A 55,482-nucleotide genomic window follows, 5' to 3' on the forward strand; every position below is an offset into this window, starting at 1 on the left:
CCCCGCACCAGGTGGTTCTGCGCGATCCAGCCGACGATCATCACCGGCAGCGACGCGAGCAGCGCGGCCGCGGAGAGCTGTGCCCAGTACAGGCCCTCGCTGGTGATGAACCCGACCAGGAACACCGGCACCGTCCCGGCCCGCGCGGCGGTGAGGTTGACCGAGTAGAAGAACTCGGTCCAAGAGAAGATCACGCAGATCAGCGCGGTCGCGGCCACCCCGGGCGCGACCACCGGCATGATGATCTTCCGCAGCAGGATCGGCAGGGTCGCCCCGTCGATCCGCCCCGCCTCGATCATCTCGTGCGGCACCTCAAGGAAGAACGACCGCATCATCCAGATGGCCAGCGGAAGGTTCATCGAGGTGTACAGGATGATCAGCGCCCACACGTTGTCCAGCAGCCGGGTGTTCTGCGAGATCACGTAGAGCGGGATGATCGCCGCCACGATGGGCAGCATCTTCGTCGACAGGAAGAAGCCGAGCGCGTTGCTCGTCCCCTTCACCGGCGCCAGCGAAAGCGCGTACGCCGCCGGGATTCCCAGCAGCAGAACGAAAAGGGTCGAAACGACGGTCACGAACGCCGAGTTCGACAGATACGGCAGGAAGCCGCGTTCGAGCACACCCGCGAACTGGTCGAGGGTCGGGGTGAAGAACAGGCGCGGCGGGTCGGTGTAGGCGTCGGCCTCCTGTTTGAAGGCCGTGAGGATCATCCACAGCAGCGGGAACACGAACAGGATGGCGATCACCCAGGTCGCGACCGTCAGCGCGCCGGGGCCGAAGCGGCTTTTCATTTCGCGCCTCCCTGGACCGAGAACGTGCGGAACATCAGCCGCAGCGCGAAGGTCGCGACGATCATCGTCAGGATCACGACGATCACTCCCATCGCCGACGACTGCCCGATGTCGAAACCTTGGAACGCCCGCTGGTAGATGTAGAACGGCAGGTTCGTACTGGCCGTCCCCGGACCTCCTTGCGTCATCAGGAAGATCGCGTCGAAGCTGTTCACGATGTAGATCGCGCCCAGCAGCGTCGCCAGCTGCAGGAACCGGCTCAGATGCGGCAGCGTGATCGCGGTGAACGTCCGCCAGCGGCCGGCGCCGTCGACCGACGCGGCCTCCAGCACGTCCTTCGGCTGACTCTGCAACCCGGCCAGGATCAGCAGCATCATGAACGGCGTCCACTGCCAGACGACCTGAGCCATCACCGCGGCCAGCGGGAACTCCGAAAGCCAGTCGACGTCGGTACCGAACACGAAGTGCAGCAACCCGTAGGTCGGATCGAACATCGTCGTCTTCCACAGCAGCGCGCCCGCCGCCGGCAGGATCAGGAACGGCGTGATCAGCAGGGTGCGGACCACTCCGCGTCCGAGGAACTTGCGGTCCAGCAGGATCGCCAGCCCCAAGCCGAGCAGCAACGAGAAGAACACGCACACGACCGTCAGCACCACGGTGTTCAGCAGCGCACCGAGGAACGTCGAGTCGGCGAAGACGTCGATGTAGTTCCGCAGTCCGACGAAATGCCGCGAGCCCGGGCGCACCAGGTTCCACGACTGGAACGAGTAGATCACCGTCAGCACGAAGGGCAACTGCGTCACGGCGACGACGAACAGCAGCGCGGGCAGGAGCGGTAGCCGTCGTTTGAACGGCGTATCGGTGCCGCGCTTCGGAGCCGCCTTTTTCGCGTGGGCGGGCTCCGGACGGGCAGGAGCGGAGATCGTGGCCATCACTGCACCTCCTGGTACGACTTGCCGACGGTCTGCGCGTACTCCTGTGACTGCTCGAGTGCTTCGTCCACGGTGATCTGGCCCGCGATCGCCGCCGAAAGCTGCTGGCTCACGCGGGTGCCGAGATCCTGGAACTCGGGGATGCCGACGAACTGGATCCCGGGGTAGGGCACCGGATTCACCATCGCCTTGCGCTGGTCGGCGTCCGCGATCCCGTCCAGCGTCGGCTGCGCGTAGGCCTTGGCGGCCTCGCGGTATTCAGGGATGTCGTACGTCGATTTCCGCACGCCCGGCGGAACGCGGTTCCAGTCGCCGAACTCTTTGGCGACCCGCTGCACGTACGCCTTGTCGGTCATCCAGGACATGAACTTGAAGGCGATGTCCTTGTGCTTCGCGACCTTCGGGATCGCCAGCGCCCAGGTGTAGAGCCAGCCGCTCGACTGCGTCTTCTCCACCGGCGCCGGGGCGTAACCGGACTTCCCGACGACCTTGCTGGCCGACGGGTCCTCGTTCGTGCCCGCCATGACCGTGGCGTCGTACCACATCGCGGCCTGGCCCTGTGTGTAGCGCGTACCGCATTCGGAGAAGCCCACGCTCGACGCGCCGACCTCACCGTGGTTCCGCACGAGGTTCACGTAGAACTCGGCGGCGGCCTTGAACTCGGGACTGGTCAGCTTCGCGTTCCAGTTTTTGTCGAACCACTGCGCGCCGAAGGTGTTCGCGACCGTGGTGAACGGCGCGAGGCTCTCGCCCCAGCCGGGCTTGCCGCGCAGGCAGATCCCGGCGATACCCTTGGCCTTGTCGTCGAGTTTCGCGGCGTACTCGGCGATCTGCGTCCACGTCGGCTTGGCGGGCATGGTGATCCCGGCCTGCTCGAACAGATCCTTCCGGTAGGCCAGGAACGACGACTCACCGTAGAACGGCACCGCGTACAGCGAGCCGTTGTGCGACAACGATTCCTTGATGCTCGGGATGAAATCGTCGGCGTCGTAGGACGGGTTCGCCGCGATATGCGGGCCGAGGTTCTCGAGCCAGCCGTTCGCGGCCCACTGCGGCGCCTCGTAGTTGCTGATCATGACGACGTCGAACTCGCCGCCTTCGGTGGCCGTCGACGCGGTGATCTTCGCGCGCGCCTGGTTTTCCGGCAGCGACACGAATTTGAGGCTGACGCCGGGGTTCGCCTTCTCGAACTCGCCGGAAAGCTCGATGGCGTCCTTCATCTGCGGGTTCGCGACGATCGCGACGACGAGCGTCCGGTCGCCGGTCCCGAGCGCGCCCGCTCCGGCGCAACCGGTGAGGGTCAGGAGAAGGACCCCGAGCAGAGCGGCTGCTTTACGCACCTTCGCCTCCCGGTATGACCTGCACCTTCAGGCCGGCGCCGCTGCGCATGAGGTCGAGAGCGTCGGGGTACTGCTCCAGCGGCAGGGTGTCGGTGAGCAGCGCGGCGGTGTCGACGGCGCCGTCGGCGACCAGGTCGAGCGCGGCACCGAAGCTGTTCATGACGGCCATCGAGCCGACGACGGTGATCTCGTCGTTGTAGATCCGGAACGGCGAAAGCGCGACGCGTGCTTCGGCGGGCGCGACACCGAAGACCAGCAGGCGGCCTCCGCGCTGAAGCGAGTCGAAGGCGGCTTCGATGGCGGGCGCGGCGCCGGTGCAGTCCGCGGCGGCGTCGAACTTCTCGTCGTCGAGGTCCTTCACGTCGCCCGCGACCGCGGCCGCGCCGAGGTCCATCGCCCGGCCGAGGCGGGACGTGTTGCGGTCGACCACCGTGACGTGGGCGCCCGCGCGCTGCAGCAACTGCTGCATGATCAGCCCCATCGTGCCCGCCCCGACGACGAGGAACCGCTCCCCCGCCTCGACGCCGATCCGGCGTACGCCGTGGACCGCGCAGGAAACCGGCTCGACGAGGGCGCCCTGCTCCCAGGTCATCGTGTCCGGCATGCGGTAGCAGTTCGCCGAAGGGACGGCGACGTACTCGGCGAAGGCACCGTTGACGGTGTCGCCGGTCGCGTTCCAGTTCTCGCAGAGGTTGCCGCGGCCGGACCGGCAAGGCTTGCAGTAGCCGCAGAACAGCGACGGGTCGACGGCCACCCGGTCGCCGATCTTCCAGCCGCCCGGCACGTCCGCGCCGAGTTCGACGATCTCGCCGGCGAACTCGTGGCCGGGGACGATCGGATAGGGCGTCGGCGGGAAATGCCCGTCGGCGATGTGGAGGTCGGTCCCGCAGATCCCGCAGGCACCCACCTTGACGACGACCTGGCGATCCCCCGGTTTGGGATCGGGTACCTCGCCGACCCTGATCTCCCCGGGCTTGTCCACGATCGCGGCACGCATGCCAGCTCCTCTTCTCTCCGCTCAAATGAGCGGGACGGGCCTATGCTTCGGACTGCATGTTCAGGCATGGTGAACTTTTCCCTGTTGTTACGTCAACCTTTCGGGTGGATTTCGAGCTATAGTGCTCAAATGAGCGGGAAGAAGCAGGGGCCCGGCCTGGTGGAGTCGCTACGCCTGGCCGCGGTGGCCCGGCGGTTCTACGAACAGGGCGCCTCGAAACTCGAGATCGCCGAAGAGTTCGGGATCAGCCGGTTCAAGGTCGCGCGGATGCTGGACACCGCCAGGGAAAGTGGGATCGTCCGGGTCGAGTTCCGGCTGCCGGCGCCGGTCGATCTCGTGCTGTCCGAGGAGATCCGCGCGGCGTACCGGCTCGACCGGGTCCTCGTGCTCGAACGAGCGCCGGAACCGGAATCCCGCGAAGTGGCGCGGCGCAAGATCGGCATGCTCGCCGCCCGCCTCCTGACCGAGATCGTCACTTCCGGCGACGTCCTGGGCCTGTCGTGGGCACGTTCGGTGAACGCGATGACCGACGCGATCGAGTCACTGCCGAAATGCCCGATCGTGCAGCTGTGCGGGGTGCAGGCGGGGATGGACATGCGCGACCGTTCGGTGGAGACGGTCAGCCGGGTCGCGTCGGTGTCCGGCGGCGAGCCGTACCCGATCTTCGGCCCGCTCGTCCTCCCCGACCGCCGCACCACCGAAACGCTGCGCAGGCAGCCCGGCATCGCCGAGACCTTCGGGCAGTTCAAGAACCTGACCAAGGCCGTCGTCAGCATCGGTGCCTGGAAACCCGAGGAGTCGACGGTCTACGACGCGCTCGACGAGGCCGAGCGGAGCGCGATCGCGAAACGCGGGGCCAAGGCCGAGGTTTCCGCGCGCCTGTTCGACGCCGACGGGACGCCGATGTCCACCGGGCTCGCCCACCACGTGCTGGCGATCAGCGCCGAGGACCTGCTGGCCGTCCCCGAAGTGATCGCGCTGGGCTACACGGAACCGAAGGCCGAAGCGATCGACGCCGTCCTGCGCTCGGGCATGGTCTCGACGCTGATCACCGACGCCGCCGCGGCCGTCCCGCTGCTGAAACTCGCCGAGGCCCGCCCGCCTAGGCGTTGCTGAAGGACGCTTTCACCGCGTCCCATGCGGTGAAGGGCGCTTTCGTCTCATCGCATGCGGTGAAAGCGTCCTTCAGCTCCTCGCCTCGTCCTGCGCCGCCATCACCTCGTCGCCATACCTGAACGCCCATTCCCCGAAGGCTTCGATAGGCCCCAGCAACGTAGTGCCGAGATCCGTCAGCGAGTACTCGACCTTCGCCGTCCGGCCACAGTCGCGCCTGCTGACGAGCCCGTTGAACTCCAGCCGCCGGACGGTCTCCGTGAGCACCTTCGTGCTGATCCCGCCGAGCCGTCGCCGCAGTTCGGCCGGCCGCAGCGGCCCGTCGCGCAAAGCCCACAGGACGACCGGGTTCCACGTGTTCGCCATCAGGTCGAAGCCCAGCCGGGCACGGCAATCGGCGAGGAAGACGTCGTTCATCGGACCTCCGGTAACCATTCGGTACCCGCGCGGCTTTCTACGGTCATGGGGTAACTCGATCTTAGGGAGCAGCACATGCGTATCGGTATCTTCGGCGCGGGCGGGATGGCGGAGGCGCTCGGCGGCCAGTGGGCCAGGGCCGGGCACGAGGTGATGGTCGCCGCCCGCGACCGGGCCAAGGCCGCCAGGATCTCCCCGCGCGTGGGGACCTGGGAGGAGACCGCCCGCGCCAGTGACGTGATCCTGCTCGCCGTTCCCGCCGCGTCGGTGACGGAAGTCCTTGCCGCCGCAGGGGATCTCGCCGGGAAGGTGCTGATCGACTGCACCAACGCGGTCGGCGAGGGCGCCGTGCTCACGGTGCCCGATCAGGCCGCCCGGATCGCCGCCGCCGCACCGGACGCCCACGTGGTCAAGGCGTTCAACCTGTGCCACGTGGACGTCTGGCGGATGACTCCGCCGGTGTTCGGCGGCCGTCCGCTGGCGGTGCCGATCTGCGGCGACAAGGTCGGCGAAGTGAGTGAACTGGTCCGCGACATCGGGTGCGTTCCGCTGGTCGCGGGCGGCCTCGACCGGGCCGCGCTCATGGAGGCGACGATGGCGTTCACGGTCGGGCTCTGGTTCGACGGCCACGACGCGCAGGCCTGCTTCCCGCCCCTTCCGGTGTGATTTCAGGGTCGTCCCCGATGCGCCGGGCCGGTCGCCCAGGCGACCGTGTCCGGCATGGGGACGAGGACCTGGCGGCAGCTGACCGTGTGGCTGCACGTCGTCACTTCAGTCGGCTGGATGGGACAGGCGCTGGCGCTGTTCACCCTCCTGGTGATCAGCCGGACGAGCGATGACGGCGCGATCCGCGTCGCGGCGACGTCGATGGCGCACGAGATCGACACGTTCCTCCTGGCGCCACTCGCCAACGCGTCGGCGTTCACCGGTTTCCTGCTCGCCGCGGGGACGGCCTGGGGATTCACCCGGCACTGGTGGGTGCTGGCGAAGTTCGCGATCACTCTCGTCCAGCTCTACGCCGGGATCTTCCTGCTGTCGGGGGCTTTACGGGATTCCGTCGGCAGCGAACCGGCGCCGGTGGCGCTGGTCTCCGGTACCGCGCTGATGGCGAGCGCTTTGGCGTTCCAAGCGTGGCTTTCGGTGGCGAAGCCGTGGGGCAAGGTCCGCTCGGGCGCGAAGCTGCCGACAGCGCCGACGTGGGTGTTCGTCGTCGCCGTCCTCGCGCCGCTCACCGACATCACGGTGGGCCTGCTCCTGGGCTACCCGCTGCCGGCGTTGTCGCTGATCGTGCTGATCGTGCAGCTGGTCCGGCGCCGGCGGCTACTGCTCGTTACCCGGCCGAAACTCCCAGCTGGTCCACCGCGGTGATCCGGATGACCGCCGAGCCCACCTCGTCCGAAGCCGCCAGATCGACCTCCGCGCTGATGCCCCAGTCATGGTCACCCGCCGGATCGTCGAAAATCTGCCGCACCCGCCAGATCTCCTTCTCCTGCTCGATGATCAGCAGCTTCGGCCCGCGCGCGTCCGGCCCGATGCCGAGCGATTCGTGCTCGTCGAAGTAGTCCTCGATGGCGTCTTCCCACGCGTCCGCGTCCCAGCCCGATGCGGCGTCCAGCTCGCCGAGCGTCTCGTAGGCACGCCGCGACGCCAGCTCCACCCGGCGGAACAGTTCGTTCCGCACCAGCACGCGGAACGCCCGCTCGTTCCGCGTGACCGCGGGCGGCTCGGACGGCGGCCGCGTCGAAACCGGGCCCTCCTCTTCGGGATGCCGCAAGGCTTCCCATTCGTCGAGGAGGCTGGAGTCGACCTGGCGCACCAGTTCGCCGAGCCATTCGATGAGGTCCTGCAACCCCTCGGTCTTGGCCTCGTCGGGCACCGTGTGCCTCAGCGAGTCGTACGTGTCGGTGAGGTACCGCAGCACCAGCCCTTCCGAGCGCGCCAGCTGGTAGAAACCGATGTACTCCACGAAGTTCATCGCGCGCTCGTACATGTCGCGCACGACGGATTTCGGCTTGAGCTCGTAGTCCTCGACCCACGGATGCCCTTGCCGGTAGCGGGAATACGCCGCCTCCAGCAGTTCTTCCAGCGGCTTCGGGTACGTGACGTTCTCGAGCAGTTCCATCCGCTCGTCGTACTCGATGCCTTCGGCCTTCATCGCCTGCACGGCCTCGCCGCGTGCCTTGAACTGCTGCTGCGACAGCACGGGGCGCGGGTTGTCCACAGTGGATTCCACAATGGACACGACATCGAGCGGATAGGACGGCGAGTCCACGTCGAGGAGCTCGATCGCCGCCAGTGCGAACGGCGAAAGCGGCTGGTTCAGCGCGAAGTCGAACTGCAGATCCACGGTCAGCCGGACGATGCGGCCCTGCTCGTCGGGCTCGTCGAGCCGTTCCACGACACCCGCCGCGAGCAACGCGCGATAGATCGCGATCGCGCGCAGGATCAATTTCCGCTGGGCGGGACGGTCGGAATGGTTGTCCTCCAGTAGATGCCGCATCGAGTCGAACGCGTTGCCCGGCCGGGAGACGACGTTCAGCAGCATCGAGTGGCTGACGTGGAAACTCGACGTCAGCGGCTCCGGCTCTGCCGCGATCAGCCGGTCGAAGGTGCTCTCCGTCCAGTTGACGAACCCCTCGGGCGCCTTCTTGCGGACGATCTTCTTTTTCTTCTTCGGATCGTCTCCCGCCTTCTCCAGCGCCTTGGCGTTTTCGACGACGTGGTCGGGCGCCTGCACGACGACGTAGCCGTCGGTGTCGTACCCGGCGCGGCCCGCCCGGCCGGCGATCTGGTGGAACTCGCGCGCCTTGAGATGCCGCTGCCGCACGCCGTCGTACTTCGTCAGCGCGGAGAAGACCACTGTGCGGATTGGTACGTTGATGCCGACGCCGAGCGTGTCGGTCCCGCAGATCACCTTCAGCAGCCCGGCCTGCGCGAGCTGCTCGACCAGGCGCCGGTACTTCGGCAGCATGCCGGCGTGGTGCACACCGATCCCGTGCCGGACCAGCCTCGACAGCGTCTTGCCGAACCCGGCCGAGAAGCGGAAGTCGCCGAGCATCTCGGCGATGGCCTCCTTCTCCGCCTTCGAGGTGACGTTGATGCTCATCAGTGTCTGCGCGCGCTCGATCGCCGCGGCCTGCGAGAAGTGCACGACGTAGACCGGCGACTGCCCGCCGTGAAGCAGCTCGGACATCGTCTCGTGCAACGGCGTCAGCGCGTAGCGGAAGGTGAGCGGCACCGGCCGCTGCGCCGAGGTGACCACCGCGGTCGGACGGCCGGTCCGGCGAGTGAGATCTTTTTCGAAGAACGAGACGTCGCCCAGCGTCGCCGACATCAGCACGAACTGCGCGTTCGGCAGCTCCAGCAGCGGTACCTGCCAGGCCCAGCCGCGATCCGGCTCCGAATAGAAGTGGAACTCGTCCGCGACGACCTGGCCGACCGGCGCGTCGGCACCGAACCGCAGCGCCATGTTCGCCAGGATCTCCGCCGTGCAGCAGATGATCGGCGCGTCGGCGTTCACCGCCGAGTCACCGGTCATCATCCCGACGTTCTCCGGGCCGAAGATCTCGATCAGCTGGAAGAACTTCTCCGAGACGAGCGCCTTGATCGGGGCCGTGTAGTAGCTGCGGCGGCCGTGCGCGAGCGCGGTGAAGTGCGCCCCGACCGCGACCAGGCTCTTTCCCGAGCCCGTCGGCGTCGACAGGATCAGGTTCGCTCCGGAGACCACCTCGATGATGGCCTCTTCCTGCGCGGGATACAGCTCCAACCCGCGCTCGGCCGTCCAGGTGGAGAAGGCTTCGAACAGCGAGTCGGGGTCGGGATTCGCAGGCAGGAGGTCTGTAAGTGTCATCAGAGGACCTATCGTGCCATCCGTTGGTCGCTTCTTGCCTAGGGGTGATCGCGCCCTCCGCCGGAAACCCGTAGGCTTCGCGGTACCGCGCACCTATCGGGCAGCATCACCCGGTCGCGCGCACACAGGCGGTAATCCGAGAGGGCTTAGGAATGGCACAGGACATCATCCCGATCGAACTCGGCCTGCCTCAGGGTGACGTCGTCACCCTCTGGGCGCCGCGCTGGCGGGAAGACGGCGAGGAGTGGGAAGCCTTCCTCGGCGACGAGGAGGACCTGTACGCCTTCCCGGACGCCGCGCATCTCGCCGCCTTCGTACGGACCTCCGAGCAGCACGACCTGCTCGACCACCCCGCGTGGGAGGTCGTCCCGGCGCTCAACGTGCCCGAGCTCATCCCCGACGACGACCACACCTACGACCTGGTGGGCGTCCCCGAGCTGGTCGCCGAGAAGCCGGACCAGTGGACGCTCGGCGAGCTGGCCGAGATCATCGGCATCGTGCGTTCGCTCGCGGACGTGTGCGAGCTCGAAGAGGTCCACGAAGTCCTCGACGCGCACGAGAGCTTCTCGCTGCTGGACCAGGGCACGCTGCCCTTCTCCGGCCGCGACGGCGAGCGCCTCTGGGCGGACCTGTCGCAGGCGGTCTCCGAGAAGTGGGACACCGTGCTCGACGCGATCGACGGCCTGGTGACCGTCCCCGACGTCGACGAGAAGGTCCTGGAGCAGACCGCGGAGGAGCTCGCGACCTTCCTCGCGGAGTCCGCCGAGGCCGAAGCGGCCGCCGTCGACGAAGACCTCGTGGACGTCGACGACGAGGACGAGGAAGACGACGAGCCCGTCGGCTTCTGGGGCGAGGTCGGCATCGACCCGATCAAGATCATCACCTCCGGCGCCGAGTACTACACGCTGCGCTGCTACCTCGACGACAAGCCGATCTTCCTCGGCAGCGAAGGCGAGATCGACGTCTTCACCTCCGAGAAGGCCCTCATCCGCGCGATCGCGGACGGCAAGGACCTGGCGGGCAACGACCTCGCCGAAGTGTCCACTTGGGACGAAGTGACCACGAAGGCCACCGCGGGCGAGCTCGAGATCGAGGTCGACACCGAGAACACCTACGTGCTGAACGGAATCGCCGAGGACATCGCCGAAGGCCCGGAGTCGATCGACCCGACCCAGCTGGAGCTGGCCGTCGAGCTGATCACCGACGCCGCCGAGTGGGCCGACGACGACAGCGTCGAAACCGCGCTTGCCGCCAACGAAAGCCTCGGCTGGCTGGTGTCGTTCGTGCTGCGGCCGGACCCCTCGCGCCTCGAGCCGAGCGCTCCGTTCGACGCCGAGCAGTCGGAGTGGCGCAAGCTCGTCGAGACCTTCGAGAACAGGCTCACGGTCATCTGATCCACCCCGTGAAAGGGCCCCTCAGGTTCGTCCTGAGGGGCTCTTTTCGTGCCGGACGGGCACGACTGCCACGGCGAGCACTGGGAAGACCGCGGCCACGCAGAACGCCAGGGCGTACCGCGAATCGCCGATCACGAGCCCCAGCATCGGCGGGGTCAGCGCCGCGGCGATGTTCTGGCCGGTGTTCTGCGTGCCCATCGCGCGTCCCGCCCAAGCGAGCCCGGCCATCTCCGCTGACGCGGTGAACCCGAGCCCGTTGTCGGACACCGTGATCACCGCGGCCAGCACGAGCGCGAGCAGCACCAGCCACGGCCACGTCGCGTCCCCGAGCGCGACCAGCAGCATCACCGCCGCGCTCGCGACCGCCAGCTGCCGCATCGGCCGCAGCCTGCTGCCGGCGCGGTCGGACCAGTAGCCCGACGCGATCCTGCCCAGCGCGCCGAGGATCTGGACGGCGCCGACGAACCAGCCCGCGGACGCCGCCGTCCAGCCGTGCACGGTCACCAGGTACACGGGAGTGAACGCGGAGACCGCGAACTGCGGGACGACGAGCAGCGCGCTCGCGCCGTGGACCCGCCACAGGGCCGACTTCCGGTACGGCGACGGCGGTTTCTCCGTCTTGCCCGCTTCGGCCTCCGGCCGCGGCGGGTCGACCAGGAGCCAGGCGACCAGAAGCGCGACGCCGACCGCGGTCAGCGCGGGCAACATGAGCGAGACCTGGAAACCCCAGCGGTCCGCGAGCGGCGGCAGCCCGAAGGCCGCGACGCCCACTCCGAGCGGCTGGGCCATCTGGCGGATGCCCATCGCCAGACCGCGTTCGGCCGGGCCGAACCAGCCGAGGACGGCCCGGCCGCTCGCGGCGTTCACTGACGCGGTGCTCGCGCCGGCGAGCAGGAACACCCCAAAGAGGGTCACGAGCGAGTGGTCGCCGACGGCCGCGTACACGAGGAGTAACCCCGAGACGCCGAGCCCGATGGCCATTACCAAACGCTCTCCGTAACGGTCCGCCGCCGCACCCCACAAGATCAAGGTGAACAACAGGCCAAGGCTCGGCGCCGCGACCACGGTGCCCGCTTCGGCGAGCGAGAGCCCCTCCGCGCGCTGCATCGACGGGACCAGGAACGGGATTCCGTAAAGGAACGAACAGCTCGCGGTCTGCGCGGCGAGACCGAGCGCGAGGATGAGCCAGCGTCGTTTGCCGCCGATCCTCACGTCCACGACCTGCGCCATCTTCGCCACCATTTCACTATATGGGAATTAACTCCTACATAGTGAACAATAGTTGGCTATGCTAACGAACGCAAGGACGCGTACCCAGGCTTGATGACCGTGTTGATGATGTCGAGCCGCTGGTCGAAATCGAGGAACGCGGATTTCATCGCATTGATCGTGAACCACTCGAGATCGGCCACCCCGTACCCGAACGCGTCGCTCAAGGCCGCGAATTCGCTGGTCATCGAGCAGCCGCTCATCAGCCGGTTGTCGGTGTTGACGGTGACCCGGAACCGCAGCCTGGCGAGCAGGCCGAAGGGATGTTCGCCGATCGAGCGCGCCGCTCCCGTCTGGACATTGGACGTGGGACAGATCTCGAGCGGGATCCGCCGGTCGCGGACATAGGCGGCCAACCGTCCCAAATGGACCGTGCCGTCGCTGTCGGTCTTGATGTCGTCGACGATGCGCACGCCGTGGCCCAGCCGCTCCGCACCGCAATGCTGAATCGCCTCCCAAATGGACGCGAGCCCGAACGCCTCCCCGGCATGAATGGTGAAATGCGCATTATTCGTCCGCAGGAACTCGAATGCGTCGAGATTTCTGGTAGGCGGAAATCCGTCTTCCGGCCCGGCGATGTCGAACCCGACCACACCGGCGTCGCGGTAGCGGACGGCGAGACCGGCGATCTCGAGCGCCCTGGCGTGCTGGCGCATCGCGCAGAGCAACGTCCCGACGCGGATCCGGCCACCGTCGGCCGCCACTCTCCGTTCACCTTCGGCGAATCCGGCCTGAATCGCCTCGACCACCGCATCGAGTGACAGTCCGCGTTCGACGAAGAGTTCGGGGGCATAGCGCACCTCGGCGTAGACGACCCCGTCGGCCGCGAGGTCTTCGACCGCTTCGGCGGCCACTCTGACCAGCGCTTCCTCGGTCTGCATGACGCCGCACGTATGCGCGAACGTCTCAAGGTACGAGACGAGAGAGCCGGAATCGGCCGCATCGCGGAACCAACGGCCGAGTTCGACGGGATCGCTGGTCGGCAAGGCCCGATACCCGGTCTGGTCGGCGAGTTCGGCGACCGTGGCGGGCCGCAAACCGCCGTCCAGGTGGTCGTGGAGGAGAACCTTGGGAGCGCGGGCCAGTACCGCCTCCGGGATGCTGGGTCTGCTGCTTTCAGAGGACATACGTAACGGTAACCAGCCTGTCATTCCCCTACATGGCTGTAAGTCTCATGCTTGACTTAACCCTCGGCTTTGTGGATCACCGGCTGAATCGGCCATCAGGGCAGAGCTCGGCATTGTCCGATACCCGGGGGCCATACGCAGAGCAATTTCGCAATGGATAAGCTTCACGTCACGTCCCTCCCATTTCCCCGCCCACGAAGGACACCGCAGTGACCACTGACAACCACATTGCAGCCCCGTCCTTCGACCGGATGCGCAACATGCTGGTGCGCGCGGCCGAAGTGCGTGAGAGCGAACAGCAGCAGATCTTCGACGCGCTCGACGACATCTACGCACGTCTGGCCCCCGTCGACTCGCTCGGCGCGGTGCGCAAGCGGCTCTCGGAGATGCCCGACCGCACCGAGACCAGCGTGCTCGCCGAACGTCTCGACGAGACCATGTCGCGGCTCGAAGCGCAGGACACCGCGATCGCCGCGCTGACCCGCGCCGTCGAAAGCATCGTCGACAAGCTGGCCAAGCCGTTCGCTCAGCTCGACGGCCGCCTCGACGGCATGGCCGCACGCCTGGAAGGCGTCGGGGGCCGGATGGACGGGCTCGAGGACAAGCTCCAGAACATCCACCGCCGTCTCGACGAACTCGGCGCGCACCTCGACAAGCAGGACGTGAAGACCGACGCGCTGCCGCAGTCGGTGATCGGCCCGGTGCGCGAGCGCGTCGAGCAGGCCGAGTCCACCCTGCGGGACCGCGTCGACACCGTCGACCGCGAGCTGCGCACCCGCGTCGAGAACCTCGACAAGGCGACCAAGGAAAGCCTCACCGCGAACACCGAGGCGCTGAAGACCGCGCTGACCGAGACCGGCGAGATGATCGACGCCTCGGAGCGCCTCGACGGCCTCGGCGACCGCCTCGAGAAGGTCACCTCGCGGCTCGACGACCTGGCCGAGCGGCTCGACAAGGTCGAGGACGGCTTCACCGGGCGCCTCGGCGACCTCGACGGCTCGATCCGCTCCGGTCTGTCGAAGGTCGAGAGCACGCTGCAGAAGCAGCCGGACACCGACTCGGTCGACTCGCTGGTGCGCAAGAGCAACGACGAGTCCGTGCGCCGCATCGGCGGCCAGCTGGACGAGGCCATGGCGACCTTCGCGGAGCTGATGCTCGGCGGTGGCCCGGCCGTGCAGCAGATCTCCCCGCCGCCGCCCGCCCCGCGTCAGCCGCGCCGCAGCTCGCGCAACGGCCGGGCGCCCAAGGCGGCCGACGCCAAGGTGAAGGCCGACGGCACCGACGAGACCACCGACTGACGCTCTCTTGACGCGTGAAGGCCCCCTTCCCTCGGCTTCGCCTGGGATGGGGGCCTTCACGCTTCTCCGGGCTCGCGCCTCCGAGCGCGACCTGCGTTTAGCGGGCTAATCGCGATCCGCCCGCCTCGCGCCACCGACCTGCGTTCAGCCCCCTAATCGCGATCCGCAGGCCCCTGACGTTGCGAAAGCCACTTTCGCAACGTTGAAGGTTGCGAAAGTGGCTTTCGCAACGCCCCCCAAGGCCGGGCTGCGGCACTGAGCCCCAGCCCGGCCGCACGGGTCGCGTTCAGCCCGCTAAACGCGACCCGCACCTGCCTCGGACGCCCCGGACCTGCCCTCGCCCGGGCCCGAAGTACGTGAAGGGGGCCTTCACGTACTTACGCGACCCCGGATCGCGATTAGGGGGCTAAACGCAGGTCAGGGCCGCACGGTCTCCAGGACGAGCGGAGCGGAGGCCGAAGGCCCAACGGAGCTGACCGCGTAGGCGTCTTCGAGCGCAGCGAGAGCCGAAGGAACAGCGTCCGGCGTGTCGGTGTGCAGCTCCAGCAACGGCTGCCCGGCCGACACGGCATCGCCCGGCTTCGCCAGGCACAGAACGCCGGCCGCGGCCTGCACCGGATCCTCCTTGCGCGCCCGCCCGGCCCCGAGCCGCCAAGCGGCGACCCCGACCGAATACGCGTCCAGAGACGTCAACACTCCATCAGCGGGCGCCGAGACGACGTGGACGTGCTTGGGCCGCGGCAAAGCGGCCTCCGGATCCCCGCCCTGAGCGGCGATCATCCGGCACCACGTCTCGTAAGCCCGGCCCGAAGCCAGCACCGCCGCCGGGTCCACATCGGACAATCCGGCCAGCGCCAGCATCTCCCGCGCCAACGCCACCGTCAGCTCGACGACGTCGGCCGGGCCGCCGCCGCGCAGCACCTCGACCGATTCGGCGACCTCGATCGCGTTGCCGACGGCGTGTCCCAGCGGCACGTTCATGTCCGTGATCAGCGCCGTCGTCGCGACGCCGTGCGCGGTCCCGATCTCCACCAGGGTCCGCGCGAGTTCCCGGGCCTGCGGAAGCGTCTTCATGAACGCGCCCGAGCCGGTCTTCACATCGAGGACGAGCCCGGCCGAACCTTCGGCGATCTTCTTGCTCATGATCGAGCTCGCGATCAGCGGGATCGACTCCACCGTCGACGTCACGTCCCGCAGGGCGTACAGCTTCTTGTCCGCCGGAGCCAGCCCGGAGGTCGCCGCGCAGACCACCGCGCCGACCTCGTCGAGCTGCCGGATGATCTCCGAGGTCGACAAAGCGGCACGCCAACCCGGGATCGACTCCAGTTTGTCCAGCGTCCCGCCGGTGTGCCCGAGCCCGCGCCCGGACAGCTGCGGAACGGCCGCCCCGCACGCCGCGACGAGCGGCGCCAGCGGAAGCGTGATCTTGTCGCCGACGCCACCGGTCGAATGCTTGTCGATCGTCGGTCGGCTGACCTTCAGATCGAGCCGCTCCCCCGACGAGATCATCGCGCCGGTCCAGCGCGCGATCTCGCCGGAATCCATCCCCCGCAGGAAGATGGCCATCGCGAGCGCGGCCATCTGTTCCTCGGCGATGTCGCCGCGTGTGTACGCGTCGATGGTCCAGTCGATCTGCTCGTCGGTGAGCCGTTCGCCGTCCCGCTTCGCGCGGATGACGTCGACGGCGGCCAACGCGCTCATGGCAGGTCGTCCGGCCCGAACGCGTCCGGCAGCACCGCCGACATCGGCAGGATGCCGCTCGGGGTGTCCACCAGGCAGTCGGATCCGCCGTGTTCGAACAGGATCTGACGGCAGCGCCCGCACGGCATCAGCAGATCACCGGCGCCGCTGCGGCACGCGACGGCGACGAGCTTGCCGCCGCCGGTCAGCCGCAGTTGCCCCGCCATCGTGCATTCCGCGCACATTCCCAAGCCGTACGAAGCGTTTTCGACGTTGCAGCCGACGACGATCCGGCCGTCGTCCACCACAGCGGCGACGCCGACGTGCAGACCCGAGTACGGCGCGTACGCCGACTTCGCCGCCTCGACGGCTTGAGCCCGCAAGGCTTCCCAGTCGTACTCCGCCATGTCAGTCCTCACCTCGCCGATAGGTGGCGCCGATCGCCTTGGGCGGCCGCAGCCGCTGCGAAGCCACCGCCAGCACGATCAGCGTCACGAAATGCGCGGTGTACGGGATGAGGTCGCTGGGCAGGTCGTCGTTGGTCCAGTAGATCGCGTACAGCGCGACGGCGCCGACGACACCGAGCGCGGAAGCGATCCACTGACGGCGGAACAACTGCACCGCCACGATCACGGCCAGCAGGATCACCGCGCCGTACAGCAGCGCGAGCACCGCGGTGCCGCCACCGGCGAGCTGGAGGCCGTCCGCGTAGCCGAACAGCGCCGCGCCGCCGAGCAGGCCGCCCGGCCGCCAGTTGCCGAAGATCATCGCCGCGAGGCCGATGTACCCGCGGTTGTTGGTCTGGTTCTCCAAGTAGTCCGCACCGCCCGCGAGCAGCACGAGCGACGCGCCACCCATTCCGGCGAGCCCGCCGGAGATGATCATGGCGATGTACTTGTGCAGGTAGACCTTCACGCCGAGGGACTCGGCCGCGACCGGGTTCTCGCCGCAGGACCGCAGCCGCAGGCCGAACCGCGTTCGCCACAACACGAAGTAGCTGATCGGGACCAGCGCGATCGCGATCATCGTCAGCGGCGCGACCTCGGTGACCAGGCCGTTGAGGATGCCGGCGAGGTCGGAGATGAAGACGCGCTGCATCTTCTCCAGGTCCGAGAGCCAGTCCGAAAGGAAGGTCGCCGAGTAGGTGTCGAACTTCGGCACCGGCGGCGACTGGCGCGGGTTCCCCGAAAGCGGGGTGAACACCAGGTTCGCCAGGTACTTCGCGACACCGAGACCGAGCAGGTTGATCGCCACACCGGAGACGATGTGGTTGACGTTGAAGGTCACCGTCGCGACGGCGTGCAGCAGCCCGCCGAGCGCGCCGAACACGACCGCCGCGATCAGCCCGGCCCAGACACCGCCGTGGTACGCGCCCCAGGCGGCACCCCAGGTGCCGAGGATCATCATGCCTTCGAGGCCGATGTTGATCACACCCGCGCGTTCGGCCCAGAGGCCGCCGAGCGCGCAGAGCAGGATCGGCAGCGCCAGCCGCAGCGCGGTGTGCGCGGTGTTGGTCGAGGTCAGCGTGTTGACGCCGGTGGCGTACGACGCGATCGCGAGCACGCCGACCGCCAGCAGCCCCCAGATGGCGCCCTTGAGCCAGCCGGGGATACGGCGCTTCGGCGGTTTCACCGGCATGGTGGTCCCGCCCGTGTTGGGCGAAAGAACGTCCGCGGTGGTCACACCGCACCTCCCTCGGACACGCTGGAACCCTTGCGGCCGTTGCCTGCCAGCGCGCGACCGACGCGACGCTGTTCGGCGGCCAGGTCCGCGCGGCGCACGATCTCGTACGCGATGACGACCGACAGCACGATCACGCCCTGCATGATCGTGGCGATCTCTTTGGACACGTTGATCTGCTCGAGCGACACCGCGGACCGGTCGAGGAACGCCCACAGCAGGGCGCCCAGCGCGATCCCGGCCGGGTGGTTGCGGCCGAGCAGGGCGACCGCGATCCCCGTGAAGCCGTACATCTGGGTCGAAGTGATGCCGTAGCTGAAGTCGCGGCCGAGCAGTTCCGGCATCGCGACCAAACCGGCGACACCGCCCGAAAGCAGCATCGCGATCAGCGTCATCTTCTTGGCGTTGACGCCACCCGCCGCGGCGGCCGTCGTCGATTCGCCGGAGGCCTTCAGCTCGAACCCGAACCGGGTCCGGTTGAGCATGAACCAGTAGGCCCCGCCGATCAGCGCCGCGATGAACACGAAGCCGAACAGCTCACCCGAAAGGATGGGGATACCCGGGATCCGGCCCGTCTCGGCGATCTCGCGGGTGGCGATGTTGTTGCCGGTCTGCACGCCGAACTGGTCGGCGTTGACCAGGAACGCCACGATGCCGCCGACGATCGCGTTCAGCATGATCGTCGAGATGACCTCGGAAACGCCTCGGGTCACCTTCAGCACGGCCGGGATGGCCGCGTACAGCATGCCGCTGAGCACCGCGACGACCAGGATCGCCAGCACGTGGATCACCGGCGGCAGCTGCAGCGCCCCGCCGATGATGGCGGTGACGATGGCGGCGAACCGGTACTGGCCCTCGACACCGATGTTGAAGAGGTTCATCTGGAAGCCGATGGCCACCGCGAGCCCGGACAGGTAGTAGACCGTCGCGAGGTTCACCGTGTCGACGGCGGTCGAGCCCTTGAAGAGCTGGCCGATCATCGTGCCGTAGGCCTGGAGCGGATCCGCTCCCGAGATGATCAGCGCGATGGCCGTCAGGATGACCGCGAAAACGATCGCGAGCAGAGGCGGCAGCAGCCTCGTACGCCAACTACTCACGCTGTGCCTCCAAAGCCATGAGTGCCGCAAATAGCGAACCTTTTCACGCCACACCGTCCTCAGAGTCTTCGGAGGCACCCGTCATCGCGGAGCCCAGTTCCTGCGGGGTCACGGTCGCGGGGTCGGCCTCGCCGACCAGTCGTCCGCGCAGCATGACCTGAATGGTGTCGGAGAGCCCGATCAGCTCGTCGAGGTCGGCCGAAACCAGCAGCACGGCCAGCCCGGCCGCTCGCGCCTGGCGGATCTGTTCCCAGATCAGCGCCTGCGCGCCGACGTCGACACCGCGCGTCGGATGCGACGCGATCAGCAGCACCGGATCGCCGGAAAGCTCGCGCCCCACGATCAGCTTCTGCTGGTTGCCACCCGAAAGCGCGGCGGCGGGGACGTCGATACCCGGCGTGCGGACGTCGTACTCCTCGACGATCCGGCGGGTGTCGTCCCGCGCGCCGTCGATGTCGAGCAACTGTCCTTTCGCGACCGGCTCGCGGGTCTGGTAACCGAGGATCCGGTTGACCCACAAGGGTTGCGTGAGCAGGAGGCTGTGCCGCGTGCGGTCTTCGGCGATGTACCCGATCCCGGCCTCGCGGCGGGCGAGCGTCCCCAGTTTGTGCAGTTCGACGACCCGGCCGTCGACCTCGGTCAGTTCGATCCGGCCGCCGCCCTTGCGCATGCCCATGATCGTCTCGACGAGTTCGGTCTGGCCGTTGCCCTCGACGCCGGCGATCCCGAGCACCTCGCCCGCGTGCACGGTGAAGGAGATGTGGTCGAGGACGTTCCGCTCGGAACCCTCGACGCTCAAGCAGACGTCGTCCAGGCGGAGGACGGGCCGATCGGTCACCGTGGACTCACGGGTCTCCGGGCTGGGCAGCTCCGAGCCGACCATCATCTCGGCCAGCTGGCGCGAGGTGATCGTCTTCGGGTCGGCCGTGCCGACGGTGGTGCCGCGGCGGATCACGGTGACCGTGTCGGCGATCGCGCGCACCTCGTCGAGCTTGTGCGAGATGAAGATGAAGGTGAAGCCATCCTTCTGCATGGCGCGGACGGTCTCGAACAGCGCGTCGACCTCCTGCGGCACGAGCACCGCTGTGGGCTCGTCGAGGATGATGATCCGCGCGCCGCGGTAGAGCACCTTGACGATCTCCACGCGCTGGCGGTCGGCGACGCCGAGCTCTTCCAGCAGCGCGTCCGGGCGGGCGCGCAGGCCGACGCGTTCGGCGAGTTCCGCCAGCTTCGCCCTCGCCGCGCGGCCGATGCCGTGCAGGTTCTCCGCGCCGAGGAAGACGTTCTCCCCGACGGTCAGGTTGTCGGCCAGCATGAAGTGCTGGTGGACCATCCCGATCCCGGCCTTGATGGCGTCCTGCGGGTTGCGCAGTTTCACCGGTTCGCCGTTGATCGCGATATCGCCCTCGTCCGGCTGCTGCATGCCGTAGAGGATCTTCATCAGGGTCGATTTGCCCGCGCCGTTCTCGCCGCAGACGGCGTGCACCTCGCCCTTGGTGACGGTGAGGTTGACGTCGGAGTTGGCCACGACACCGGGGAACCGCTTCGTGATCCCGGTCAGCTGCACGGCCGGTTCACCCCGGTCGGGGGCGTCGGTGACCTCGGCCTGGGGAGCGCTCATGAAAAAGCCATCCAGTTCTGGGAGTTAAACAGGTGAGGGCTCGGAAGGGTCGCCCTTCCGAGCCCTGCTGCCTGGTGAAGCTTACTTCTGCGGCTTGTCCGAGACGGTGATCGCCCCGGAGACGATCTGCGCCTTGTAGCCGTCGAGGACGTCCTTGATGTCGTCGACCTTGCCGCCGGAGGTGGCGTAGCCGATGCCGTCGACCTTGAGGTCGAACCGCTTCGGCAGCGTCGTCAGGTCGCCCTTCGCCAGCGCGCGCAGGTAGTCGAACACCGCCACGTCGACACGCTTGAGCATCGAGGTGATGATGACGTCCTTCGACGCCTCGACCGTCTTCTGGTTGTACTGGTCGGAGTCGACGCCGATGGCCATGGCGTTGTTGGACTTCGCGGCCTCGAACACGCCCTTACCGGAGGCGCCCGCGGCGTGGTAGATCACGTCCGCGCCCTTGGCGATCTGCGCGGCGGCCTTCACGTTGCCCTTCGCCGGGTCCTGGAACCCGGAGAAGTCACCGGCCGGGGTGAGGTACTCGTCCTCGATCTTGGCCTTGCTCGAAGCGGCCTTCACGCCCTGGAGGAAGCCGGCCTCGAACTTCTGGATCAGCGGCGTGTTCACGCCACCGACGAAGCCGACGTGGCACTTCTTCGACTTGTAGGCGGCGGCGACACCGGCCAGGAACGAGCCCTGCTCCTCGGCGAAGACGAGCGAGGTGACGTTCGGCGCCTTGACGGAGTCGTCGTCGACGATCGCGAACTGGGTGTTCGGGTACTTCGGCGCGATGGCGCCGACGGCCTTGGCGTAGGCGAAGCCGACCGCGATGATCGGGCTGAAGCCCTGCGTGGCGAGCTGGTCGAGACGCTGCGACTTGGCGGCCTCGTCCTCGGTCGCCGCGGCGGTGCTTTCGGTGACCGTGGTGACGCCGAGCTCGGCCTTCGCCTTGTCGGTACCGGCGGCGGCGGAGTCGTTGAACGACGCGTCGCCGCGACCGCCGACGTCGAAGGCCAGCGCGACCTTGAGCTTGCTGCCGTCGACCTTCTCACCGGCCTGGCTGGAGCTGGTCGAGGCGGCCGCCGCGGCGGGCGGCTTCGGCGCCGTCACGCAGCTGGCGGACTGGTCCCCGGAGCCCGCGTTGTTGTTGTTCCCCGCACCTGAATCCTTCGCGCATCCGGCCAGTACCAGAGCACCGGCCATGGCGGCGGCGACCAGCGCGGTTCCACGCATGCGACGCAACGTGTGTCTCCCTCCCCGCTGATCCAGCGGATGGTCCGAAGAAAGCGACCCGGCGACACTGCCGGGTTCGACCGGGAGACGGTACCTAACGGCCGCTTTGCCGCCATAGGAAAGGCACGCTACGTAACACAAACGTTTACTCGTGAGTCGTAAGCGCGACGAATGGAGTACGCACGGTGATCACAACGGAGTAATCGCAGGCAGCACCCGGCCCCCTGGCCGCATGAATCGACGAAGATCGTCACGCACCGTTCAAACCTCCGGCGCACCGGTCGCACGTCCACAGTGGACGAACCGGTGAGTTACCCCTCTGCGTCACCCGATCGGGCAAGGGTGCCGATGTCTGGTCCATCACACAGAGGAACCCGGAGGTGAGCCCACCGTGAGGTGCGGGTCTAGCATCCTTTTCATCCACGCTCGATGACCATGATCTCGGCACCGTCGCCGGAGCCGTCCCCAGGTGGACGTCCCGGCGGCAGGCGCGGAAACCAGCGGTCAGCGGGCCCAAGCCATGACGTTGGAGGCCGTTCACCGATGTCCACCACGGCTAGCACCGCCACTGAGGCGGCCGCGAGCGATCGGGCGGGTGCCTCACGCCGGCAGGGGACCTTCTACCGGGGAGACCCCGGTATGTGGTCCTGGGTGCTGCACCGCATCACCGGCGTGCTGACATTCTTCTTCCTCTTCGTGCACGTGCTCGACACCGCGCTCGTGCGCGTGTCGCCCGACACGTACAACGAGGTCATCGAGACCTACAAGACCCCCCTGGTCAACCTCCTCGAGGTCGGCCTCGTCGGCGCTGTGCTCTTCCACGCGCTCAACGGCATCCGGGTCATGCTGGTCGACTTCTGGGAAAAGGGACCGAAGTTCCAGAAGCCGATGCTCTGGACCATCCTGGCCATCTGGGTCGTGGTGATGATTCCCGGTGCCTACTTCATGATGAAGCGCACCGTCGAAGTTATGTTCGGGGGGCACTGACCATGGCAACCGAAGTTCTCGCACTCGACAAGCCGCGTTCGCCGAAGCGCCCGGCCGCCCGCCGCAGCAACTTCGAGCTCTACAGCTGGCTGTTCATGCGCATCTCGGGCCTCGCCCTGATCGTGCTGGTGCTCGGCCACCTGTTCATCATGAACATCCTCGACGGCGGCGTGCACCGCATCAACTGGGGCTTCGTCGCCGGCCGCTGGGCCTCGCCGTTCTGGCAGTTCTGGGACCTGTCGATGCTCTGGCTCGCCGAGATCCACGGCGGCAACGGGCTCCGGACGATCATCGACGACTACGCCCGCAAGGACAGCACCCGGTTCTGGCTGAAGATCGTGCTCTACGTCTCGATGGTGCTGATCCTCGCCGTCGGCACGATGGTGATCTTCACCTTCGATCCCGGTATCTCGGCCAACTGACGCCCACCACACGTTAAGCGGAGTCATCCCTATGCAGTTCCACAAGTACGACGTGGTGATCGTCGGCGCCGGTGGCGCCGGCATGCGCGCGGCCATCGAATCCGGCCAGCGTGCCCGCACCGCGGTCCTCACCAAGCTCTACCCGACGCGTTCGCACACCGGCGCCGCCCAGGGCGGCATGTGCGCCGCGCTGGCGAACGTCGAAGAGGACAACTGGGAGTGGCACACCTTCGACACGATCAAGGGCGGCGACTACCTGGTCGACCAGGACGCCGCCGAGATCATGGCGAAGGAAGCCATCGACGCGGTCCTCGACCTCGAGAAGATGGGCTTGCCGTTCAACCGGACGCCCGAAGGCAAGATCGACCAGCGCCGCTTCGGCGGGCACACCCGTGACCACGGCAAGGCCGCGGTGCGCCGCGCCTGTTACGCCGCGGACCGCACCGGGCACATGATCCTGCAGACGCTGTACCAGAACTGCGTCAAGCACGGCACGGAGTTCTTCAACGAGTTCTACGTGCTCGACCTGGTCCTGACCCCGGACGAGAACGGCAACCCGGCCGCTTCCGGCGTCGTCGCCTACGAGCTGGCGACCGGCGAGCTGCACGTCTTCCAGGCGAAGTCGATCGTGTTCGCCACCGGTGGCGCGGGCAAGATCTTCAAGACGACGTCGAACGCCCACACCCTGACCGGTGACGGCCTCGGCATCATCTTCCGCAAGGGCCTGCCACTGGAGGACATGGAGTTCTTCCAGTTCCACCCGACAGGTCTGGCCGGGCTCGGCATCCTCATCTCCGAGGCCGTGCGCGGTGAAGGCGGCATCCTCCGCAACGCCGACGGCGAGCGGTTCATGGAGCGCTACGCCCCCACCATCAAGGACCTCGCGCCGCGTGACATCGTCGCCCGGTCGATGGTGCAGGAAGTGCTGCAGGGCCGCGGTTGCGGGCCGAACAAGGACTACGTCGTCCTCGACGTCACGCACATCCCGGAAGAGACGCTGAACGCGAAGCTCCCGGACATCATGGAGTTCTCGCGGACGTACCTGGGCGTCGACCCGGTCACCGAGCCGGTGCCCGTGTTCCCGACCTGCCACTACGTGATGGGCGGAATCCCGACCAACGTCCACGGCGAAGCGTTGCGGGACAACGAGAACGTCATCCCCGGCCTGTACGCCGCGGGCGAGGTGGCGTGCGTGTCCGTGCACGGCTCGAACCGGCTCGGCACCAACTCGCTGCTCGACATCAACGTGTTCGGCCGTCGCGCCGGCATCGCGGCCGCCGAGTACGCGCTGGCGCACGAGCACATCGAGCTGCCGGAGAACCCGACCAAGGTCGTCGAGGACCAGCTCGCGCTGCTGCTTTCGGAGCACGGTGACGAGCGCGTCGCCGACATCCGCACCGAGCTGCAGCGGACGATGGACTCGCACGCTTCGGTGTACCGCACGGAGGACACGCTCAAGCAGGCGCTGACCGACGTGCAGGCGCTGAAGGAGCGGTACAGCCGGATCACCGTGACGGACAAGGGGAAGCGGTACAACACCGACGTCCTCGAAGCCGTCGAGCTGGGCTTCCTGCTCGAACTGGCCGAGGTCCTCGTCGTCGGCGCCTTGGCGCGCAAGGAATCCCGCGGCGGGCACGCGCGCGAGGACTACCCGAACCGCGACGACACGAACTTCATGCGGCACACCATGGCCTACAAGGAGGGCGAAGGTCTCACCGCCGACGTCCGCCTGGACTACAAGCCGGTGACCTTCACCCGCTACGAACCGATGGAGCGGAAGTACTGATGACCACGGCAACCCCCGAGAAGTCGGAGGCCGTGTCCTCCGACCACACGCCGATCACCGTCACGCTGAAGATCCTCCGGTTCAATCCCGAGATCGACACCGAGCCGCACTGGGAGTCCTACGACGTCCCCGCGCAGCGCACCGACCGGCTGCTGAACCTGCTCTTCTACGTGAAGGACTACATCGACGGGACGTTCTCGTTCCGGCGCTCGTGCGCGCACGGCGTCTGCGGTTCCGACGCGATGCAGATCAACGGCATCAACCGGCTGGCGTGCAAGGTCCTGATGAAGGACCTGCTGGAGACCAACGGCAAGAAGACGACCATCACCATCGCGCCGATCAAGGGCCTGACGACGCTCAAGGACCTTTACGTCGACATGGACCCGTTCTTCGAGGCGTACAAGGCTGTGAAGCCGTACCTGATCGCCTACGGGAACGAGCCCACGCGCGAGCGGATCCAGTCGCAGGCCGACCGCGACCGGTTCGACGACACGACCAAGTGCATCCTGTGCGCCTGCTGCACGTCCTCGTGCCCGGTGTACTGGAACGACGGCTCGTACTTCGGCCCGGCGGCGATCGTCAACGCGCACCGGTTCATCTTCGACTCGCGTGACGAAGGCGCCGAAGAGCGTCTGGACATCCTGAACGACTCCGAGGGTGTCTGGCGCTGCCGGACGACGTTCAACTGCACCGACGCGTGCCCGCGTGGCATCCAGGTCACGAAGGCCATCCAGGAAGTCAAACGCGCCCTGCTGTTCAAGCGCGTCTAGACCGCTTTGCGCGTGAAGGCCCCCTTCCCTCGACTGAGCCGGGGGAAGGGGGCCTTCACGCGCATCAGGAGAGTTATCCACAGGGAGCGAGTTGTCCACAGGCTCGGGTAAAGGGGCTGGCGCGATCGGTGACGCTGCGCTCATCCTGAGCTTCATGGTCAACAGGGGGAGATGGGCTCAGCATCCCGAACTGCTGCTGGCAAGAAGCCGCAATGGCGTCATTCGAGTCGCCGACCTCGAGTCGGAGGACATAAGCAGCAGCACGATCTACGCGCGCTGTCTACCGGGCGGCCCCTGGCAACGTCCGCTACCGGGGATCGTGCTCTTGCACAACACACAACCAAGACCCGAAGAACTGATCACCGCCGCACTGCTGTACGGCGGTGCCAAGAGCATGCTCACCGGCGTCGCCGCCTGCCGTCTGCACGGATTACGCCCTGGGGCGCTCCCCGCAGGCGACGACCTGCACATGCTCATCCCTCATCAACGAAAGGTCCGCAGCACCGGCTTCGTCACCATGGAGCGCACACTCCGGTTCCCGGAACCGAAGATGATCGGGGAGGTACCAACGGCGCCTCTGGTACGCGCGACCACAGATGCCGTCCGGCGGCTTCGTGAATCCGGCCCGGTGGAAGAAGTACTGATCGAAGCGGTGCAAAGTGGCCGCTGCTCACCGTCTGAGCTCCTGCGGGAGCTCAATCACGGTACTCAACGAGGAACGGCAATCCCACGCCGGCTGCTTTCAAGCTGGATCGATATCCGTTCGATGGCCGAATCCCGAGCGCGCGCGCTCAGCCTTCGTCTACCCTCGCCACCGAGCCATTGGAACTGCAAGGTCTTCGATCAGCGTGGCAAATACCTGGGACGCCCGGACGCCTGGTGGGACGACATTGGCCTCGCTTGGGAAATCGACTCGTTCGATTTCCACTTCAGGCGGTCCGACTACTCACGAACGTTGAGCAGGAACACGCGCTACACCGCCGCGGGCATCCTCGTCGTGCAGACACTTCCATCCCGGCTCCGAGACGATCCGGTCGGCGTAGTCGGTGAACTGGTCGCCGCACACGAGGTCGCTTCGGCTCGCACACGTCCCGCAGTCCACGTTGCCGGTGCCGACGCCGCGTGAGGGCCCCCTTCCCTCGGCTGAGCCGAGGGAAGGGGGCCTTCACGCGACAGCCGCTACTCCAGGATCCGCGCCAGGGCGGCGGAGTCGGCGGTACCCGGCAGCCGGTCGAAGGCCTCCGGGTCGATGTACCCGACCGCACCCGTGCTCACGTCCCGCAGCATGTTGTAAAGCCCAGCCATCACCGCGCGCGTGAAGCGCTCCCGGTGTTGCTGCCCGAGCGTCTGCGTCTGCCCGCGCACCTCGAACAGCACCGTCCCCGTCCCGTTCAGCGCGAACGAGCACCGCGCCTGCCCCGGCAGATCCCGGTCCGGCGCGTGCGGATACCGCGCCCCGACGAACCCGCGCGACGTCATCCCGTTGAACGCGCTGATCGCCAGCTGCCGCGATTCGTCCTTTGTGTACACATCGCGGTACTTCGCGTACTTCTGGCCTGGCTCGAAGAACTTGTCGGGCAACGGCGGGTAGTCGATGCCGACGTCGAGCAGCCGGTTGCTGCCTTCCTGCCGGACGCAGGCGCCTTGATGGTGCAGATCGACGTAGACGTCGGGCACCTTCCCCCGCGAAGCGGTCAGCTCCAGGTACACCGAACGCAGCGCCCGCGCCTCGGGCGTGATGAACCAGCCCGGCTGATCCGGCGCGCCCGGGACGTCCTCGGCGCGCGGGACGTAGCTCAGCTCGGGATTGAAGTCGCGGTTGACGTCGAATCCAGGCCGCTTGCGGTAGTCGTCGCCCTGGAGGACGTCGCTGAGGTAGTTCCAGGTGGGCGGCCGGTCCTTCAGCTGGGGGAACTTCCGCTGCACCTCGGCCCACGACAGGTCGTTGCCGCGCCGGTCGAGTTCGGCGCCGTCCGGGTTCAGTTTCGGCACCGCGACGAAGGTGATGGTCTTCCGCAGCCGCTCGGCGTCCCGCGACTCCGACGTGCCGAGGTAGTCGAGGATGCGCAGCAGGGCGTCGGTGCCGGTCTTCTCGTTCCCGTGGATCTCGCTGGAGACCACGAACACCTTCGGCCCGGTCCCGACGGTCGCCTGGTGGATCACCCGGCCGCGGTTGGACCGCCCGACTTCCTTGACCTTCACCCGCCCTTGGCTCACCCGTTCGAGTCGCCCGAGCTCCCGCACCATCTCGCGATAGTCGGTGAACTCGTTGATGGGCAGCTCCCGCGGCTCTTCGCTGCAGGGCGCCACCGGAGCCGCCACCGCCGCGGGCGCGCTGACGAGCGGGAGCATCGCCAGCCCCACCACCACGGGAACCAATCGACCGGACAACGACATCGTGAACTCCCCACTGTCGAAGGTGCTCACAACGTAGCGAGAAGGACCCCGATCGCGAATCCGGCGAAAGTTCCCGAAAACGAAACCGGGGCCGGCCCACGAACGTGGACCGGCCCCGGCGATCGCGCGAAACTACTTCACCGCGTCCAGGGCGTTGACGCGGCCGTGGCCGTAGTACGAGTTGTCCTTCGCCGGGCCTTCACAGACCGGCGCCGCGGTGCCGCAGGGGATCGTGTCCGCCTGGTGCTCCAGCAGCCAGGTCAGCACCCGCGGCGAAGCGTGGCGGTAGCGGGACGCCAGCAGCGCGGCGACACCGGCGGCGTGCGGGGACGCCATCGAGGTGCCGCACTTGGCGCCGTAGCCGCCGTTGAAGATGGTCGACAGCGGGCAACCCACCCCCTCGCCCGTGGGCGGAAGCTGGGCGCGGTCGCCGCCGGGGGCGGTGACCGAAACGTCGTCACCGTAGTTGCTGTACGAAGACTTCGTGCCCGCGTAGCCGATGGCCGAGACGTTGACGACGCCGTCGATGGCCTTGGGCAGGATGCCGCAGCTCGTGTCGACCGGGTGCGGGCGGTTCGGGTCGGTGGTCTGCTTGTCCGGGTCGAAACCGCTGTTGCCGGCGGCGGCGACGTTCAGCACGCCACGGCCGGTCGAGTAGGTCACCGCGCGGCGGACGGCTTCGAACGCGGCCGCGTCGCCCGGCTCCTTCGAGCAGTAGAACATGCCCGGGTCGATGTAGTAGCTGTTGTTCGTGACCGGGAAGCGGTGCTTCGCCGCCCACATGAACCCGCACACCGCGGCCTCGGGGAGGATCAGGCCGTCGTCGTTCACGACCTTCACCGACGCCAGCTTGACGCCGGGCGCCACGCCCGTGAAGCCGCGCGCGGCGTCCTTGCCCGCGATCGTGCCGGCGACGTGCGTGCCGTGGTCGGAGTTCGTGGGCGCCCAGGCGGCGGGCGTGGTGTCGGGCGCGCCGCTGTTGCAGCCTGCCGACACCTTCGGGTCGAGGGCCGCCTTCAGTGCGGGGTGGGTGGGCTCGATGCCCGAGTCCAGCACGCCGACGGTCACCGAGCGGCTGCCACCGGAGATCTTGTTCGCCTCGGGAGCCTGGATCGCCCGCATGTCCCATTGCTGGGCCGACAGGTCCTCTTCGACGGCGACGCTGGTGGTCTCTTCGTTCTCCTTGGTGTCGACCACGGCGGAGCGCGTCGAGCGGGTGGAGGCCGCCGGCGGGAACGCGACGTCACGGCCACCCGAGTAGGCGCGGAAGACACCGATCTTCGCCTGGAAGTCGGCGTTGCGCGAGGTCGCCACCGCGACCCCGATCTCCGGGTAGTACGCGACCTTCTCGCCACACTTGGCGCGCAGCTCGTTGTCGACCTTGCGCTCCGGGGTGCGCGGGTCGTAGAGCACCACGTAGTTGAACGGGGCGCTCGCGGTGTCGCACTGCGGCGCGGGCGCGGCGCTCGCCGACGGGGCCGCGAACACGCTTCCCGCCGCCGCCGCGACGAGCGCGGGGACGAGCAGGCGTCTGATCCGGGACATTCCACCTCCATGATTCGGTGGAGTGAACGTAAGCGAGCCGGACCCTGCCCAACACCGTCAAAAGGACGACAAAACCCGATCAGGCGTCAGCCTTCTCCGCGTCCCGTGACTTGGCGCCACGAAGCGTGCGCAGACCGATGAGCCCGATGATGGTGCCGAGCACGAACGAGACGACCGTCAGCACCGCGTGCACGATGAAGTAGGCCGTCGGCGAGCCGTCCGCGGCCCAGGCGCGGTCACTGTCCCAGAGGTTCTTGGCGAAGGTGATCCAGATGATCCACGACCACACGCCGAAACCCAGCAGGAACATCGAAGTACCTCGCGAAATGCGCATGCCCCTGAGTATGCAGCGAGCCCGGCGGCGCTACATTGCTCGGGTGCACAGCGCTATCTCCCGGTTGCTCCTGGTCCTCGTTTCCGGTGTGCTCGCCCTCGCGGTGACGCCGGTGGCCACAGCCGCCCCGAAGCCACCAGCCCAGGCGCAGCCGTGCGCGAACAAGGTCACGCCTCCCCCGCCCGTCGACACCTCCGAGAAACCGCGCCCCGGCGAGGCCGCTCCGACGCCGCTGCCGGTGCCGCCGGTTCCGGTGGGCGGCGACCGGATGGCCGAATGCGGGCTCGTGCTCCCGAAGCGCGCGCTGAACCCGCCCGAGGGGAACACCTCCGCGTCATGGGTGCTGCAGGACCTCGAAACCGGTGACGTCATCGCGGCGAAGGATCCGCACGCCCGCCAGCGGCCGGCGTCGCTGATCAAGGTCCTGCTCGGGCTGGTCGTGGTCACCGAACTCCCGCCCGCCAAGATCGTCGTGCCGACCAAGGAGGACGCCGAGCAGGAGTGCACCTGCATGGGCATCGCCGCCGGTGGTCAGTACACAGTGGACCAGCTGCTGCACGGACTGCTGATGCACTCGGGCAACGACGCGGCGCACGCGCTCTCCACCGTGCTCGGCGGCCTGGACGCGACACTCGCGAAGATGAACGCGCTGGCCACCCGCATCGGCGCCACGGACACCCGGGCCGCCACACCGTCCGGGCTCGACGGCCCCGGCATGTCGACCTCCGCCTACGACATGAGCCTGATCTTCCACTACGCGATGAAGAACCCCGAATTCGCCAAGGTGGTCAAGACCAAGAGCTTCGAAGTCCCGGCCACCGCGGGGAAACCGGTCGTCACGATCTACAACGACAACAAGCTCCTCGGCAGCTACCCCGGGTTCACCGGCGGGAAGACCGGCTTCACCGACGACGCGCGCCACACCTACGCCGGCAGCGCCGTCCGGAACGGTCACCGGATCGGGGTCGTGATGCTGCGCGCCGAGCAGCGCCCGACCAGGGTCACCGAACAGGCCGCGAAGCTTCTCGACTACGGCATCGCGCTGCGCGAGTCCGAGGCCGAATCGGTGGGGCGCATCGAATACCGGTCACCGGAAGCCGTGAACGCGGATCCGGCCAACGCCGCGCCGAACACCGACGGCGCGGCGAACAGCGGAGCCGCGGCCGCGGCCGAAGACCCGTTCGGCGTGACGGGCTGGATCATCACGCTGGTCGTCTTCCTGATCATCGTGGCGTCGTTCGTCATCGGCCACCAGCGCAAGAAGGCCATGGCAAGCGAATAACGTCAGGACCTGCGGCGGCCGAGCCAGCCCAGCAGCGCGCCGGTCGCGAAAGCCCCGCCGACGGCGCCGAGTCCCGGCCCCTGCTGGACGGTCACCCGCGGGTGGATCAGCACCGGGGCGGGCGGCTCGATGACCGTCTTCAGGTTCTCCTTCGCCGTCGCCGTCCACGCGGTGACGAACAGCAAGAACCGCGAAACGAGGTTCGCGAACACGAGCAGGCCGATCACCGGGCCGAACAAGGTGAACGCCGGTGATTTCGTGACGCTGCCGAGGTAAAGGGTCGCAGCCTGCTGGAGCACGATGAACCCGACCGCGGCGAAGATCGCGCCCTTGACCGCGCTGCGCAGCGCGACGTGCTCACGAGGCAGCCTCGCGATGACCCACAGGAAGACCAGGGTGTTCGCGAGCAGGCCGAGCAGGATCGTCGCGACCTTCAGCAGGAACACGGCCCAGCCCTGGTTCTCGAGACCGACCAGTTCGAGCAGGAACCGCCCGACGCCGCTGCCCGCCGCGGTGAGGCCGAACGAGATCACCAGCGCTAGACCGAGCCCCACGAGGGACAGCAGGTCCTTGATCGTCGTCGACACCAACGGCAGCTGCTGCTTTTCCTGGCCCCACTGGGCGGTCAGCGCGTCACGCAGGTTGGTCATCCAGCCGACGCCCGAATACAGCGCCAGCAGCAGGCCGAACACCCCGATCCCGCCGCCGGAGTCCAGCGCCGCCTTGATGATGCTGCCGACGAGATCGCTCAGCCCCTCCGGGACCGACTTCTTGATGCCGTCGACGAGCTGGTTCGTCACCACCTGGTCGCCGGCGAGCACGATCTTGAGGATCGCGAAGGCGACCATCAGGATCGGGATCACCGACAGCACGCTGAAGTAGGTGATGGCGGCGGCATAGTGATTGCCGTAGCGCTCGGTGAAGGCGTCGTTCGCCCGGATGAGGTGATCGAGCCAGCCGTACTTCCGCCTCAGGCGCGGTAACAGCTTGTCCTGTTCCGGCTTCGCGCCGTCATCATTCGCCACCGTCAAACGCTAACCACACAGCGACGACATCGCAGCGCGAATCAGCCCGCCGGGGGAAGGAACCCGATGTTCTCGTAGACGTTCCGCAACGTCACCGAAGCGACCTCCCTGGCCCGTTGCGCACCGAGCGCCAAGGCCTTGTCGAGTTCGGCGACGTCGTCCAGATAGGACTGGACGCGCTCCTGCACCGGCGTGACCCAGTCGACGAATGCCTCCGCGACGCCCTTCTTCAGGTCGCCGTAACCCTTGCCCTCGTAGGAGTTCTCGAGTTCGGCGACCGGCTGATCGGTCAGGGCGGAGAGGATCGTCAGCAGGTTCGAAACACCCGGCTTGTTCTCGGCGTCGAAGACGATCTCGCGGCCGGTGTCCGTGACCGCCGAGCGCACCTTCTTCGCCGACTTCTTCGGGTCTTCGAGCAGCTCGATGAGGCCGTTGCCGGTCGACGAGGATTTGCTCATCTTCGCGGTCGGGTCCTGCAGGTCGTAGATCTTCGCCGTGTCCTTGACGATATGCGGCTCCGGCACGGTGAACGTCTTGCCGTAGCGGTTGTTGAACCGCTGCGCGAGGTTGCGCGTCAGCTCCAGGTGCTGCCGCTGGTCCTCGCCGACAGGGACCTCGTTCGCCTGGTACAGCAGGATGTCGGCGGCCTGCAGGACCGGGTACGTGAACAGGCCGACACTGGCGCGATCGGTGCCCTGCTTCGCGGCCTTGTCCTTGAACTGCGTCATCCGGCTCGCTTCGCCGAAGCCGGTCTGGCACTCCAGCACCCAGCCCAGCTGGGCGTGCTCGGGCACGTGGCTCTGGACGAACAGTGCGCTTCGGGCCGGGTCGACCCCGAGCGCGAGCAGCTGCGCCGCCGAGCGGCGGGTGCGGTCGAGCAGCACCTTCGGATCCTGCTCGACGGTGATCGCGTGCAGGTCGACGACCATGTAGAAGGTGTCGTGGGTGTCCTGCAGGCGAACCCACTGCCGCAGCGCGCCCAGGTAGTTGCCGAGGTGGAACGAGTCGGCGGTCGGCTGGATCCCGGAGAGCACGCGCGGGCGCTTCTGTTCGTCGGACACGCCCGGATTCTCTCAGGCCACGCCACGGCGGGTCACTCGGCCTCGCCCCGGCCGAACGGTCTAAACGGTTAAACGCCACATACTTCCGACGGTTCTGGCCAGGGTGCCCGATTCCTAGCGTTCATGGCACCGGATCTTCCGGCCACACCGAAGGAGAACCCAGATGAAGGCACGATCCCTACTGATGGGCTTGGCCATGGCGGCCGCGGCCGTCTTCTCGCTTTCCGGCGTCGCGGCTGCGGCCGAGCCCACCGGAGGCGTCCAGCCGAACATCGTCGGCGGCGGTAACGCGACCCAGGTCTACTCGTTCATGGTGTCCCAGCAGTCGAGCTCCGGCGGCCACCAGTGTGGTGGCTCACTGATCAGCTCGACCTGGGTGGTCACCGCGGCGCACTGCGGCACGCCGTACCAGGTGCGCGTCGGCACCACGAACCGCACCAGCGGCGGCACCGTCGCCCGCGTGGCCCAGCGCATCGCCCACCCGAGCGCCGACCTGGCGCTGCTGCGCCTCTCGACGGCGGTGTCGCAGGCGCCGGTCACGATCGCCGCTTCGTCCGGGGCCGTTGGCACCGCGACGCGGATCATCGGCTGGGGCCAGACCTGCCCCGTCCGCGGTGGTTGTGGCGCCCCGATCAACCTCCAGGAACTGAACACCTCGATCGTCGCCGACACCCGGTGCAGCGGTATCAACGCCGCCAGCGAGATCTGCACCAACAACCCCAACGGCAACTCGGGTGCCTGCTACGGCGACTCGGGCGGCCCGCAGGTCAAGCAGGTCAGCGGTGTCTGGCAGCTGGTCGGCGCGACCAGCCGCGCCGGGAACAACAGCAGCACCTGCGCGACCGGGCCGTCGATCTACGTGGACGTCCCCTACTTCCGTAGCTGGATCCGCACCAACTCCGGCGTCTGATCCGGTTCCCGCGTCGCCCCACCGTCCCCGGGGGCGACGCGGGCCCAGCCGGTTCAGCAAGGAACCGTGCGGAAGTTCGAAGAGCCGCTCCAGCAGCGCGACCGCCTTCAGGGAGTCGCACCGCTCGGGGCGGCTTCTTCCGGTCCGCCAGTAGCTCAAGGTCGCGACGCTGACCCGGACGCCCTCCAGGGCCAGCCGGTGCCGGATCCGGTCGAGGCCGAGGCCGCTGTCCGTGATCGCCCGGTCCAGGGCGCGGGGGAAGGGGTCACCGGGCCGGCTGCGACGCCGTGTCACCGTCATGGACCCGAGCGTGGCGATCAGCGAGCGGCTAAACAATCCGGGCCGGACTAGGTGTACCTACCCAAAAATCCGCCGACCTGCGTTTAGCCCCCTGATCGCGATCCGGGCGTGCGTCTGCGACCGACCTGCGTTCAGCGGGCTAAACGCGATCCGCCAGCCCACGGGCACCCACCTGCGTTTAGCCCCCTAATCGCGCTCCGGGGCCGGGAGGCGCAGGTCAGGGACGCTGCGGGCGGGTGAGGACGTCATCCGCGAGCACGGCCTCGGCCATCGCGGCGACGTGCGGGATGGCGGGCTGCGCCGGGGCGGGAGCGGGGGCGACAGCGGCCGCGCGCGCCTTCCGGCGCTGGCGGAACACGCCGAAGGCCATCCCGACGATGCCGAGCGCGACGGCGATCAAGCCGACCGGGCCCAGAAGACCGAACGCCATCTCCGACCGCGACGTCGTGTCCGCGGCCGATGCCGGCACCGCGCCCGCGACGAGCAGCGCGACCGGGATCGCGACGACCACCGCGGCCCTTGCCGCGGGCATGGCCGATCGCATCAGGAGATGAACTGGGTTCCGCACCGGAGTGCCTCCCGTGACGTGACTTTGCCGAACCGGAACGCTAACCCGAACGAGTGAGCATTTCCAGGATGCTGGTCAAAAAACTACCGAGCGTGTCAAGACCTGTGGGTTCTGATCAACTCGGGGCACGAGAGTAGCCCCTCACAGGGGGGATGTTTCGAGCACCCCTCTTCTCAGAGTTGCCGTGCTCAAGATCGGTTTCTGACAAAACCGGACAGGGTTAGACCATTCGACTGTCACACGCGGCCTAACAGGCAGTATCCGGCTTTCCCCGGTTGGTTTCTTGTCCGCAATGGTCTATACCTGTTGACCATACCCCTAAAAGGTATAGACCAATCCCCTGCATGGTCCCCTCGTACGAAGGAGCCACCGATGTCTCTTCGACGTATTCTCGCGGCGGTCGCCGCCACCTTCGCCGCCACCACGGCCGCCGTGGTCGTCCCGGCCCAATCCGCCTCCGCCGCGGACTGCGTGGCGCCGTGGAACGCCAGCTCGGTCTACTGGGGCGGCAACACCGCCTCCCACAACGGGCACAACTGGTCCGCGAAGTGGTGGACGCAGAACGAAACCCCTGGTAGCGCGCAGGTGTGGGCCGACCAGGGTGCCTGCGGCGGCACCACCAACCCGCCGAACCCGTCCGGCTTCGTGGTCAGCGAGGCCCAGTTCAATCAGATGTTCCCGAGCCGGAACCCCTTCTACACCTACAACGGCCTGGTCACCGCCCTGAGCGCGTACCCGGCCTTCGCGGGTACGGGCAGCGACACCGTGAAGAAGCAGGAAGCGGCGGCCTTCCTGGCGAACGTCAGCCATGAGACCGGCGGCCTCGTCCACATCGTCGAACAGAACGAGGCCAACTACCCGCACTACTGCGACACGAGCCAGTCCTACGGCTGCCCCGCGGGCAACGCCGCGTACTACGGCCGCGGCCCGATCCAGCTGAGCTGGAACTTCAACTACAAGGCCGCCGGCGACGCGCTGGGCCTGCCGCTGCTGACCAACCCGTGGCTGGTGCAGAACGACGCGGCCGTCGCCTGGAAGACCGGCATCTGGTACTGGATGACCCAGAACGGTCCCGGCACGATGACCCCGCACAACGCGATGGTCAACAGCCGCGGCTTCGGCGAGACCATCCGCAGCATCAATGGCAGCATCGAGTGCAACGGCGGCAACCCGGCCCAGGTACAGAGCCGCGTGAACAAGTACCAGCAGTTCACGGGAATCCTCGGCGTGAGCCCGGGCGGCAACCTGTACTGCTGATCCGCCCAAAGCACTGAAGGGGCCCTTCGCCGCACGTTACGCGGTGAAGGGCCCCTTCAGCTTTCGAGGGATGTCAGCAGCCGCCGCAACGACGCGTCCAGGACGCCGAGATCCTCACCGAGCGGCGAGAGCAGCTTCGCGACGTTCTCCGTGTGCTCGGTCATGGCGGCGTCGACGACTTCGAAACCATGCTCGGTGAGCGTGACCCGGAAGCTCCGCCGGTCTTCGGGATCCAGCGCCCGTTCGACCAGCCCCGCCGACTCGAGCCGGTCGATCCTGCTGGTCATCCCGGCCCTGGACATCATCAGCGTCGCGGAAAGCTCAGACGGGATCAGCGTGTACGGCTTCCCGGATCGCCTGAGCGCCGCGAGCACGTCGAACTCCCCCTGCTTCAAGCCGTGCTTCGCGAATACGGCTTCCACCATGGGCGTGGTCAGCATCGCCACGCGGCCGAGGCGCCCGGCGACCCCGATCGCGGTCAGGTCCAGGTCCGGCCGTTCGCGCCGCCACGCGCCGACGACCGCGTCGATCGCGTCCGTGTTTCGTTCTTCGCTCACGGGCGCAGTCTATTCGACAGGAGATAGTTTGACAGCGAACTATTAGGGGTGGAACTATCGCGGTTATGACACAGCGCATCGAAGCCCGTGAACCCGTCCTCGTCCGCGCCACCGAAGCCGAGACCGTCGGCGCCGCCCCCGCCCTCGTCACCCTGCTCGCCGACGTCTCGACCACAGGCGGGGTCCTGAGCAGCGCGCGAACACGGTTAGGCGTCGGCGCCGATGGAGCCGCGCCGCACTATCACACCGGCTCCTCCGAGATGTTCTTCATGCTCGGCGGAAGGCTGGAAGTCCTTGTGGGGAAAGAAATCGTCACCGTCTTCGAAGGTGACATGCTGGTCGTCCCACCACTGATCACCCACGCTTTCCGCGCGGCCGTGGACTCGTCGGCGGACGTGCTGATCGTGTTCATCCCCGGCGTGGAACGGTTCGACTACTTCCGTCTGCTGGAGAAGGTCGGGCACGGCGAGGCGACCGTCCAGGATCTCTTGGACAGTCAGGAAAAGTTCGACAACCACTTCGTCGAAAGTCCAGTGTGGACGGAGAGCGCGAAGTCCCGTCAGTAACCGCGCGGCGGATACCCCGGCGGCGGATACCCGGGCTGCGGGTACTGCGGTGGCGGATAGTGCGGCGGCGGATACCCCTGATGCTGCGGCGGATACGGCTGCCGGCCGTACTGCGGCGGAGGCGGGTACTGCTGCGGATAGCCCGGATTCTGCGGCGGATACGGCTGGTGCGGGTACTGGGGCTGCGGCGGAGGCGGCGGCGCGGCGGGCTGACCGCCGCCGAGATGGAACGGCAGCAGCGAAACCAGCTGCGCGAGACGCCCCAGCGTCGAAAGCACGTCATCCGGCTTGGTCCGGCCGAAGGTCGGATTCTCGACGTAGACCAGTTCCGCGCCGACCAGCGACCAGGTGTGCAGCTTCAAGGACCGCATCGTGGCGGCGACCTGTGGTGTCAGCACGCCGACCGCGATGTTCGGGTCGGTGTCGATCAGCTTGTACCAGCGGTTGAACTTCCGGTCCGCGGTCGCGGGCTCCGGATACTGCTCGACGTCCCAGGCGGACTCGATGCTCGACACGATCTGGAAGTTCGGCATCGGCGCGGGCAGGCTGACGGCCCAGACCGTGTCGATCGAGATCGTGTCGAGCTCGTTGACCTTCTTGTTGGTCCACCGCGTGTGCACGCTCGTGACCGTCGGGCGGCGGTGGTAGTCGAAGACGCTGAATCGCAGTCCTTGATACATACCGCTCAGCGCGCCGAACGCCATCCGCTTGTCGCCGCGCTGGTTGAACGGCAGCACCGTCCACCGTTCCAGCATGTTCGGCGCGTCCGGGCTGAACTCCCACCCGTACTGGCCGGACATCGCGTAGCGCTCGGCGTTCGTCGCCTCGATACGCCTGGCTTCATTCGTCTCCATGACCGGACCAGGCTATCCGGAGTAGGTCGCCGTCACCGGCGCGTGGTCGGACCAGCGCCGGTCGTAGGACTCGGCGCGCTCGACCACGACGGAGGTGCACCGCTCGGCCAGACCGGGGGTGGCGATCTGGCAGTCGATGCGCCAGCCGGTGTCGTTGTCGAACGCCTTCCCGCGGTACGACCACCAGGTGTACGGGCCGGGGCCTTCCGGGTCGAGCTTGCGCTGCACGTCGACGTAGCCGGCCTCGCTGAACACGCGGCCGAGCCATTCCCGCTCCTCCGGCAGGAAGCCCGAGCTCTTCTGGTTCCCGCGCCAGTTCTTCAGGTCGATCTTGTCGTAGGCGATGTTCCAGTCCCCCACGACGACGACCTCACGGCCGCCGGCCTCGGCCTTGGCACGCAGGTCGACGAGGTACGGCAGGAACGCCGTCATGAAGCGCTCCTTTTCGTCCTGACGCGGGGTCCCGACGTCGCCGCTGGGCAGGTACAGGCTCGCGACCACGACGTTCGGCAGGTGGATCTCGGCGTAGCGGCCGCTGTCTTCGAATTCGGGCTCGCCGAAACCGATGCGGACCTCCTCCGGCTCCGCCCGGCTGAAGAGCATGACGCCGTTGCGACCCTTCTGCGCCGACGGCGCGTGCACCACGTGCCAGCCTTCGGGCGCGGCGGCACCGGCCGGGAGCTCCTTGAGCTCGGCCCGGACCTCCTGGCAGGCGACGACATCGGCCTTCGTCGAGCCCAGCCACTCGACGAAGCCCTTTTTCGCGGCGGCACGAAGGCCGTTGACATTCACAGTGGAGACGGTCAGCACCCTTCGCACGCTACCCGGGGGGTCCGACAGAATCGGCACTGGGAGACTGCGCGCATGAGCGAGCTGACCGTGCTGGGCAGCTGCGGCGCCTGGCCGGAACCCGGCCGGGCCTGTGCCGGCTTCCTCCTGGTGCACGAGGATTTCAAAGTCGTGCTCGACCTCGGCTACGGCGCCGCGTCACGACTGTTCGAACACTGCCCGGACGGCCGGGTCGACGCGGTGGTGGTGACGCACGAACATCCCGATCACTGCGCCGACGTGAGCGCGCTCGGCCGGGCGCGTGCCTACGGGCTGCCGGACGAGCCGAGGATCCCGCTGCACTGCACGCCGGGCACGGTGCGCCGACTCGAAGCGCTGGAGCCGCGACCGCATCCGACGACGATCTTCGACGTGCGGGAGCTCGGGCCGCCGCGCGAGGTCGGGCCGTTCCGGATGACGACGTTCCTGCTTCCGCACCATGTGCCGAACTACGGAGTCCGCCTGACCGCGCCCGGGCTCACCGTCGCCTACACCGGTGACAGCGGGCCGAGCCCGATCCTCGCGGAACTGGCGCGCGACGCCGACCTTCTCATCGCCGACGCCACCCTTCAGGGACCGCCGCCCGACGAGACGCCGCGTCTGGTGTCGACGGCGGGCGAGGCCGGGTACTGGGCCGAGCGCGGCGGTGCCCGGCGGCTGCTGCTGACCCACTTCTGGCCCGGTTCCGACCGCGCGATCTCGATGGCCGAAGCGCGGGAGGCGTTCAGCGGCGAGGTGCTGGCGGCCGAGGAAGGCACCCACCTGCATTTAGCCCCCTAATCGCGATCCCGCAGGTCAGAGCACCCCACCTGCGTTTCGCCCCCTAAACGCGATCCCGCAGGTCAGAGCCCACCTGCGTTTCGCGGGCTAACCGCGAAGCCGCAGGTCACGGGCCGCATTTCGCGCCTTCGACCGGGGTCGTGAACTCGGCGGAGACCCACTTGCCCTCGGCGACCTTGCGGAAGCCGTTCTCGACCACCGGCTGCGCGTCGATCTTCGCGTCCTTGACGTACTTGCCGACGATCTTCTGCCCGCCGGGGGCGTCGCGCGCGTTGAGCACGTCGGCCGTCACCACGACCTGGCAACCGGTCGGGCTCGACGCGCTCGACTCCCTGTCCTGTCCCGAGATGGCGACGACGACGATCAGCGCCAGTCCACCGCCGACGAACAAGACCGGTTTCGAGATGGCCATGGTGGTCACTCCTCGAACAAGGGAATCGTTTTCTGTCCGGTCCAGAGTGGCAGAAGCCGGGGCGGCCGCCCAGATCCCGGATCGCCAACCACCCGGAGGCGCCAACGCGGATCGGTCCCGGGCTACCCACCGTCACAACGCGAAAAGGCCCCCTTCCACCTGGGAAGGGGGCCTTCAAGCGAAACTCAGCCCTGGGCGATCTTCTTGGCCAGGTTGGCGTCCAGCGTCGCGAGGAACTCCTCGGTCGTCTGGAAGGCCTGGTCCTTGCTGATCAGCAGCGCGAGGTCCTTGGTCATCTTGCCGCTCTCGACGGTCTCGACGACGACCTGCTCCAGCTTGTTCGCGAACCCGATCAGCTCCGGGTTCGAGTCCAGCTTGCCGCGGTGCTCGAGGCCCCGGGTCCACGCGTAGATGGACGCGATCGGGTTGGTCGAGGTCGGCTTGCCCTGCTGGTGCTGGCGGTAGTGCCGGGTCACGGTGCCGTGCGCGGCCTCGGCCTCGACGGTCTTGCCGTCCGGGGTGCGCAGCACCGACGTCATCAGGCCCAGCGAGCCGAAGCCCTGCGCGACCGTGTCGGACTGGACGTCCCCGTCGTAGTTCTTGCAGGCCCAGACGTAGCCGCCCTCCCACTTCATCGCCGCGGCGACCATGTCGTCGATCAGGCGGTGCTCGTAGGAGATGCCCTTGGCGTCGAAGTCGGCCTTGAACTCGGCCTGGTAGATCTCCTCGAACACGTCCTTGAACATGCCGTCGTAGGCCTTGAGGATGGTGTTCTTGGTCGACATGTAGACCGGGTACTCACGGTCGAGGCCGTACTGCAGCGAGGCGCGCGCGAAGTCCTCGATGGACTTGCGGTAGTTGTACATGCCCATGGCGACGCCGCCGCCCTCGGGGAACTTCGCGACCTCGAACTCCATCGGCTCGGAGCCGTCGTCCGGGGTGTAGCTGATGGTCAGCGTGCCGGGACCGGGGACCTTGAAGTTGGTCGCCTTGTACTGGTCGCCGTGCGCGTGACGGCCGATGATGATCGGCTTGGTCCAGCCGGGCACCAGACGCGGGATGTTCTGGATGACGATCGGCTCGCGGAAGATCACACCGCCGAGGATGTTGCGGATCGTGCCGTTGGGCGAGAGCCACATCTTCTTCAGGCCGAACTCTTCGACGCGCGCCTCGTCCGGCGTGATCGTGGCGCACTTGACGCCGACGCCGTGCTTCTTGATCGCGTTGGCCGAGTCGACGGTGACCTGGTCGTCGGTGCGGTCCCGCTCCTCGATACCCAGGTCGTAGTACTCCAGGTTCACGTCCAGGTACGGGTGGATCAGCCTGTCCTTGATGAACTGCCAAATGATGCGGGTCATCTCATCGCCGTCGAGCTCGACGACGGTGCCCTGGACCTTGATCTTGGCCATGAGCAGCGGTGCTCCTTCCGCGGATCTTCGCGTTCTACTTCAGTCTCTCCGGTAGCGGTACAAGCGTACTGCTTAACGGTCCTGGATGGTTCCAGTAGTGGTCGGTATCAAGTCTCCACGAGGCGGTTGTGACCGACGTCACCCGGTCGGACGACGGCCATCCGGCCGTCACGGAACCGCGCGGGCCGCGACATCATCGAACAGCACTCCTCTGCCGGCCCACCGGAAAGGGCGGTCCCATGACGAACAACCCCTACGCCGTGCCCCCGTACGAGCAGACTCAGGCCCCGGAGCCTTACGGCGCCCAGCCTAGGCAAGCGAGCCGGGCCGTGCCGCGCGTGCTCAGCGGGCTCGGCGGTGTCCTCCTGACGCCGGTCGCCCTCGGCCTGGTGATCTACGGCGGCGCACAGCTGCAGCGCAGTCTCTCGCAGTTCCTGTCCGTCGGCGAAGACCCGCTCAGCCTGTTCTTGCTGATCCTCGGCGGCCTGCTTCTGCTCGGTGTCGCGCTCCTCGGAGCACTGTCCGGGATCGGACCCATGGCGGGCGGAGTGCTGTGGGGTGTGCTGCCGGGGCTGACGTTCCTGCTGAGCCCGCAGGACATCATGCGCCTCTCCTACGACGTGACCGGGGCGAGTCTCGGGGTGGGCTTGGTGACGTGGCTGGTGATGGGCGCCCTGTTCGCGAGCGGATTCCTGCTCATCGGGGCCGGTCTGGTCGGCACCCTCTCGCGGCGCCGCGCGAATCGCGTTTAGGGGGCTGAACGCGATCCGGCGGAGATCGAAGTGAACCGAAGGGGGCCGGCGTCCGTAGTCCGGTGCAGGGAGGTGGCCCGCCCATGTCATCGCACCGGTACGTCGCGGAGTACGACGACGAGGACTACCAGGAGTACGGGGAGTACGAGCAGCCCAAAGATCCGCGAAGGCCATACGAGGACGTCGAGTCGTATGAGCCGTATGAGCCCTTCGACGACGACCTGGTGCCCGAAGACCCGCGCGCGGGCCGAGGCGTGCGTCGCGTACTCAGCGGAGCGGGTGGCCTGATCCTGACGCCGGTCGCCCTCGGCCTGCTGGCCTGGGGCGGCCTGCGGCAGCAGATGCTCGTCCAGGCGACGCTCAGCACCCAGCGTGACGTCCTCAGCATCGGCCTCCTCGTGGGCGGCGGGATCCTGCTGCTGTCGGTCGGGTTGCTCGGCGCGCTCTCGGCGACCGGCCCGATCCTCGGCGGCCTCGTCTGGGGCGTCGCCCCCGGCGTGGTCACGATCGCGGTCCCGGAATGGGGCTTCCGGCTGGTGAAGTACCTGCCGCAGAACGACGTCACCTACGGCGTCACGAGCTGGCTGTTCATCGGCGGCCTGCTCGCGACGGGCTTCCTCCTGATCGGCGCGGGCCTCGCGTCGAGACTCGCCCGGCGGCGCCGCTGAGCGGACTGGGACCATCGGCGCATGGGTTTGTTCACCGTTCCCGAAGCCCGCGCCGAACTCGCCCGGCTACGCCCCGTGCTCGACGAACTGGTCCGGCTCCGCGCCGACGCGGCCGAACTCGCCGCGTCCCTGCGCCCCGGCGGCCGCGAAACCTCGCTCGGCGGGATGCCGGAGTGGAAGGCCGCGCAGGCCCGGCTGGACGACCTGATGACCACCGTCCAGCGGACGGGTGCCGAACTGAAGGGTTTCGCCCCGCTCCTGATCGACTTCCCCGCCGAACTCGACGGCGCCGACGTCCTGCTCTGCTGGCTCGAAGGTGATGCGGAGCTGTCCTGGTATCACCGCGCCGACCTGGGTTTCGCCGGTCGCCGCCGTCTCCCGGATAAGGTCGCGGTCGTGACCGAGGAGATCGCGGCCGGGTTGTTCGACGGCATCGCCGCCCGCTACGACGAAGACACCTTTCACGGCTTGGTCGCCGACGCGCTCGTCGACGGCCTCGGCTGCACGGCACCAGAGCGCGTTCTCGACGTCGCGACGGGGACCGGTGTGGCCGCGTTCGCCGCGCTGCGCCTGGAGCCGGGCGAAGTGCTCGCGATCGACATCTCGCCGGGCATGATCGGCCAGGCCGAGGCGAAGGCGGCGACGCACGATCCCGGGAAACGCATCACCTGGCAGGTCGCTTCCGCGGTTCCGTCGCCGGTGGAGGACGAGGGCGCGGACGCCGTGCTGTGCGCGTCTTCGCTGCACTTCCTCGGCGCGGCCGCGCTCCGCGACTGGCTGCGGGCGCTGCGCCCGGGCGGCAGGGTGGGTTTCAGCCTGCCTCTCGCGTCGGCGTTCCGGCCGTCGGAGGCGTTCGCCGCCATCGTCCCCACCGACCTGAAGCTGCCGGAAACCGAGGACGACGCGGCCGAGCTGGCCTCCGAAGCCGGCTTCACCGACGTGACCGTGAAACGCCTCGACGTCGAGACCGAGGATCGGGTCCGGTCGGTGTTCGTGGTGCACGCGACCAGGCCCTGACGCCTACAGCGGTGCGAAGAACGGCACGCACTTCGGCGCGGGAGCGTTCTCCGGATCGAGCGCCTTGAGGATCAGACTCGTCACGTTCGGGTCGATCGCCTGGCTCAAGTGCCCGGAAACGTCGGCGCCGCAACGGTCCTGCAGCACGATGTCGGTCGCGCCCGGCTCGTCCAGCACGCCGCTGGTGTACGGCGTGACCACTCGATCGTGGCGGCTGACGATGCTCGTGTAGGTCGGCCCCGGCACGGTCACGCCGTCGCGGGCGAGGTCGTCGAGGAACTCGGACGGCGCCAGGTATTCGCGGCACGCCCCGCACACGCCGTCGGCGAGGAGATCGATCCCGGGCAGCGACAGCACGGCCTTGGCCAGCTCGGAAAAGCCGTTGAGCGACGTGCCTTTGAAGTTCGAGCCGAAGCCGACGAAATGCTTCACCTTCTCCGCGCCGCCCTCGAATTTGAGGTAGTACGCGGGCATCGTCGTGCCCTCGGAATGCCCGACGATGTCGACCTTGTCCGCGCCGGTGCTCGCCCGCACGCGGTCGACGAACGCGCCGAGTTCGACGGCGCTCTTCCGCATGGAAGCGAGCCCGCCGAACAACTGTCCACCCAGGACGGTGGCGCCGTAGGTCAGCGAATAGACGCAGTAACCGGCGTCCTTGAGCTTCGGCGCGTGGTGGAACCAGTTGGTCGTCGCGTTGCCGCCGAGGCCGTGCACCAGCACCACGGGCTCGGGATGGCTCGCACTCGGCCGGCACGACCAGTCGTTCCAGCCGCTGGACGGCGCCGCGTTCGCCGCCGCCGGGACGGCGATCGTGAACGTCAAGGCCGCGATCAGCGTGGTGAGGATCCGAGCCCGCATACCCGCCTCCGGTTACTCGTCAGTATGTGATGCGAGTCATCATGCGTCACAAATCCACGACCGGAACCAGGAGAGAGACCAGACTTGTCGACCGGTTCTTGTGATGGATCACAAGGGCAGCAGCACTCGCCGCTCGATCGGGCTGGACATGACGATCGACGTCGTCGTGGCGCCCAGCACGGAAAGGTCCTCCAGCAGCTCTTCCAGATGACCGGTGTCGCGCACGGCGATCTTCAGGATCCAGCAATCCTCGCCCACCACGTGGTGGAGTTCGAGGATCTCCGGCCGGTCCATGATCTTCCGCGTGCGCGGGTGCCGGACGGTGAATCCGCTGTGCGGCGCCATCCGCACGAACGCCCGCAACCCCAGGCCGACCCCGGTGGGCGAAACGAGCGCCGCGTAGCCGGTGATCGTGCCGTCGGCTTCGAGCCGCTTGACGCGCTCGCCGACAGCGGCGGGGCTCAGCGAAACACGCCGCCCGAGCTCGCTCAGGGTGATGCGGCCTTCCTCCTGGAGGAGTTCGAGGAGTCGCCGGTCGATCACGTCCAGTGAACTTTCAGTGAAACCGCGATTGGGCCGAGGTTCTTTCAGCGATTCCGCCATTTCACCCATGTTCTCCCCTTCAATCATCGGGATCGCCACCGTAACACTGGTGGACATGAAGAAAGTGCTCGTTCTCGGCGGAAGCCGGTACTTCGGCCGCGGGGTGGTCGAGCGGCTGCGTGACGCCGGCGCGGACGTCACCGTCCTCAACCGCGGATCCGCGCCTGCTCCCGGCGGCGTCGCACACCTGATCGCCGATCGCGACGACGAAGCCGGCCTGAAGGCCGCACTGGGTTCCCGTTCCTTCGACGTCGTTCTCGACCAGATCTGCTACACGCCGGTCCAGGCGGAGATCGCGCGCCGTGTGCTCCGCACGGAGCGCTACGTCATGACGTCCACGATCGAGGTCTACGACCAGGTGCGGGCGGAGACGCCGATAACCGAATCGCTGGTCTCCCCCGTGCCGGTCGACCTCGGGGCGGCGTCGTACGACTACGGCGAAGGCAAGCGCCAGGCCGAGACGGTCTTCGCGGCGGGAGACACGCCGTTCGCTTCGGTGCGCGTCGCGCACGTCCTCGGCGGCGAGGATTTCACCGGGCGGCTGCGCCATTACGTCGAACGACTGGACGCGGGGGACGCCGTGGACATCCACGCGGAACCGCGCCCGTCGACGTTCATCCACGCGAGGGAGATCGCGAACTTCCTGGCCTGGGCCACGCGCGCGGACTTCACCGGCCCGGTCAACGCGGGTTCGCACGGCGAACTGTCGGTGCTCGATCTCGCCGCCGCCATCAGTACGAGGCCCCGGTTCCGGATCGTCGAGCGAGACGCCTCGCCGTTCTCCTTCGACCGATACGCCGTTCTGGACACCTCTCGCGCGGCCGGCCTCGGCTTCTCCTTCTCCTCCACCACCGCTTGGCTCGGCGAAGCCATCGAAGACGCCAGAAGGGCATGACCCCCATGCGTTACCGCACTATCGGAGACATCGAAGTGAGCGCGATCGGGCTGGGCGCGATGCCGCTGTCGATCGAGGGCCGTCCGGATCGGGACCGCGCGATCGCCACCATCCACGCCGCGCTCGACGCCGGTGTCACGCTGATCGACACGGCCGACTCCTACCACTGGCACGCGGGCGAAATCGGGCACAACGAGGAGCTGATCGCCGAAGCACTCTCCGTCCACAGTGGAGCGGACGCGGTGCTCGTCGCGACCAAGGGCGGTCGCGGCCGTCCCGGTGACGGTTCGTGGACCGTCACCGGAACTCCCGCGCACCTCAGGAATGCCTGCGAGGGCTCGCTGAAACGGCTCGGCGTCGACGCCATCGGGCTCTACCAGCTGCACAAGCCCGACGAGAACGTTCCGTGGGCGGAGTCCGTCGGTGCGATCAAGGAACTGGCCGACGAAGGCAAGATCCGCCTCGCCGGGATCTCCAACGTCTCCCGCGCGCAGATCCTCGAAGCGCGCGACATCCTCGGTGAGATCCTGGTTTCGGTGCAGAACGAGCACGCGCCCGCTCAGCTCGCGCACGAGCCGGAACTGGCCCTGTGCACCGAACTCGGTCTCGCCTACCTGCCATGGGGCCCGCTTCGCGGCATCGACGGGGAATTCCTTGCCGTGGCCGAAGAACTCGGCGTCAGCCCGCAACGGGTGTGCCTGGCCTGGCTCCTCGCGAAATCGCCGTCGATGATCGCGATCCCCGGCTCGACGAGGCCCGCGACCATCCGCGATTCGGCGGCCGCGGCCGATCTGGTACTCACCGCCGAAACGCTGGCCCGCTTGCCGTGATCAGGCGCCGGCCACCAGCGCCACGCCAAGGCCGATCATCGTCGCGGCGACCAGACCGTCCAGCACCCGCCACGACGACGGCTTGCGGAAGAACCCGCTGAGCAGCCGCGCGCCGAATCCGAGCGCGAGGAACCAGAGCACGCTGGCCGACACGGCGCCCACGCCGAACGCCCACCGGTCGCTGCCGTGTCCGGCCGCGATGGCGCCGAGCAGAAGGAGGGTGTCGAGATAGACGTGCGGATTCAGCCAGGTGATCGCCAGCGTGGTCAGCACGATGCGGCGCAACGATCCGCCGGTTTCCGGGCCGCCGGTCTCCAGCTTCGACGGCTTGAACGCGCGCCGGGCGGCGAGGGCGCCGTAGCAAAGCAGGAAGGCGCCGCCGACCAGCGCGACGATGGTCAGCGCTTCGGGTGACGTCCCGACCAGCGCGCCGACCCCGCCGACGCCGAGGCTGACCAGGATGGCGTCGGAGAAGATGCAGATCAGCACCACGACGAGCACGGCTTCGCGCCGGATGCCCTGGCGCAGCACGAAGGCGTTCTGCGCGCCGATCGCGACGATGAGGGCCATGGTGGCGCCGAACCCGGCGACCGCGCTGAACAGAACGTCTCCCATACGACCAACACTAGGAAGCCGCTCGTCAACAGTACAGCTAAAGATTCTTACGTAAGATTAGCGTTCGTGATGACAGATCTGCCCCTCGACCTGGTCCGGACGCTGCTGGTGGTCGCCGACGAAGGCACGTTCGACGCGGCGGCGTCGGCACTGCGCGTGACCCCGTCGGCGATCAGCCAGCGCGTCAAGGCGCTCGAACAGCGCACCGGCCGGGTCCTGCTGATCCGCACGAAACCGGTGCGCCTGACCGAATCCGGGCAGGCGGTGGTGCGGTTCGGTCGTCAGATGGCGCTGCTGGAGGCGGACACCCGGGCCGAACTCGGCCTGACCACCGGTGACGAGCCGGTCCGGCTGACGATCGCGGTGAACGCCGATTCGCTGGCGACCTGGTTCCTGCCCGCCCTCACGAGGGTGCCGCCCGAGCAGAAGATCTGCTTCGAACTGCATCGCGAGGACCAGGACCACACCACGACCCTGCTGCGGGAGGGCCTGGTGATGGCCGCCGTGACGTCGTCACCCGATCCGGTCGCGGGATGTTCGGTGCACCGGCTCGGGCACATGCGCTACCTCGCCGTCGTGAGCCCGGCGCTCGGCACGGACCTCGACCTCGCCGAAGCACCCGTCGTCGTCTTCGACCGCCGCGACGACCTGCAAGACCGCTTCGCCCGCGAGCGCGGCACGATCGCGAGCCGGCTGCGGCACTACGTCCCGTCGTCCGAAGGGTTCTTCGACGCCGTCGCGGCCGGGATGGGCTGGGGCATGGTGCCGCTCGCGCAGATCGGCGACCGGCTGCGCGACGGCAGTTTCGTCTGCCTCGACCCCGACCACCCGATCGACGTACCGCTGTTCTGGCAGCAGTGGAAACTCGACTCCCCCGCGCTGGCGGCGGTCTCGGCCGCCATCACCACGGCGGCCGCGGACCTGCTGGTCGACCCACAAGGATGAAGACGCGCGGATCGGCCCGGTCGTGAGATCCTGGGCGCATGACGCGCGCATTGCACCTGGTCGGGGACGAGGAAGCGGACCGGCTGCTCACCGAAGACCCGTTCGCGCTGCTCGTCGGGATGCTCCTCGACCAGCAGTTCCCGATGGAACACGCGTTCCGCGGCCCGCAGAAGATCGCGGACCGGATGGACGGGTTCGACATCGGGAAGATCCACGCGATGGACACCGAAGCCTTCGTCGAGCTGTGCGTGATCCCGCCCGCGATCCACCGCTACGGCGCCTCGATGGCCCGCCGGGTGAAGGATCTCGCGCAGCACGTCGTCGAGGTCTACGAGGGAGACGCCTCTCGGATCTGGACCTCCGGACGCCCCAAGCCGGACGGCGCCGAAGTCCTCAAACGCCTCAAGGCGCTGCCCGGCTACGGCGACCAGAAGGCCGCGATCTTCCTCGCCTTGCTCGGCAAGCAGCTCGGCGTGCAGCCCAAGGGCTGGCGCGCGGCCGCGGGCGCGTACGGCGACCGCGGCTCGCGGCGCTCGATCGCCGACGTCACCAACGAGAAGACCCTCGGCGAGGTACGCGCGTTCAAGAAGGCGGCGAAGGCCGCCGCCAAGGCGCCTGCGAAGTAGCTACTTCTTCCCGGCTCCCGGCCACGGCCCCGGCGTCTCGGCGGGCAATTCGGCCTGCTCGACCTCGGTGCGGAACAGCCGGAACCCACGGGCCTGGTAGTTCTTGAGCGCGGCGGGGCCGTCCGTGGTGCAGGTGTGGACCGTGACGCGGCGCGTCGCCGTCTTGCCCGGCCAGCGCTCCGCGAGCGTCCACGCCTCCCGCAGCGCGACGGTCAGCAGGTGCCCGCCGAAGCCTTTGCCGACGAAGGACGACATCAGGCCGAAGTACGCGAGTTCCACTTCGCCGTCGACAGTGCCGTCGAGTTCGAAGTAGCCACACGGCGTCCCCTGCGCGTACGCCACCCAGGTCTCGACGCCCGGCCTGTCCAGCCACTCGACCCACTGCGCCCACGTCCAGCCGAGCCTGTCGATCCAGAACCAGTCGCCGCCGACGGCGGTGTAGAGGTAGCGGTTCAGTTCCGGGCTGACCAGCTCGGCGCGGGTGACCGTCACCGGAACGGACGGCGGTTTCGCCGCGCTCAGGTCGTCCGGTGAGGTCTGCTCGAGGTGCCAGGTCGTGATCTCCATGCGGCGATCATTTCAGCCACACCCGCAGCGGCCCCAGAGCCGTGTAGCCATTGCGAAGGGCGGCGTCGAGATCCTCGCCGCGCTCGTAGCCGGTGATCGGCAAGCCGGGGAAGCTCGCCGCGACGGCCGAGGTCGCGCCGCGCCAGGCGTCGTCCAAGTCGCCTTGAGTGTACAAATTGGACAGTCCGGCGAAGCCGCCGTCCCGGTTGGCCGTCACTCCGGCGGCACCGCTCGACCACACGGCGACGGACGGGTCGTCGAAGGGGCCGGCGACCCGGGACCAGCCTGGTTCGAGTGGCACTTGCGCCGTACGAGTGATCCAGGTGGCCTCGAAGAGCACCTGGAACCCCGCCTGCGAAAGATCAAGGCAGGCGAACCTGTCCTTCACCGCGCAGCCCGGCGAAGTGTCGATCCCGTCCAGGACTTCGTCGGTCGTCGCGTCCGGGGTCAGGGTCATCGCGTCCGGATACAACGGCGGTGTCCGGCGGGCCGACTTCCAGACGCGGGCGGTGAAGGTGCCCGTCCGGCACACCGTGTCGCGCCAGCGGGCGTTGACCCGCACGGCGTCCGCTACACCCGCGCGAACCACAGCACGTCCGGTTCTCCCTGCGGCACCGGGATCTTCAGCTCCCGCACCTCACCGAAGCGGGCCCGGAGCCGCTTCGCGAACGACGGCACCGACTCGGCGCTCCACACCCCGAGCACGCCGCCGGGCCGCAGCCGTGCGGCGAGCATGTCGAGGCCTTCGTCCCGGTACAGCTTCGCGTTCCCGTCGCTGACCGTCCATTCAGGACCGTTGTCGATGTCGAGGCACAGCGCGTCGAACCGTTCTTCCGTCCGGCGCAGCCACTTCACCAGATCGGCCTCGACGACGGTGACCCGTTCGTCGGACAGGGCGTCGTCGTGGACGTCCCTGAGCGGACCCTGGCGATTCCAGCCGATGACGGCGGGCTCGCGCTCGACGACCACGACCTCGCCGACGCCGGGATGGTCCAGCGCGGCGCGCAGCGAATAGCCGACGCCGAGACCGCCGATCAGCATCCGCGCCTTGCCCGGCACCAGATCCGCCGCCACCGATACGAGCAACCGTTCGGATTCACCGTTCCGGGTGTCCATCAGGAAGACGCCGTTGGCGATGACCTCGAAGTCGTCCCCTGCCCGGCGGAGCACCAGTTCGCCGCTTTTCCCGGCGACTTTGTCGAGTACGTCGGTCATCCGGGCAGCTTATCGGCGACGGTCACAGCAAGCCCGCCAATTTGTACAAGACGAGGCTGCCGGCGACGGCGACGTTGAGACTCGCGCCGGTACCCACCATGGGGATTTCGACGACGGTGTCGAGAAGGTCGAGCGCATCCGGCGGAATGCCCTGCTGCTCATGGCCGAGTACGGCGATCGTCCGCCCTAGTGCGGCAGGAAGGTCGGCGAGACGCACGGCCTCGTCGGCGAGTTCGACGCCGACGATCGCCGTGCCCGCCGCCTTTTCCCGCTTCAACCAGCCCGGCGGATCGTGCACCCAGTGCACACAAGCCGGACGGCGCAACGTGTTCCCCCGGCGCAGCGCCTCGGGCACCCACGGAAACCGCGGCACGGCGAGGCAGGCACCCACCGCGTCACAGGTTCGCAGAAGAGTGCCGAGATTCGCTCCGTGCAAGGGCCACAGCGGCGCGGCGACGAGATGCCCCCAACAGGAATGGGCTTTCCTTCTTCTGGCCGCACGCAGCTCGGAGGGCGTGCGGACCCGGATCGACGGGCTCACCGGACGTGAGGCGTCGCGCCTCCAAGGATTTCGAGGATCATGAGGACACTGTAGCGAGCTCACCCCGACGCTCCTAACCTTGAAGCGTCGGAGGTGATTCTCATGCAGGCGACCGTCGGAGACGAGATCCACGTGCACGGACGCACGGTGGGCTCGGCCGGACAACGCGGCGAGATCCTCGAGGTACGCGGCGAACACGGTGCCCCGCCGTATCTCGTCCGGTTCGCGGACGGACACGAAGGGCTGGTGTTCCCGGGCCCCGACTGCGAAGTCCAGTCGCGCGCCGAATAGACGTCATTCGGCCAATGCGGGCCGCTTCACGCGGTTCCGCCAGCCTGCCACGACCACGGCCGCGCCGAGCGCGGTCAGCACCGCCGCGACCTCGGGCAGCAGGAGCGGCCCGCCACCGTTCAGCACCGCTCCCCCGACCAGGCCGGAGAGGCCGACGCCGAGATAGATCGCGGACGCGTTGAGCGAGAGGACGAGCCCGGCGTTCTGCTTGGACAGCTCGATCAGCCGGTGCTGGATCGGCGGATTGACCGACCAGGTGGCCAGGCCCCACAGGAAGAGGACGATCGCCGCACCCGCGACGGTGGTCGCCACCAGCGGCAGCAGCGCGAGCACCACGGTGATCCCGCCGAACACGACCAGCAGCGGCCCCCTGGCGCCCCAGCGGTCGGCCGCGCGGCCGCCGAGGACGTTGCCGAGCGCGCCGCCCGCGCCGTAGACGAACAGCAGGAGGCTGACCATCGTGCCGTGGACGCCCGCGGTGGCGGACAGGACCGGCGAGATGAAGGTGTAGACGGAGAACGCGGCGAGGCAGCCGAGCACGGTCGCGCCGAGCATGGCGAGGACGCGCGGATCCTTGGCGACGGTGAACCGTTCGGCCAGCCGGACGGGAGGCGGCGCCGGGACGGCGGGCAGGACCAGCCGGACCGCGAAGGCACCGAGGAGCGAGAAGGCGGCGACGAGTGCGAAAACGGCCTGGTAGCCGACGCTCTGCGACAGGACGCTGCCGAGCGGGACGCCCAGGATCGTCGCGACGGTGAGCCCGCCGAAGACGAGCGCGACCGCGCGGCCCCGGCGTTCCGGCGAAGTGAGCTCGGCGGCGACGGCGCTCGCGGCCGGGGTGAAGACCGCCGCTCCGATCGCGGTGACGACCCGGGCGAGGAGCAGGGTCACGTAGCCGGGCGCGAGGGCGGCGAGGGCGTTGCCGATGGCGGTGACGACGAGGGCGGCGACCAGGAGCGTGCGCCGCTCCCAGCGGCCGGTGACCGCGGCGAACAGCGGTGAGCCGACCGCGTACGCGATGGCGAAGGCGGTGACCAGCTGGGCGGCGGCCGTCTCGGAGACCGCGAGCTCGCCGGTCAGCGCGGGCAGCAGCCCGGCGACGACGTAACCGCTGGTGCCGACCGCGAAGGTACCGAGCGCCAGCACCGCGGTCCTGGGTGGTGCGAAAGTCATGACTCCCCAGCTCCAGACCCCACCGATCGCGATTAGCCCGCGAAACGCAGGTCGGCGCCGGATCGCGATTAGCCCGCTAAAGGCGACATGGGGGGTCGTTGTTCGATGGTTGTCGTAGTTCGATGGAGACCGTACTACGAACTCACCGGAAGTTCGAGGGGCGTCGTACTATGGACGGATGGCCGCGACGCAGCAGTACGTCTATCCCGATCAGGACGAGATCCGGATCGAGGCGGTCCTCGCCGCGCTCGCGGACCCGGTCCGGCTCGACATGGTCCGCCAGCTGGCCGAGCCCGGCACCGAGATCTCGTGCAGCGGATTCGACGTCGCCGTGACCAAGTCCACACTCACCCATCACCTGCGCACGCTGCGCGAAGCGGGCATCATCATGGGCCGCCAGCAGGGCACCGCCCGCTACAACTCCTTGCGCCGCAAGGATCTCGACGAACTCTTCCCCGGCCTGCTCCAGGGGGTGCTCGCCGCCCGCCGCTGAGGGTGGGCAGCCTCACCCGAAACCGGGATGACAAAGACCCCCTCCGTCGGTTGAACTGGACGCAGGACAGCGGAGCCGCACGCGCTGTCCTCTTTTGCGTCCGAGACCTAAATCGATTCAGCTCCCCATCCGCGACGCTGGGGTGAGTAATCGTTTACCCAAGTACGACCCCGGAAGGAGAGCCGTGCCCGTCGCGCTGCTCGCGCTCGCCATCGGTGCCTTCGGCATCGGGACCACCGAATTCGTCATGATGGGCGTCCTGCCCGAAGCCGCCGCGGACTTCGGCGTGTCGATCCCGTCCGCCGGCTACCTCATCTCCGGCTACGCCCTGGGCGTCGTGGTCGGCGCCCCGCTGCTCACCGCCGCCGCCGTCCGCCTGCCGCGCAAGACGATGCTGCTGGCGATGATGGGGCTGTTCACGCTGGGCAACGCCCTCTTCGCACTTTCGCCGAACCAGGAGTTCGGCGTCGCCTTCCGCTTCCTCGCCGGCCTGCCGCACGGCGCGTTCTTCGGCGCCGGCGCCGTCGTCGCGTCCAGCCTGGCCAAACCGGGCGAACGCGCGAAGGCCGTCTCGATGATGTTCATGGGCCTGACCCTGGCCAACGTCGTCGGCGTCCCGCTGGGCACGCTGCTCGGCCAGAAGGTCGGCTGGCGCGCGACCTTCGGCGTCGTCGCCGTGATCGGCCTGCTCGCCATGGCCGCGATCGCGAAACTGGTCCCCCACCAGGGCAAACCGGTCGATCCGTCGCTGCGCGGCGAACTCGGCGCCTTCCGCCGCCCGCAGGTGTGGCTCGCGCTCGCGATCGTCACCTTCGGCCTCGGCGGCGTGTTCGCCTGCCTGTCCTACATCGCGCCGATGCTGACCGACGTCACCGGCTACTCGCCGTCCCACGTCACGCTGCTGCTCTCCCTGGCCGGAGTCGGCATGACGATCGGCAACTACCTCGGCGGCAGGCTCGCCGACAAGGCGCTGATGCCGAGCCTCTACGTCTCGCTGATCGGGCTCGCTTCGGTGCTGGCGATCTTCACCTTCACCGCGAACGGCAAGGTCGGCGCGGCGGTGACGATCTTCTTCGTCGGCCTCGCCGGCTTCATGATCGGCCCGATGATGCAGGCCAGGATCATGGAGAAGGCGGGCGGGACGCCGTCGCTGGTCTCCGCCGCCGTGCAGTCGGCGTTCAACATCGCGAACTCCATCGGCGCTTACCTCGGCGGCCTGGTGATCGCGGGCGGCCTCGGCCTGGTCGCGCCCAACTGGGTCGGCGCGTCACTGGCCGTGCTGGGACTCTCGCTGGCCGTGGTGTCCGGCGGCCTGGACCGCCGCGAAGCCCGGCTCGCCCCCGCCATGGCTTCCTGAGTCAAGTACCTGAAGGCCCCTACCTCGCGGGGGGCCTTCAGGTACATCACGACAGTGGTCCGCCGGTGATCGTGAAGGCGATGAACAGGATCAAGACGGAAAGCGCGCCGTAGGTCAGGACGTCGACCGGTTTGCCCCGGATCGCCAGCAGCCCGGCCT

General features: G+C 68.1%; 58 protein-coding genes and 1 pseudogene (2 of these 59 cut by a window edge). 25 read left to right on the top strand and 34 right to left on the bottom strand.

Going from position 1 to position 55,482, the window contains the following annotated elements; translation table 11 throughout:
• The 4 genes in view from BLW75_RS19480 to BLW75_RS19495 are tightly spaced (each overlapping or abutting the next) and all read right to left on the bottom strand, a layout consistent with a single transcriptional unit that may run on beyond the window.
• Positions 1-791 carry the 5' portion of a carbohydrate ABC transporter permease gene (locus tag BLW75_RS19480; protein WP_034304644.1) on the bottom strand. Its footprint begins 25 nt before the window's first position, so only the first 791 of its 816 coding nucleotides appear in the window; the start codon lies at positions 789-791; the stop codon falls past the left edge of the window.
• On the bottom strand, positions 788-1,723 hold the full coding sequence (locus BLW75_RS19485; RefSeq protein ID WP_034304641.1) for a carbohydrate ABC transporter permease: 936 nt from the start codon (positions 1,721-1,723) through the stop codon (positions 788-790). The genes BLW75_RS19480 and BLW75_RS19485 overlap by 4 nt, the downstream gene beginning before the upstream one ends.
• Positions 1,723-3,063, bottom strand: a complete 1,341-nt coding sequence (locus BLW75_RS19490; protein WP_034304638.1) for an ABC transporter substrate-binding protein — start codon at positions 3,061-3,063, stop codon at positions 1,723-1,725. The genes BLW75_RS19485 and BLW75_RS19490 overlap by 1 nt, the downstream gene beginning before the upstream one ends.
• Positions 3,056-4,060, bottom strand: a complete 1,005-nt coding sequence (locus tag BLW75_RS19495; protein ID WP_034304635.1) for a zinc-dependent alcohol dehydrogenase family protein — start codon at positions 4,058-4,060, stop codon at positions 3,056-3,058. The genes BLW75_RS19490 and BLW75_RS19495 overlap by 8 nt, the downstream gene beginning before the upstream one ends.
• Positions 4,061-4,189: 129 nt before the next feature.
• Here BLW75_RS19495 and BLW75_RS19500 point away from each other — a divergent pair, with 129 nt between their 5' ends.
• Positions 4,190-5,176, top strand: coding sequence for a sugar-binding transcriptional regulator (locus tag BLW75_RS19500; RefSeq protein ID WP_034304632.1), 987 nt, complete (start codon positions 4,190-4,192; stop codon positions 5,174-5,176).
• Positions 5,177-5,245: 69 nt separating this feature from the next.
• Here BLW75_RS19500 and BLW75_RS19505 read toward each other — a convergent pair whose 3' ends face one another.
• Positions 5,246-5,590: a winged helix-turn-helix transcriptional regulator gene (locus tag BLW75_RS19505; protein ID WP_034304630.1), complete on the bottom strand. Its 345-nt coding sequence runs from the start codon at positions 5,588-5,590 to the stop codon at positions 5,246-5,248.
• A 69-nt stretch (positions 5,591-5,659) separates the two neighbouring features.
• On the opposite strand from BLW75_RS19505, the pseudogene BLW75_RS19510 reads away from it, so the two are divergent.
• Together BLW75_RS19510 and BLW75_RS19515 are read left to right on the top strand one after the other, a co-directional pair.
• Positions 5,660-6,256: pseudogene (locus BLW75_RS19510) on the top strand (NADPH-dependent F420 reductase); the annotation flags it as partial.
• A 54-nt stretch (positions 6,257-6,310) separates the two neighbouring features.
• Positions 6,311-6,958 carry a hypothetical protein gene (locus BLW75_RS19515; protein WP_034304626.1) on the top strand — a complete coding sequence of 216 codons (648 nt, stop codon included), beginning with the start codon at positions 6,311-6,313 and terminating at the stop codon, positions 6,956-6,958.
• Here the strand turns inward: BLW75_RS19515 and BLW75_RS19520 are convergent.
• Entirely contained in the window at positions 6,921-9,440 is a 2,520-nt protein-coding gene (locus BLW75_RS19520; RefSeq protein WP_034304622.1) for a DEAD/DEAH box helicase, read from the bottom strand. The genes BLW75_RS19515 and BLW75_RS19520 overlap by 38 nt on opposite strands.
• 152 nt (positions 9,441-9,592) lie before the next feature.
• Between BLW75_RS19520 and BLW75_RS19525 the strand changes: the two genes are divergently transcribed.
• Complete coding sequence (locus BLW75_RS19525; protein WP_034304620.1) at positions 9,593-10,834, top strand: hypothetical protein; 1,242 nt, start codon at positions 9,593-9,595, stop codon at positions 10,832-10,834.
• 21 nt (positions 10,835-10,855) lie between these two features.
• Here the strand turns inward: BLW75_RS19525 and BLW75_RS19530 are convergent, their stop codons facing one another.
• Together BLW75_RS19530 and BLW75_RS19535 are read right to left on the bottom strand one after the other, a co-directional pair.
• Positions 10,856-12,064, bottom strand: a complete 1,209-nt coding sequence (locus BLW75_RS19530) for an MFS transporter (RefSeq protein WP_167373506.1) — start codon at positions 12,062-12,064, stop codon at positions 10,856-10,858.
• Positions 12,065-12,120: 56 nt separating this feature from the next.
• Entirely contained in the window at positions 12,121-13,230 is a 1,110-nt protein-coding gene (locus tag BLW75_RS19535; protein ID WP_034304618.1) for an adenosine deaminase, read from the bottom strand.
• A 209-nt stretch (positions 13,231-13,439) separates the two neighbouring features.
• Here BLW75_RS19535 and BLW75_RS19540 point away from each other — a divergent pair, with 209 nt between their 5' ends.
• The gene (locus BLW75_RS19540) at positions 13,440-14,528 is read left to right on the top strand and encodes a hypothetical protein (protein ID WP_034304616.1); all 1,089 of its coding nucleotides are present in this window, start codon (positions 13,440-13,442) and stop codon (positions 14,526-14,528) included.
• 417 nt (positions 14,529-14,945) lie between these two features.
• On the opposite strand, the gene BLW75_RS19545 is transcribed toward BLW75_RS19540, so the two are convergent.
• From BLW75_RS19545 to BLW75_RS19570, 6 genes are all read right to left on the bottom strand, one after another.
• A complete protein-coding gene (locus tag BLW75_RS19545; protein ID WP_034304613.1) occupies positions 14,946-16,229 on the bottom strand; it encodes a thymidine phosphorylase in 1,284 nt (427 codons plus the stop codon).
• Positions 16,226-16,615, bottom strand: a complete 390-nt coding sequence (locus tag BLW75_RS19550) for a cytidine deaminase (RefSeq protein ID WP_034304610.1) — start codon at positions 16,613-16,615, stop codon at positions 16,226-16,228. The genes BLW75_RS19545 and BLW75_RS19550 overlap by 4 nt, the downstream gene beginning before the upstream one ends.
• A 1-nt stretch (position 16,616) precedes the next feature.
• Entirely contained in the window at positions 16,617-17,891 is a 1,275-nt protein-coding gene (locus tag BLW75_RS19555; protein WP_034304608.1) for an ABC transporter permease, read from the bottom strand.
• Positions 17,888-18,985 carry an ABC transporter permease gene (locus BLW75_RS19560; protein WP_034304604.1) on the bottom strand — a complete coding sequence of 366 codons (1,098 nt, stop codon included), beginning with the start codon at positions 18,983-18,985 and terminating at the stop codon, positions 17,888-17,890. The genes BLW75_RS19555 and BLW75_RS19560 overlap by 4 nt, the downstream gene beginning before the upstream one ends.
• A gap of 43 nt (positions 18,986-19,028) precedes the next feature.
• The gene (locus tag BLW75_RS19565; protein ID WP_034304602.1) at positions 19,029-20,606 is read right to left on the bottom strand and encodes an ABC transporter ATP-binding protein; all 1,578 of its coding nucleotides are present in this window, start codon (positions 20,604-20,606) and stop codon (positions 19,029-19,031) included.
• A gap of 81 nt (positions 20,607-20,687) precedes the next feature.
• Complete coding sequence (locus tag BLW75_RS19570; protein ID WP_034304599.1) at positions 20,688-21,827, bottom strand: BMP family lipoprotein; 1,140 nt, start codon at positions 21,825-21,827, stop codon at positions 20,688-20,690.
• 543 nt (positions 21,828-22,370) lie between these two features.
• Between BLW75_RS19570 and sdhC the strand changes: the two genes are divergently transcribed.
• From sdhC to BLW75_RS19595, 5 genes are all read left to right on the top strand, one after another.
• Positions 22,371-22,814, top strand: a complete 444-nt coding sequence (gene sdhC, locus BLW75_RS19575; RefSeq protein ID WP_091597900.1) for a succinate dehydrogenase, cytochrome b556 subunit — start codon at positions 22,371-22,373, stop codon at positions 22,812-22,814.
• 2 nt (positions 22,815-22,816) lie between these two features.
• On the top strand, positions 22,817-23,236 hold the full coding sequence (locus BLW75_RS19580; RefSeq protein WP_034304594.1) for a succinate dehydrogenase hydrophobic membrane anchor subunit: 420 nt from the start codon (positions 22,817-22,819) through the stop codon (positions 23,234-23,236).
• Positions 23,237-23,267: 31 nt separating this feature from the next.
• Entirely contained in the window at positions 23,268-25,022 is a 1,755-nt protein-coding gene (gene sdhA, locus BLW75_RS19585) for a succinate dehydrogenase flavoprotein subunit (RefSeq protein ID WP_034304590.1), read from the top strand.
• Positions 25,022-25,792: a succinate dehydrogenase iron-sulfur subunit gene (locus BLW75_RS19590; RefSeq protein WP_034304588.1), complete on the top strand. Its 771-nt coding sequence runs from the start codon at positions 25,022-25,024 to the stop codon at positions 25,790-25,792. The genes sdhA and BLW75_RS19590 overlap by 1 nt, the downstream gene beginning before the upstream one ends.
• A 91-nt stretch (positions 25,793-25,883) precedes the next feature.
• Complete coding sequence (locus tag BLW75_RS19595; protein ID WP_241783217.1) at positions 25,884-26,918, top strand: hypothetical protein; 1,035 nt, start codon at positions 25,884-25,886, stop codon at positions 26,916-26,918.
• Positions 26,919-26,971: 53 nt separating this feature from the next.
• On the opposite strand, the gene BLW75_RS19600 is transcribed toward BLW75_RS19595, so the two are convergent.
• The 3 genes from BLW75_RS19600 to BLW75_RS19610 form a co-directional block, all read right to left on the bottom strand.
• The gene (locus BLW75_RS19600; protein ID WP_241783216.1) at positions 26,972-28,189 is read right to left on the bottom strand and encodes a M14 family zinc carboxypeptidase; all 1,218 of its coding nucleotides are present in this window, start codon (positions 28,187-28,189) and stop codon (positions 26,972-26,974) included.
• Positions 28,190-28,321: 132 nt separating this feature from the next.
• On the bottom strand, positions 28,322-29,734 hold the full coding sequence (locus tag BLW75_RS19605; protein WP_034304583.1) for a S8 family peptidase: 1,413 nt from the start codon (positions 29,732-29,734) through the stop codon (positions 28,322-28,324).
• A gap of 79 nt (positions 29,735-29,813) precedes the next feature.
• On the bottom strand, positions 29,814-30,068 hold the full coding sequence (locus tag BLW75_RS19610) for an SCO4848 family membrane protein (RefSeq protein WP_026467335.1): 255 nt from the start codon (positions 30,066-30,068) through the stop codon (positions 29,814-29,816).
• A 43-nt stretch (positions 30,069-30,111) separates the two neighbouring features.
• Here BLW75_RS19610 and BLW75_RS19615 point away from each other — a divergent pair, with 43 nt between their 5' ends.
• On the top strand, positions 30,112-31,350 hold the full coding sequence (locus tag BLW75_RS19615) for a D-alanyl-D-alanine carboxypeptidase family protein (RefSeq protein WP_034304580.1): 1,239 nt from the start codon (positions 30,112-30,114) through the stop codon (positions 31,348-31,350).
• Positions 31,351-31,352: 2 nt separating this feature from the next.
• On the opposite strand, the gene BLW75_RS19620 is transcribed toward BLW75_RS19615, so the two are convergent.
• Together BLW75_RS19620 and trpS are read right to left on the bottom strand one after the other, a co-directional pair.
• Positions 31,353-32,381 carry a YhjD/YihY/BrkB family envelope integrity protein gene (locus tag BLW75_RS19620; RefSeq protein WP_091597906.1) on the bottom strand — a complete coding sequence of 343 codons (1,029 nt, stop codon included), beginning with the start codon at positions 32,379-32,381 and terminating at the stop codon, positions 31,353-31,355.
• A 35-nt stretch (positions 32,382-32,416) separates the two neighbouring features.
• On the bottom strand, positions 32,417-33,436 hold the full coding sequence (gene trpS / locus BLW75_RS19625; protein WP_034304577.1) for a tryptophan--tRNA ligase: 1,020 nt from the start codon (positions 33,434-33,436) through the stop codon (positions 32,417-32,419).
• Between the two features lie 163 nt (positions 33,437-33,599).
• On the opposite strand from trpS, the gene BLW75_RS19630 reads away from it, so the two are divergent.
• Positions 33,600-34,346: a S1 family peptidase gene (locus BLW75_RS19630; RefSeq protein WP_034304574.1), complete on the top strand. Its 747-nt coding sequence runs from the start codon at positions 33,600-33,602 to the stop codon at positions 34,344-34,346.
• A 517-nt stretch (positions 34,347-34,863) separates the two neighbouring features.
• Here BLW75_RS19630 and BLW75_RS19640 read toward each other — a convergent pair.
• A complete protein-coding gene (locus BLW75_RS19640; RefSeq protein WP_034304572.1) occupies positions 34,864-35,190 on the bottom strand; it encodes a hypothetical protein in 327 nt (108 codons plus the stop codon).
• Between the two features lie 396 nt (positions 35,191-35,586).
• Between BLW75_RS19640 and BLW75_RS19645 the strand changes: the two genes are divergently transcribed.
• Positions 35,587-36,471, top strand: a complete 885-nt coding sequence (locus BLW75_RS19645; protein ID WP_034304570.1) for a glycoside hydrolase family 19 protein — start codon at positions 35,587-35,589, stop codon at positions 36,469-36,471.
• A gap of 56 nt (positions 36,472-36,527) precedes the next feature.
• Here BLW75_RS19645 and BLW75_RS19650 read toward each other — a convergent pair whose 3' ends face one another.
• A complete protein-coding gene (locus BLW75_RS19650) occupies positions 36,528-37,028 on the bottom strand; it encodes a MarR family winged helix-turn-helix transcriptional regulator (protein WP_034304568.1) in 501 nt (166 codons plus the stop codon).
• 65 nt (positions 37,029-37,093) lie between these two features.
• On the opposite strand from BLW75_RS19650, the gene BLW75_RS19655 reads away from it, so the two are divergent.
• Positions 37,094-37,594 (top strand): cupin domain-containing protein, encoded by a 501-nt coding sequence (locus tag BLW75_RS19655; RefSeq protein WP_034304566.1) that lies wholly within the window; start codon positions 37,094-37,096, stop codon positions 37,592-37,594.
• Here the strand turns inward: BLW75_RS19655 and BLW75_RS42855 are convergent.
• A complete protein-coding gene (locus BLW75_RS42855; RefSeq protein ID WP_034304563.1) occupies positions 37,588-38,448 on the bottom strand; it encodes a hypothetical protein in 861 nt (286 codons plus the stop codon). The two genes, BLW75_RS19655 and BLW75_RS42855, sit on opposite strands and share 7 nt — an antisense overlap.
• A gap of 12 nt (positions 38,449-38,460) precedes the next feature.
• Positions 38,461-39,267 (bottom strand): exodeoxyribonuclease III, encoded by an 807-nt coding sequence (locus tag BLW75_RS19665; protein ID WP_034304559.1) that lies wholly within the window; start codon positions 39,265-39,267, stop codon positions 38,461-38,463.
• A 45-nt stretch (positions 39,268-39,312) separates the two neighbouring features.
• On the opposite strand from BLW75_RS19665, the gene BLW75_RS19670 reads away from it, so the two are divergent.
• Complete coding sequence (locus BLW75_RS19670; protein ID WP_034304557.1) at positions 39,313-40,056, top strand: MBL fold metallo-hydrolase; 744 nt, start codon at positions 39,313-39,315, stop codon at positions 40,054-40,056.
• Positions 40,057-40,162: 106 nt separating this feature from the next.
• On the opposite strand, the gene BLW75_RS19675 is transcribed toward BLW75_RS19670, so the two are convergent.
• Positions 40,163-40,468 (bottom strand): hypothetical protein, encoded by a 306-nt coding sequence (locus BLW75_RS19675; protein WP_091597909.1) that lies wholly within the window; start codon positions 40,466-40,468, stop codon positions 40,163-40,165.
• Positions 40,469-40,653: 185 nt separating this feature from the next.
• On the bottom strand, positions 40,654-41,877 hold the full coding sequence (locus BLW75_RS19680; protein ID WP_034304555.1) for an NADP-dependent isocitrate dehydrogenase: 1,224 nt from the start codon (positions 41,875-41,877) through the stop codon (positions 40,654-40,656).
• A 239-nt stretch (positions 41,878-42,116) separates the two neighbouring features.
• Between BLW75_RS19680 and BLW75_RS19685 the strand changes: the two genes are divergently transcribed.
• The 3 genes from BLW75_RS19685 (at position 42,117) to BLW75_RS19695 (ending at position 44,314) form a co-directional block, all read left to right on the top strand.
• Positions 42,117-42,629 (top strand): hypothetical protein, encoded by a 513-nt coding sequence (locus tag BLW75_RS19685; protein WP_241783214.1) that lies wholly within the window; start codon positions 42,117-42,119, stop codon positions 42,627-42,629.
• 83 nt (positions 42,630-42,712) lie between these two features.
• The gene (locus BLW75_RS19690; RefSeq protein ID WP_034304549.1) at positions 42,713-43,297 is read left to right on the top strand and encodes a hypothetical protein; all 585 of its coding nucleotides are present in this window, start codon (positions 42,713-42,715) and stop codon (positions 43,295-43,297) included.
• A 21-nt stretch (positions 43,298-43,318) separates the two neighbouring features.
• Positions 43,319-44,314, top strand: coding sequence for a DUF2203 family protein (locus BLW75_RS19695; protein WP_034304547.1), 996 nt, complete (start codon positions 43,319-43,321; stop codon positions 44,312-44,314).
• Positions 44,315-44,317: 3 nt separating this feature from the next.
• On the opposite strand, the gene BLW75_RS19700 is transcribed toward BLW75_RS19695, so the two are convergent.
• Complete coding sequence (locus BLW75_RS19700) at positions 44,318-45,172, bottom strand: alpha/beta fold hydrolase (RefSeq protein WP_034304544.1); 855 nt, start codon at positions 45,170-45,172, stop codon at positions 44,318-44,320.
• Positions 45,173-45,280: 108 nt separating this feature from the next.
• Positions 45,281-45,715 carry an Lrp/AsnC family transcriptional regulator gene (locus BLW75_RS19705; protein WP_241783211.1) on the bottom strand — a complete coding sequence of 145 codons (435 nt, stop codon included), beginning with the start codon at positions 45,713-45,715 and terminating at the stop codon, positions 45,281-45,283.
• Positions 45,716-45,830: 115 nt separating this feature from the next.
• Between BLW75_RS19705 and BLW75_RS19710 the strand changes: the two genes are divergently transcribed.
• Together BLW75_RS19710 and BLW75_RS19715 are read left to right on the top strand one after the other, a co-directional pair.
• Entirely contained in the window at positions 45,831-46,670 is an 840-nt protein-coding gene (locus BLW75_RS19710) for an NAD-dependent epimerase/dehydratase family protein (protein ID WP_034305033.1), read from the top strand.
• A 5-nt stretch (positions 46,671-46,675) separates the two neighbouring features.
• Positions 46,676-47,500: an aldo/keto reductase gene (locus tag BLW75_RS19715; RefSeq protein WP_034304542.1), complete on the top strand. Its 825-nt coding sequence runs from the start codon at positions 46,676-46,678 to the stop codon at positions 47,498-47,500.
• Here the strand turns inward: BLW75_RS19715 and BLW75_RS19720 are convergent, their stop codons facing one another.
• Entirely contained in the window at positions 47,501-48,115 is a 615-nt protein-coding gene (locus BLW75_RS19720) for a LysE/ArgO family amino acid transporter (protein WP_034304540.1), read from the bottom strand.
• A 66-nt stretch (positions 48,116-48,181) separates the two neighbouring features.
• Between BLW75_RS19720 and BLW75_RS19725 the strand changes: the two genes are divergently transcribed.
• Positions 48,182-49,060 carry a LysR family transcriptional regulator ArgP gene (locus BLW75_RS19725; RefSeq protein ID WP_034304536.1) on the top strand — a complete coding sequence of 293 codons (879 nt, stop codon included), beginning with the start codon at positions 48,182-48,184 and terminating at the stop codon, positions 49,058-49,060.
• 38 nt (positions 49,061-49,098) lie between these two features.
• The gene (locus BLW75_RS19730) at positions 49,099-49,686 is read left to right on the top strand and encodes an HhH-GPD-type base excision DNA repair protein (RefSeq protein WP_034304534.1); all 588 of its coding nucleotides are present in this window, start codon (positions 49,099-49,101) and stop codon (positions 49,684-49,686) included.
• On the opposite strand, the gene BLW75_RS19735 is transcribed toward BLW75_RS19730, so the two are convergent.
• The 4 genes from BLW75_RS19735 to BLW75_RS19750 are packed head-to-tail and all read right to left on the bottom strand — an operon-like array spanning position 49,687 to position 51,904.
• Entirely contained in the window at positions 49,687-50,253 is a 567-nt protein-coding gene (locus BLW75_RS19735; RefSeq protein ID WP_034304532.1) for a GNAT family N-acetyltransferase, read from the bottom strand.
• Positions 50,254-50,260: 7 nt separating this feature from the next.
• The gene (locus BLW75_RS19740; RefSeq protein WP_034304529.1) at positions 50,261-50,842 is read right to left on the bottom strand and encodes a hypothetical protein; all 582 of its coding nucleotides are present in this window, start codon (positions 50,840-50,842) and stop codon (positions 50,261-50,263) included.
• Positions 50,824-51,468, bottom strand: coding sequence for a spermine/spermidine synthase domain-containing protein (locus tag BLW75_RS19745; RefSeq protein ID WP_034304526.1), 645 nt, complete (start codon positions 51,466-51,468; stop codon positions 50,824-50,826). Before BLW75_RS19745 ends, BLW75_RS19740 begins: the two co-directional genes overlap by 19 nt.
• Positions 51,469-51,490: 22 nt before the next feature.
• Positions 51,491-51,904 (bottom strand): TrmH family RNA methyltransferase, encoded by a 414-nt coding sequence (locus BLW75_RS19750; protein ID WP_277814934.1) that lies wholly within the window; start codon positions 51,902-51,904, stop codon positions 51,491-51,493.
• A gap of 207 nt (positions 51,905-52,111) precedes the next feature.
• On the opposite strand from BLW75_RS19750, the gene BLW75_RS19755 reads away from it, so the two are divergent.
• On the top strand, positions 52,112-52,300 hold the full coding sequence (locus BLW75_RS19755) for a DUF1918 domain-containing protein (protein WP_034304523.1): 189 nt from the start codon (positions 52,112-52,114) through the stop codon (positions 52,298-52,300).
• 3 nt (positions 52,301-52,303) lie between these two features.
• Here BLW75_RS19755 and BLW75_RS19760 read toward each other — a convergent pair whose 3' ends face one another.
• Complete coding sequence (locus tag BLW75_RS19760) at positions 52,304-53,473, bottom strand: MFS transporter (protein ID WP_034304520.1); 1,170 nt, start codon at positions 53,471-53,473, stop codon at positions 52,304-52,306.
• A gap of 178 nt (positions 53,474-53,651) precedes the next feature.
• Between BLW75_RS19760 and BLW75_RS19765 the strand changes: the two genes are divergently transcribed.
• Positions 53,652-53,966: an ArsR/SmtB family transcription factor gene (locus BLW75_RS19765; RefSeq protein WP_034304518.1), complete on the top strand. Its 315-nt coding sequence runs from the start codon at positions 53,652-53,654 to the stop codon at positions 53,964-53,966.
• A gap of 184 nt (positions 53,967-54,150) precedes the next feature.
• On the top strand, positions 54,151-55,323 hold the full coding sequence (locus tag BLW75_RS19770; RefSeq protein ID WP_034304516.1) for an MFS transporter: 1,173 nt from the start codon (positions 54,151-54,153) through the stop codon (positions 55,321-55,323).
• A 46-nt stretch (positions 55,324-55,369) separates the two neighbouring features.
• On the opposite strand, the gene BLW75_RS19775 is transcribed toward BLW75_RS19770, so the two are convergent.
• Positions 55,370-55,482 carry the end of a DUF3017 domain-containing protein gene (locus BLW75_RS19775; RefSeq protein ID WP_034304513.1) on the bottom strand. Its footprint extends 187 nt past the window's final position, so only the last 113 of its 300 coding nucleotides appear in the window; the start codon falls outside the window, past its right edge; the stop codon is at positions 55,370-55,372.

The sequence above is a fragment of the Amycolatopsis lurida genome (assembly GCF_900105055.1).
GTDB lineage: Bacteria > Actinomycetota > Actinomycetes > Mycobacteriales > Pseudonocardiaceae > Amycolatopsis > Amycolatopsis lurida.

Coding starts and splice junctions, on each gene's coding strand:
- BLW75_RS19485 (WP_034304641.1), bottom strand. CDS start 1,723: ATGGCCACGATCTCCGCTCCTGCCCGTCCGGAGCCCGCCCACGCGAAA.
- BLW75_RS19495 (WP_034304635.1), bottom strand. CDS start 4,060: ATGCGTGCCGCGATCGTGGACAAGCCCGGGGAGATCAGGGTCGGCGAG.
- BLW75_RS19500 (WP_034304632.1), top strand. CDS start 4,190: ATGAGCGGGAAGAAGCAGGGGCCCGGCCTGGTGGAGTCGCTACGCCTG.
- BLW75_RS19505 (WP_034304630.1), bottom strand. CDS start 5,590: ATGAACGACGTCTTCCTCGCCGATTGCCGTGCCCGGCTGGGCTTCGAC.
- BLW75_RS19515 (WP_034304626.1), top strand. CDS start 6,311: ATGGGGACGAGGACCTGGCGGCAGCTGACCGTGTGGCTGCACGTCGTC.
- BLW75_RS19520 (WP_034304622.1), bottom strand. CDS start 9,440: ATGACACTTACAGACCTCCTGCCTGCGAATCCCGACCCCGACTCGCTG.
- BLW75_RS19525 (WP_034304620.1), top strand. CDS start 9,593: ATGGCACAGGACATCATCCCGATCGAACTCGGCCTGCCTCAGGGTGAC.
- BLW75_RS19530 (WP_167373506.1), bottom strand. CDS start 12,064: ATGGCGCAGGTCGTGGACGTGAGGATCGGCGGCAAACGACGCTGGCTC.
- BLW75_RS19535 (WP_034304618.1), bottom strand. CDS start 13,230: ATGTCCTCTGAAAGCAGCAGACCCAGCATCCCGGAGGCGGTACTGGCC.
- BLW75_RS19545 (WP_034304613.1), bottom strand. CDS start 16,229: ATGAGCGCGTTGGCCGCCGTCGACGTCATCCGCGCGAAGCGGGACGGC.
- BLW75_RS19550 (WP_034304610.1), bottom strand. CDS start 16,615: ATGGCGGAGTACGACTGGGAAGCCTTGCGGGCTCAAGCCGTCGAGGCG.
- BLW75_RS19565 (WP_034304602.1), bottom strand. CDS start 20,606: ATGAGCGCTCCCCAGGCCGAGGTCACCGACGCCCCCGACCGGGGTGAA.
- BLW75_RS19570 (WP_034304599.1), bottom strand. CDS start 21,827: ATGCGTGGAACCGCGCTGGTCGCCGCCGCCATGGCCGGTGCTCTGGTA.
- sdhC (WP_091597900.1), top strand. CDS start 22,371: ATGTCCACCACGGCTAGCACCGCCACTGAGGCGGCCGCGAGCGATCGG.
- BLW75_RS19580 (WP_034304594.1), top strand. CDS start 22,817: ATGGCAACCGAAGTTCTCGCACTCGACAAGCCGCGTTCGCCGAAGCGC.
- sdhA (WP_034304590.1), top strand. CDS start 23,268: ATGCAGTTCCACAAGTACGACGTGGTGATCGTCGGCGCCGGTGGCGCC.
- BLW75_RS19590 (WP_034304588.1), top strand. CDS start 25,022: ATGACCACGGCAACCCCCGAGAAGTCGGAGGCCGTGTCCTCCGACCAC.
- BLW75_RS19600 (WP_241783216.1), bottom strand. CDS start 28,189: ATGTCGTTGTCCGGTCGATTGGTTCCCGTGGTGGTGGGGCTGGCGATG.
- BLW75_RS19605 (WP_034304583.1), bottom strand. CDS start 29,734: ATGTCCCGGATCAGACGCCTGCTCGTCCCCGCGCTCGTCGCGGCGGCG.
- BLW75_RS19610 (WP_026467335.1), bottom strand. CDS start 30,068: ATGCGCATTTCGCGAGGTACTTCGATGTTCCTGCTGGGTTTCGGCGTG.
- BLW75_RS19630 (WP_034304574.1), top strand. CDS start 33,600: ATGAAGGCACGATCCCTACTGATGGGCTTGGCCATGGCGGCCGCGGCC.
- BLW75_RS19640 (WP_034304572.1), bottom strand. CDS start 35,190: ATGCGATCGGCCATGCCCGCGGCAAGGGCCGCGGTGGTCGTCGCGATC.
- BLW75_RS19645 (WP_034304570.1), top strand. CDS start 35,587: ATGTCTCTTCGACGTATTCTCGCGGCGGTCGCCGCCACCTTCGCCGCC.
- BLW75_RS19655 (WP_034304566.1), top strand. CDS start 37,094: ATGACACAGCGCATCGAAGCCCGTGAACCCGTCCTCGTCCGCGCCACC.
- BLW75_RS42855 (WP_034304563.1), bottom strand. CDS start 38,448: ATGGAGACGAATGAAGCCAGGCGTATCGAGGCGACGAACGCCGAGCGC.
- BLW75_RS19670 (WP_034304557.1), top strand. CDS start 39,313: ATGAGCGAGCTGACCGTGCTGGGCAGCTGCGGCGCCTGGCCGGAACCC.
- BLW75_RS19675 (WP_091597909.1), bottom strand. CDS start 40,468: ATGGCCATCTCGAAACCGGTCTTGTTCGTCGGCGGTGGACTGGCGCTG.
- BLW75_RS19680 (WP_034304555.1), bottom strand. CDS start 41,877: ATGGCCAAGATCAAGGTCCAGGGCACCGTCGTCGAGCTCGACGGCGAT.
- BLW75_RS19685 (WP_241783214.1), top strand. CDS start 42,117: ATGACGAACAACCCCTACGCCGTGCCCCCGTACGAGCAGACTCAGGCC.
- BLW75_RS19690 (WP_034304549.1), top strand. CDS start 42,713: ATGTCATCGCACCGGTACGTCGCGGAGTACGACGACGAGGACTACCAG.
- BLW75_RS19695 (WP_034304547.1), top strand. CDS start 43,319: ATGGGTTTGTTCACCGTTCCCGAAGCCCGCGCCGAACTCGCCCGGCTA.
- BLW75_RS19700 (WP_034304544.1), bottom strand. CDS start 45,172: ATGCGGGCTCGGATCCTCACCACGCTGATCGCGGCCTTGACGTTCACG.
- BLW75_RS19710 (WP_034305033.1), top strand. CDS start 45,831: ATGAAGAAAGTGCTCGTTCTCGGCGGAAGCCGGTACTTCGGCCGCGGG.
- BLW75_RS19715 (WP_034304542.1), top strand. CDS start 46,676: ATGCGTTACCGCACTATCGGAGACATCGAAGTGAGCGCGATCGGGCTG.
- BLW75_RS19720 (WP_034304540.1), bottom strand. CDS start 48,115: ATGGGAGACGTTCTGTTCAGCGCGGTCGCCGGGTTCGGCGCCACCATG.
- BLW75_RS19730 (WP_034304534.1), top strand. CDS start 49,099: ATGACGCGCGCATTGCACCTGGTCGGGGACGAGGAAGCGGACCGGCTG.
- BLW75_RS19735 (WP_034304532.1), bottom strand. CDS start 50,253: ATGGAGATCACGACCTGGCACCTCGAGCAGACCTCACCGGACGACCTG.
- BLW75_RS19745 (WP_034304526.1), bottom strand. CDS start 51,468: ATGACCGACGTACTCGACAAAGTCGCCGGGAAAAGCGGCGAACTGGTG.
- BLW75_RS19755 (WP_034304523.1), top strand. CDS start 52,112: ATGCAGGCGACCGTCGGAGACGAGATCCACGTGCACGGACGCACGGTG.
- BLW75_RS19760 (WP_034304520.1), bottom strand. CDS start 53,473: ATGACTTTCGCACCACCCAGGACCGCGGTGCTGGCGCTCGGTACCTTC.
- BLW75_RS19765 (WP_034304518.1), top strand. CDS start 53,652: ATGGCCGCGACGCAGCAGTACGTCTATCCCGATCAGGACGAGATCCGG.